This window comes from Pseudomonas sp. TKO26 (assembly GCF_003225665.1).
GTDB lineage: Bacteria > Pseudomonadota > Gammaproteobacteria > Pseudomonadales > Pseudomonadaceae > Aquipseudomonas > Aquipseudomonas saponiphila.
Window position 1 is genome coordinate 170158 of record NZ_QKLN01000008.1, and the last position, 56954, is coordinate 227111.

The window sequence follows — 56954 nt, forward strand, 5'->3', positions numbered from 1 at the left end:
GGCGCTTGCCCGCCAGGCCGCCGGGGGTATAGGCGTCGTCGGAGCGGACTTTCTTGTCGGCGGTGTAGCGGTTGATCATCGAGTCCATGTTGCCGGCGGCGACACCGAAGAACAGGTTCGGCTCGCCGAGCTTCATGAAGTCGTCTTTGGACTGCCAGTTGGGCTGGGCAATGATCCCCACGCGAAAGCCCTGGGACTCCAGCAGCCGGCCGATGATCGCCATGCCGAATGACGGGTGATCGACGTAGGCATCACCGGTGACGATGATGATGTCGCAGGAATCCCAGCCGAGCTGATCCATCTCCTCCCTGCTCATGGGCAGGAATGGCGCTGGCCCGAAACATTCGGCCCAGTACTTGGGATAGTCAAATAACGGCTTGGCTGCTTGCATGTCGATGACCGGTGTTGGCTTGAATAGGGACGCGATGGCTATCAGGAAAATTCGCGGGCGCGGAATATAGCACAAAAAATAACCAATTCCGACCAAAAGGGTCGGAATTCATTTTCTCACGCGACCGGCTTGCTCCCGCTCGCCTGCGCGGCAGGCGCAGCGGCGGTGCTGACGATGGATCTGGAGCAGGGTGACGACCGGACATGGGGCCGCTGCGCGACCCAGCGGGAGCAAGCTCCCTCGCCACAGGCGGCCACCACCATGGTGTGCGCCGTTATTCGTCGTCGTCGAAGTTGTAACTGCCCGGCGCAAGGTTCTCGAAGCGGGTGTACTTGCCGATGAACGCCAGGCGGATAAAGCCGATCGGGCCGTTCCGCTGCTTGCCGATGATGATTTCGGCAATGCCCTTGTGCTCGGTTTCCGGGTGATACACCTCGTCCCGGTACACGAACATGATCACGTCGGCGTCCTGCTCGATCGCTCCGGATTCCCGCAAGTCGGAGTTCACCGGGCGCTTGTTGGGGCGTTGTTCCAGGGAGCGGTTGAGCTGGGACAGGGCCACCACCGGGCAGTTGAATTCCTTGGCCAGGGCCTTGAGGGACCGGGAGATCTCGGAAATCTCGTTGGTCCGGTTGTCACCGCTGGACCCCGGGATCTGCATCAGCTGCAGGTAGTCGATCATGATCAGGGCGATATCGCCGTGCTCGCGCACCAGGCGCCTGGTCCGCGCACGCATTTCCGAGGGGCTGATGCCCGCGGTGTCATCGATGAACAGCTTGCGGTCGTTGAGCAGGTTGACCGCCGAGGTCAGGCGCGGCCAGTCATCGTCTTCCAGCTGGCCTGAACGGACCTTGGTCTGGTCGATGCGGCCCAGGGAAGACAGCATACGCATGATCAGCGATTCACCTGGCATCTCCAGGGAGTACACCAGCACCGCCTTGTCGCTTCGCAGTACCGCGTTTTCCACCAGGTTCATGGCGAAGGTGGTCTTACCCATGGACGGACGGCCGGCGACGATGATCAAGTCGGCCGGCTGCAGGCCGCTGGTCTTCTCGTCGAGGTCGGTGTAGCCGGTGGACAGGCCGGTAATGGCGTTGTCGGTGTTGAACAGGGTATCGATGCGGTCGATGGCCTTGGTCAGCAGTTCGTTGACCCCCACCGGGCCGCCGGTCTTGGGCCGCGCTTCGGCGATCTGGAAGATCTGCCGCTCGGCCTCGTCGAGGATCTCCTCGGCGGTGCGGCCTTCGGGGTTGAAGGCGCTGTCGGCGATCTCGGTGCTGATGCCGATCAGCTGGCGCAGGGTCGCCCGCTGGCGAACGATCTGCGCATAGGCCTTGATGTTGGCCACCGACGGGGTGTTCTTCGCCAGCTCGCCCAGATAGCCCAGGCCGCCGACCTGCGAAGTCTGGCCTTCCTTGTCCAGCTGCTCGGACAGAGTGACCACGTCGATCGGCATGTTCTGGTCGGCCAGCTTGGCGATGGCGCGGAAGATCAAACGGTGGTCATGCCGGTAGAAATCGCCGTCGGACACTTGATCCAACACGCGTTCCCAGGCGTTGTTGTCCAGCATCAGACCACCGAGCACGGCCTGTTCGGCCTCGATGGAATGCGGCGGCACCTTCAGGGCGGCGGTTTGCAGATCGTATTGCTCGGGAGCGGAGATATCGTTCATGGCCACTTGGAATTCGGGGGTGAAAATCAGGATCAGCAGAAAGACAAAGGGCACGACCTGTAAACAGGATCGTGCCCGATGTTAACCGTCAGCCACACAAGGTGCCAGACGATTTGGTACTGCTTAAGCAGCCACCACGACAACGCGTACGGTTGCTTCAACTTCAGCGTGCAGGTGCACGGCTACGTCGAATTCACCTACGTTGCGGATGGTGCCGTTCGGCAGACGAACTTCGCTTTTTGCCACTTCAACGCCCGAGGCGGTCAGTGCATCAGCGATGTCGTGGGTGCCGATCGAACCGAACAGCTTGCCTTCGTCACCAGCGGTGGCAGTGATGGTCACTTCCAGCTCAGCCAGTTGCGCAGCGCGAGTTTCGGCAGAAGCCTTCTTCTCTGCAGCCAGTTTTTCCAGCTCGGCACGACGCGCTTCGAACGCAGCCAGGTTGGCAGCGGTAGCAGCGGTGGCTTTGCCGAAAGGCAGCAGGTAGTTACGGCCGTAACCAGCCTTAACGTTTACCTTATCGCCCAGGTTGCCCAGGTTGGCGATTTTTTCCAGCAGGATCAGTTCCATTTGGTAATAACCTCTTAACTTTTAACCTTCACCGTTCGCAGAGCCGTTATCAGCGTCTTTCGGCGCCAAACGACCGCGAAAATCAACCAGACTGTCGACAGTGGCCATGACCACGAGCAACGGGACGAGCAGGTGCATCAAAGGCAACAGCGTGACGTAAACCCCGACCAGCCAGAAATTGGCCAGTCTTTTCTGTGCCACCAGCCCGTGCATCAGGGCTAGCCCGGCAAGGACCAGAACTACGCTGCAAAACGGCACCATAATCCACATTTGCGGGCTCAGAACCGGCCCCACAAACATCAGTGCCCACAGCAACATCAAGGGTCCCTTGGGGATTCTGATCTGGCGAAATTCGCGACCAAAACCACCGGGGTTGTACAACGACGCTTGCCAGTAGCGCCCAAGAATCAGGCACAGCACGCTGAAGATCTGAAACATCATCGCAATCGAACCGATCACCAAAGGTGCAATGAGTGAAGCGAGGTTGGCTCGCTGGTCTACCGAAAGCTGCTGGTAGGCCTCACCCAATATCAGTGGCAGGAACTTTACAAGTTCCTGCGTCACCGCATCGACAAAGGGACTGAACAACGCCCCCAATATCGCTACACACAACAGCGCAATCGCCACGCTCGCCAACAGCACACGGTTCCAGGAGTGGCCGACGCGCAACACCAGCGCCAGACCGCAAGACCCAAGCAGCACCAGCAGTACGCTGGGGTCTTTCTGGAAGTGCCAGCAAATCAATGCTGAAAGCACCCCGACTCCAAGGACGCCAAGGGCGTCCGAACCGCGCCGAAGGAGCACAAGGCAACCCGCAGCGGCACTTAACCAGAACAACAGCGGCAATGCCGCAGATCCGGCCACGACTAACGTGGCCTGCACACGACCGCGCATGATGAACTCAGCTAAGGCGCGCATGCATTCAATCCCTTACTACTTGTCGACTGCCCGATCTCAGCGGCCGTGGCTGTCGGTGTAGGCCAGCAGGGCCAGGAAGCGGGCGCGCTTGATAGCGGTGGCCAGCTGACGCTGATAACGAGCTTTGGTACCGGTGATGCGGCTTGGAACGATTTTGCCGGTCTCGGATACGTAGGCTTTCAGGGTGTTGAGATCTTTGTAATCGATCTCTTTCACGTCTTCAGCGGTGAAGCGGCAGAATTTACGACGACGGAAGAAACGTGCCATGTAATTGGCTCCTCAAAAGGTCCGTGGATTACTCGTCAGCGTTATCGCTGGCGTCGCTGTTGTCGCTGTCATCGCCATCGGCGCTGTCAGCATGCTCAGGACGGTCACGACGCTCACGGCGCTCACTGCGGTTTTCTTCAGCCTTGAGCATCTCGGATTGGCCAGTGATGGCTTCTTCGCGACGGATGACCAGGTTACGGATCACAGCATCGTTGTAACGGAAGTTGTCTTCCAGCTCAGCCAGGGCTTTACCGGTGCACTCAACGTTCAGCATCACGTAGTGAGCCTTGTGAACATTGTTGATTGCGTAGGCCAGTTGACGACGGCCCCAGTCTTCCAGACGGTGGATTTTGCCGCCGTCTTCTTCGATCAGCTTGGTGTAACGCTCAACCATGCCGCCGACTTGCTCGCTTTGATCCGGGTGGACCAAAAAGATGATTTCGTAATGACGCATGAATGCTCCTTACGGGTTGTAGCCTGCCGCCTATAAGCGGTCAGACAAGGAGTGAATGACACTGGTGTGTCTTGCCTGTTAGTAGGCACATATGCGCCTGCCGTCACGGCAAGGGGCGCAATTGTAGAGAAGGGGGAACAGCGGCGCAAGGCAATTGGTGATTATTTGAACAACAGCTGCAAGCCACGAGCTTCAAGCGACAAGTCAAAAGCGCTTGCCGCTCGTAACTTGCCGCTTGCAGCCTATTTGTTACTTGCGCGCAGCCGAAGCCTTGACGCTGCGTTGGCGCATGGCTTCGAACAGGCAGACGCCGGTGGCCACCGAGACGTTGAGGCTGCTGACGCTGCCGGCCATCGGCAGGCGCACCAGGTAGTCACAGTGCTCGCGGGTCAGGCGCCGCATGCCTTTGCCCTCGGCGCCCATGATGATGATGGTCGGGCCGGTCAGGTCCTGGTCATACAGTTCCTGTTCGGCCTCGCCGGCAGTGCCGACGATCCACAGGCCGCGCTGCTGGAGCTTCTCCAGAGTGCGGGCCAGATTGGTCACCGCCACCAGCGGAATCACTTCCGCAGCACCACACGCCACTTTGCGCACGGTTGGAGTCAGGGTTGCCGACTTGTCCTTGGGCACCAGCACCGCCAGGGCACCGGCCGCGTCGGCGGTGCGCAGGCAGGCGCCGAGGTTATGCGGGTCGGTCACACCGTCCAGCACCAGCAACAGCGGCGCGCCTTCGGTACGGTCCAGCAGCTCGTCGAGCATCGCCTCACCCCACACCTGGCTCGGGCTGACTTCAGCCACCACGCCCTGGTGCACGCCTTCAACCCAGGCATCCATTTCACGACGCTCGGCCTGGCCGACCGACACGCGGTTCTGCGCCGCCAGATCCACCAACACTTGAACCCGTGGATCACTGCGCCCTTCGGCCAGCCAAATCTGCTTGACCCGCTTGGGATGGTGGCGCAGCAACGCTTCTACAGCATGCACGCCGTAGATCTTTTCCAACTGACTCATGACTTGGCCTTAGGTTTGCGCGCTCCGCCGCTTTTCGCGCCGGAAGCAGAGCCCGCCTTGGGCGGCCCCTTACGATGTTTGCTCGGCTTGGCTGGACGGTCGCTGTCTCTGGCCGGAGCCGATTTACCGGACTTTCCCCCAGACGCCGCTTTACCACCGCTTTTGGCTTCAGCCAGTAGCGCCCGTTTCATTTCACGACTCTTGCGCACTTCGGCGTTTTTCGCCGCCGCGTCGCTCGGGCGATAGGCCTCGACCGCCTTCTCCTTGGTGGAGCTGCGACGCCCGGCCTTGGCTGGCGCCGGCTCTTCCACAGCCTTGCTTGCAGGCACGTCCGCGGCACCACGCTTCTTGCGACCGATCGGCGCATTGATGGTTTTTTCGGCCATCTCGAAGTCGATCTTGCGCTCGTCCAGATCGACGCGCATGACCCGCACTTCCACGGTGTCGCCCAGGCGGAAACTGCGCCCGGTGCGTTCGCCCGCCAGGCGGTGATGCACAGGATCGAAATGGTAGTAGTCGCCCGGCAAGGCGGTGACATGCACCAGGCCTTCGACGTAGATATCGGTAAGTTCGACGAACAGTCCGAAACCAGTCACCGCAGTGATCACACCCGGGAAGGATTCGCCGACGCGATCCTTCATGAACTCGCATTTGAGCCAGTTCACTACGTCGCGAGTGGCTTCGTCGGCACGGCGCTCGCTCATCGAGCACTGTTCGCCGAGCTGCTCCAGGGTGGCTTCGTCGTACGGATAGATACGCGCCTTGGGAATGGTCATCGCTCCAGCTCGACGCACGTGCGGCGTGTCTTGCTTGGAGTGAATCACACTGCGGATGGCCCTATGGGTCAGCAGGTCCGGGTAGCGACGGATCGGCGAAGTGAAGTGGGTATAGGCTTCATAATTCAGACCGAAGTGACCCTGGTTATCGGCGCTGTACACCGCCTGGCTCAGGGAGCGCAGCATCACGGTCTGGATCAGGTGGTAATCCGGACGATCCTTGATGGTTTCCAGCAGTGCCTGGTAGTCCTTGGGCGTCGGACCGTCCTTGCCTTTATGCAGGGACAGACCCAGTTCGCCCAGGAAGGCGCGGAGCTTTTCCAGACGCTCTGGCGGAGGACCGTCGTGCACCCGGTACAACGCCGGGATCTCATGCTTCTTGAGGAACTCGGCAGTGGCCACGTTGGCCGCCAGCATGCACTCCTCGATCAGCTTGTGGGCATCGTTGCGGGTAGTCGGCCGAATTTCGGCGATCTTGCGCTCGGAGCCGAAGATGATCCGGGTTTCCTGGGTTTCGAAGTCGATGGCGCCACGGGTATGGCGGGCACCGAGCAGCACCTTGTACAGCGCATACAGCTGCTTGAGGTGTGGCAGTACATCGCCATATTCGCCGCGCAGCTGCTTGGCTTCGCTGGTTTTCGGCTGCTCGAGCATGGTACTGACCTTGTTGTAGGTCAGACGCGCCTTGGAGTGGATCACCGCTTCATAGAACTGGTAGTCGGTCATCTCGCCGGACTTGGAGATAGTCATCTCGCAGACCATCGCCAGGCGATCGACTTTCGGGTTCAGCGAGCACAGGCCATTGGACAACTGCTCCGGCAACATCGGGATCACCCGCTCGGGGAAATACACCGAGTTGCCACGCACCTGGGCTTCGGCGTCCAGGGCCGAACCAATCTTCACGTAGCTGGAGACGTCGGCAATCGCCACGTACAGTTTCCAGCCACCACCGAACAGACGCAGCTTGCCGGGCTTGGCTTCGCAGAACACCGCGTCGTCGAAGTCGCGGGCGTCTTCGCCGTCGATGGTGACGAAAGGCAGGTCACGCAGGTCGATGCGCTTCTCTTTGTCCTTATCTTCCACTTCCGGCTTGAGCTTTGCGGCTTCCTTGAGCACGGCTTCGGGCCAGACATGGGGGATATCGTAGGTACGCAGGGCAACATCGATCTCCATGCCTGGAGCCATGTAGTTGCCCACTACTTCAATCACGTCGCCTTGCGGCTGAAAGCGCGGCGTTGGCCAGTGCGTGATTTTCACCTCAACGAACTGACCGATCTTGGCATTGGCATTGCGGCCGGGAGTGACCAGCACTTCCTGCTGGATCTTCGGGTTATCCGCCACCACGAAGCCGATACCGCCCTCTTCGAAGTAACGCCCCACGATGCTTTCATGGGCACGGGACACCACTTCGACGATCACACCTTCGCGACGACCACGACGATCCAGGCCGGAAACCCGGGCCAGGGCGCGGTCGCCGTCGAACACCAGACGCATTTGCGCCGGACTCATGAACAGGTCATCACTGCCGTCATCCGGCACCAGGAAGCCGAAGCCATCGCGGTGGCCGCTGATACGACCCAGGATCAGGTCAAGCTTGTCTACCGGCGCATAAGTGCCGCGGCGGGTATAGATCAGTTGAGCGTCGCGCTCCATGGCGCGCAGGCGGCGGCGCAGGGCTTCGAGCTGGTCCTCTGTGGTCAGACCGAACTCTTCTACCAATTGCTCGCGACTAGCAGGCGAACCCCGATCAGCAAGGTGCTGGAGGATCAGTTCGCGGCTAGGAATAGGGTTTTCGTATTTTTCCGCTTCACGAGCGGCCTCGGGATCGAGGGACTGCCAATCGGCCATTAGATAAATTTCACCTTGTCTATATGCGGGTTAGTTTGGCATACGCGTATTGAAACGGGAAATTTCAGGCTCAGACAATGCTGGAAAAATCCGCCTCTTCGCTTCAGAAACATCCTCATGCATGCCACCGGAGACTTTTTTCAAACTTTTTTGAAATCGGGGGTTTACAGCTCAAAGGAGCCTCCGTATAGTGCGCGCCATCGACGACGGAGACGTCAGCGATACTGCCCAGATGGTGAAATTGGTAGACACGCCAGCTTCAGGTGCTGGTGGCCGCAAGGCCGTGGAAGTTCGAGTCTTCTTCTGGGCACCAATTCAAGAGCTTGAGATTAGATCAGTTTCAAGGCTCAAACAAAAACCCGCGAAAGCGGGTTTTTGCATTCTAAGTGTTTGATTTAATAAATCCAAAACAGGGGTTTACAGATCAAAACACGATCCGTATAGTGCGCTCCATCGACACGGCGACGACGTCGATACTGCCCAGATGGTGAAATTGGTAGACACGCCAGCTTCAGGTGCTGGTGACCGCAAGGTCGTGGAAGTTCGAGTCTTCTTCTGGGCACCAATTCAAAACTTGAGAGCATCGCTTTCAAGTCTCACAAAAACCCGCGAAAGCGGGTTTTTGCGTTTCTGCCCCCTGCTATTTCCCCCGCCTCCTCACCTGCAGCACAACCCGCAAAGCGCACATGAGAAACAATATCGTTTATGATTGTTACAAGTTTTTGCGGCACAACAGTGAGGAAACCTGCGAATGATGTTCAGAAACACCCTCCTTTCAACATCCCTTCTGCGTGGCTTGACCATCACTTTGCTGGGACTGACCCTGGCATCTCCACTCACCCAGGCAGCCGATAAAATCTCCCTGACCCTGTACAACGGCCAGCACAAGGAAGTCGGCGACGCCGTCGCCAAGGCCTTCGAGGCCAAGACCGGAATTCACGTCAATGTGCGCAAAGGCAGCAGCAACCAGCTGGCCAGCCAAGTCGTCGAGGAAGGCGAGCGCTCTCCAGCCGACGTCATCTATACCGAAGAGTCCCCACCCCTGAACAAACTCGGCGAACAAGGCCTGCTGGCCCAGACCGACGCTGCAACCCTGGCCGTGCTGCCCAGGGAATACGTGGCCGGCAACGGCACCTGGATCGGTGTCACGGCACGGGTAAGGGTGGTGGCCTTCAACCCTAAACTGATCGACGAGAAAGACCTGCCCAAATCAGTGCTGGAATTCTCCCAACCGCAATGGCAAGGCAAGGTCGGCTTCGTACCGACCAGCGGCGCCTTCCAGGAACAGGCCGTAGCCATCATCAAGCTGCATGGCATGGACGCTGCCGAGGAGTGGCTGACCGGGCTGCGAGCCTTCGGCAAGGTCTACAGCAACAACATGGTGGCACTGAAAGCCGTGGAGAACGGCGAAGTCGCCACGGTTCTGGTGAACAACTATTACTGGTTCGCCCTACAGCGGGAAAAAGGCCAGCTGGACTCCAAACTGCACTACTTTACCGACGGCGACGTCGGCGGCCTGATCACCGTATCCAGCGCCGCGGTGCTCAAGTCCAGCAAGCACCCCAAAGAAGCCCAGCAACTACTCGCCTACATGGCCAGCGAAGAAGGTCAGCGAGTGATCACCCAGACCACCGCCGAATACCCACTGCATAAAGGCATGGAATCGGATCGCGGCCTCAAGCCCTTCAGCGAATTGCAGGCGCCCAAGGTGACCCCGGCCGACCTGGGCAACGCCGAGCAAGCCCTGGACCTGGAACGCGACGTCGGCCTGAATTGATGAACCCATCGCCGTCTTCCCTCGCCTCACCCGCGCCTTACGTACCGAGGCGCAAGCGGCCCTCGATCTGGTTGCTACTGCCCGTCCTGCTGCTGGTCTGCCTGAGCCTGCTACCGCTGCTCTATGTCGGGCTCAAGGCCTGGCAGGCCGGCTGGACGGAAGCCTTGCACCTGCTATGGCGCCCCTACGTATTGCGCCTGCTGAGCAACACCCTACTGCTGATGCTCGGAGTGACAGCCGCCTGCGCCGCGATCGGCCTATCCCTGGCGTGGTTGCTTGAGCGCAGCGACCTGCCGGGGCGACGAATCTGGGGCGTGGTGCTGTGCCTGCCCTTCGCCGTACCGGCTTTTGTCAGCAGCTTTACATGGGTGTCCCTGAGCTCCGGATTCGAAGGACTGGGCGGCGCGATCCTGGTGATGACACTGTCCAAGTACCCACTGGTGTTCCTCCCGGTGGCTGCCACCCTGCGCAATCTCGACCCGGCCCTTGAGGAATCGGCGCGAACCCTGGGACAAAATCGCTGGGGTGTATTCCGCAAGATCACCCTGCCCCTGCTCTGGCCCTCACTGCTGGCCGGATCGCTGCTGATCGCCCTGCACATGCTGGTGGAATTCGGCGCCCTGTCGATCATTGGCCTGCAAACCTTCACCACGGCGATCTATCAGCAATTCGAGCTGGAATTCAGCAACGCCAACGCCGCCATGCTTTCAGCCGTGCTGCTGGCGCTGTGCCTGATTCTGCTGGGCCTGGAACTGCGAGCCCGCGGCAAGGGTCGCCATGTGCGCACCGGCCAGGGCGCAGCACGACATGCCGAACAAGTGCGACTGGGGCGCTGGTCCGCCGGGGGACAAATCTACTGCCTGCTGCTGACCGTGATCGGCAGCGGCATCCCCCTGGGCATGCTCGCCTACTGGCTTGCGGTGGGTTCATCGGCCGCTTTTCCGGTTGCCGCCATCAGCGAGGCGCTGCTGTGCTCCCTGGCACTGTCGCTGGGTGGTGCCGGTCTGTGCCTGATGCTGGCAGTGCCAGTAGGCCTGCTGGTGGTGCGCTTCAAGGGACCGCTGGCGCTCTGGGCCGAACGCCTGCCCTACCTGCTGCACGCCCTGCCAGGACTGGTGATCGCCCTGACCCTGGTGTATTTCGCCTTGCACTATGTGCCGGCGCTGTATCAAACCTCGGCGCTGCTTCTGATCGCCTATGCCTTGCTGTTCCTGCCCCTGGCCCAGGCGCCGATCCGCACAGCACTGAACAAGGCAGCACCGCAGTTGGAAGAGGCCGCCAGAACCCTGGGCGCTTCGTCGTTCAGCGCCTTCTGCCGGGTGACCCTGCCGATCATCTTTCCTGCGTTGGGTGCGGCGTTCGCCCTGGTGTTTCTGGATGCAATGAAGGAGCTGACCGCAACCCTCCTGCTCAGCCCGACAGGCTTGAACACGCTGGCCACGGAAGTCTGGGCGCATACGGCGAATGTGGAATTTGCGGCGGCGGCACCCTATGCGGCGCTGTTGATTCTGGTGTCGGGGCTGCCGGTCTATCTGTTGACGACGCGGATGTATTTGAGTCGCTGAGAAGGGTTTCGCCAGCAAGCCGACTCCTACGAAACGCTGTAGGAGCCGGCCGGCCAGCAAAACATCAGGCGCGGAACTGCCCGAGACTGGCCTTGAGCTGCGCCGCCAGGCTGTCCAGCACCTTGCCACTGGCCGTGGTTTCCACCACCGCCTGGGCCGCCCGCTCGGCCTGGGCATGGATGGTTTCCACTCGCCCGCGTACCGCCTGCGCACCCTGAGCCTGATGAGCCGCGGCCTGGGTGGCCAAGCCAATGGCGGCATGCACCTGCTCGACCGAAGACTGCACCGTCTGCTGCAGGCGGACACTGTCACGCAGCACCAGCAAACCCTCGCTGGCCTGACGACCAGCCTGACCAATGGCCGCCACCGCCTCCCGCGCACCCTGTTGCAAGGCACCGATATGAGCCTGGATGTCGCCAGTGGAACTCTGGGTCTTGCTGGCCAGGGCTCGCACCTCATCCGCCACTACGGCAAACCCGCGCCCGGTTTCACCGGCGCGGGCCGCTTCGATCGCCGCATTCAGCGCCAGCAGGTTGGTCTGTTCGGCAATGCCATGAATCACCGTCAGCACCACCTCGATCTGCTCGCTCTGCTGAGCCAGGCGCTCGATCACCTTGGCCCCGGTATCCACCTGCCCGGCCAAGGCCTCGATGAGGTTACCGACCTGCTCCGAGGTACGGGTGTTCTCGTCAGTGGCCTGACGAATCTCCACCACCTGCTGCAGCGCCGCCTGCATCGCCTGGCTTTCCGCCTGGGCTTCATCAGCCATCTGCGACAGCGCCCGCAGGCTTTCCGCCACCTCGTCGCGCTGCGCTTCGGCCGCCGCATCCGCCCCGGCATTGCGCAGGCTCATGGCGCCGATCTCCACACCAGTACGCTGCGCCACATCCCCCGCCTCACGCACGATGGGCTGCAACTTATCCACAAAGCGATTCACCGCCGAGGCCATGTCGCCGATCTCATCATTGCTGTTGAGCGGCACACGCTTGGTCAGGTCCCCCTCACCTGCTGCCAGGTCATCGAGGGCGGAAATCAACAGATGCAACTTGTTCACCACACGCCGCCCCAGCACCACCGCCAGCAACAGCAGCAGGGCCAGCCCCACCAGCGCCAGGCCCACACCAATCTGCCAGCGCAGCGTCGCTGCCGCCTCTTGCACCGTGCTGGCGGTATTGGCCTGCATCTGCGCGGCAGTGGCCTGGGCCGACTGCAAGCGTGAACGCATGGCCGCCGAACTGTCGGCAGAGGCGCCTTTGAGACTGTCGCCAACCAACTGGTCGCTGTTGGCAATCAATGCCCCAAAACGCTGATCCAGGGCGGCAATATCCGCTTCCACAGAAGCCGTGGACACCCCCATCAGCACCTTACCGATCTCGACCCCATTGGGGTTGATCGACGCCTCCAGGTAGTAGACCGAAGGATCGTTCTTGGCCGCGTCCAGCACCTTGTCCAAGGCCCGATCACCCTTGCCCTTCTCCAGCAGGGCCTTGTTGATCGGATTCTCGCGATTCAGGTAACGAGTCAGGTGTTCACCCGCCGCATCGTCATAAACCACGAACAACACGTTGGGATTACGCTGAGCACGTCGTGCGAACTCGGACAAAGTCGGCACATCGCTGTCCCACATGGCACGCGGTGCCACGGAAGCCAGCAACTGAGCCATGTCATTGGCGGAGTCCTTCAGGTCCTTTTCCAGGGCCGCACGCAGTTGCACCTGCTCTTCCTTGAGCCGGGAAGACAGGCCCGCTGTCAGACGCTGACGGGTATTGCTGGACAGGCTTTCCAGGCTGGAAGTGACTTCCTTGCCTGCCTGCTCGAGCTCACCAGACAACTTCTGGCTATCGACACCCAAACGCGAAGCAAGATCGGCCTCCAGGGCAGTCACCGTGCTCCGAGTCAGGGCAACAGCGAGCACTACCTGCACCAAAAGGGCGATACCGAGAGTAACGAACACAGGCCGCAGTAAACGGCTTTGTAACAGTGAGAGAACGGCCGACACAGGAAATCCCTCTACTTTTGACGCCATTATTCTGATGGCACTCTAGAAGTGGATTTCACAGCAAGGGTCGTGCCGCGCGGCGTGCAGAAACGACAAAGGGCCCAATCAAGGGCCCTTTGGTTTTCACATCAACGACTTATCAAGCGAACGGATGGCGCAGAACGATGGTTTCGTTGCGGTCCGGACCTGTCGAAATAATGTCGATCGGCGCGCCGACCAACTCTTCGATGCGCTTGATGTAGGCCTGGGCGGCGGCAGGCAGCTCTTCCAGGGTCTTGGCACCCAGGGTCGATTCGCTCCAGCCCGGCATCTGCTCGTACACCGGCTCCAGGCCGATGTAGCTGTCGGCGTCGGTCGGCGCGTCGATGACCGCACCATCCTGGTTCTTATAGCCGACACAGATGTTGATGGTTTCCAGGCCGTCCAGCACGTCCAGCTTGGTCAGGCACAGGCCCGAGATGCTGTTGACGTCGATGGCGCGACGCAGGATCACGGCGTCGAACCAGCCGCAACGACGAGCACGACCGGTAGTAGCGCCGAACTCGTGACCACGCTTGGCCAGGAAAGCGCCAACGTCATCGAACAGTTCAGTCGGGAAAGGACCGGAACCCACGCGAGTGGTGTAGGCCTTGGTGATGCCCAGGATGTAGTCCAGGTACATCGGGCCCACGCCCGAACCGGTGGCGATGCCGCCGGCGGTGGTGTTGGAGCTGGTGACGTACGGGTAGGTACCGTGGTCGATGTCCAGCAGCGAGCCCTGGGCACCTTCGAACATGATGTCCTTGCCAGCGCGGCGCAGCTGGTGCAACTCGGCGGTGACGTCGAGCATCATCGGCTTGAGCAGCTCGGCGTACTCCATGCATTCATCCAGTGTCTTCTGGAAGTCGATGGCCGGCTCTTTGTAGTAATTCACCAGGACGAAGTTGTGATAGTCCAGCAACTCGCCCAGCTTGGCGGCGAAACGCTCGCGGTGGAACAGATCACCGATGCGCAGCCCGCGACGGGCAACCTTGTCTTCGTAAGCCGGGCCGATGCCGCGACCGGTGGTGCCGATCTTCTGCTCGCCACGAGCCTTCTCGCGAGCCTGGTCCAGGGCCACGTGGTAGGACAGGATCAGCGGGCAGGAAGGACTGATGCGCAGGCGCTCGCGCACCGGCACGCCTTTCTCTTCCAGCTTGACGATTTCACGCATCAAGGCGTCCGGTGCTACCACCACGCCGTTGCCGATCAGGCACTGCACGCCTTCGCGCAGCACGCCGGACGGAATCAGGTGCAGCACGGTCTTCTCACCGTCGATCACCAGGGTGTGGCCAGCGTTGTGGCCACCTTGGTAGCGCACTACGGCGGCGGCATGTTCGGTCAGCAGATCAACGATCTTGCCTTTGCCCTCATCACCCCACTGGGTGCCCAGGACTACGACATTCTTACCCATAACACTTGTCCTCATTCGCGCAAACTTGGTGCCGGCAGCCGCCGGCAGGAAAACTCAAGAAGCCAGCGGCAATACTTGCCAAAGCCCATTCTGCTGAATCAATTGCCGGTCGCAGTCCGCTTCACGGGCGGCGGCCAAAGGTTGTCCAGGCAAGGCCTGAACCACACGCTGACCCTCACTGCGCAACTGGCAGACGGTCTGCCAGAGTGCCGCGTCAGTGCTGTCAGGCATCCAGATACCGCCAGACGGTAGCTCGACTTCAGCACGCCCCAGGGTCACCAGGGTCTTCAAATCGGTGGAGAAACCGGTCGCCGGACGGGCACGTCCGAAGTCCGCGCCGATGTCATCGTAACGACCGCCCTGGGCAATGGATTGCCCCACGCCCGGCACGAACACCGCGAACACCACGCCGGTGTGGTAGTGGTAGCCGCGCAACTCGCCCAGGTCGAAATACAGCGGCAAGTCCGGGAATCGCACGGACAGGCGCTCGGCGATGGTCAGCAATTCATCCAGCGCCAACAGCACCGAAGTCGGTGCACCAGCCAGGCGACGGCGTGCATCACCCAGCACTTCGCGACTGCCGCACAGGTCCACCAGGGAACGCAGCATATCGGCCAGATCGGCCGGCAGGCCCTGGGTCAGGCTGATGACTTCATCAATCGCCTTGCGCTGCAGGGCATCGAACAATTGCTGCTCTACGGCACCGGACAGACCGGCAGCCTGAGCCAGGCCACGGTAGATACCCACATGCCCCAGATCCATGTGCACATCAGGCACATCGGCCAGTTGCAGCATGGCCAGCATCAGGCTGATGACCTCGACGTCGCTACTTGGGCTGGCATCGCCGTACAACTCGGCGCCCAGTTGGATCGGGCTGCGCGAGGACGACAAGGCTCGGGGCTGCGCATGCAGCACGCTGCCGGCGTAACACAGGCGGCTCGGCCCTTCGCGGCGCAGAGTGTGAGCATCGATACGCGCCACCTGTGGCGTGATGTCGGCACGGAACCCCATCTGCCGACCCGATTGCGGGTCGATGACCTTGAAGGTACGCAGATCCAGGTCCTGGCCAGCGCCCGTCAACAGGGATTCCAGGTATTCGATATGGGGAGTAACGACGAACTCGTAACCCCAGCTCTGAAACAGATCCAACACCTGACGACGCGCTACTTCAATGCGCGCCGCTTCCGGCGGCAATACTTCTTCGATGCCATCTGGCAGCAGCCAGCGGTCTACCGTTGCCATTACGCCATTCCCCTATGGTCCGGGCGGCAAGCCTGGGGCCAGCCTTAGAGTGAAGCAGAAAACAGTCGCATCCGACGCGAGCTCAGCCGGACAGGCAGCCAGAAATCAGCTGTAAGGACCATTTTCCTCGAAAAATCTTACCGGGCTCTTGAACGAACCACGGCCAATCAAAGATGCAGACGCAAAAAAGCCGGGAATTTCCCGGCTGCCGCATCATACACCCGTTTTCCCAAAGGATCACCCCGCGAGGCATTTTAGCCGCCCGGCGGGGTGTTCCCGGATCAGGGCCTGATCAAGGCTTGGATTTTTCCAGATAGTGGAAAAAGTCGCTGCTTGGGTCCAGGACCATGACGTCGGATTTGTTCGCGAAGCTTTCGCGGTAGGCACGCAGGCTACGATAGAACGCGTAGAACTCCTGATCCTGACCGTAGGCCTTGGCATAGATCGCCGCCGCCTGGGCATCGCCATCACCGCGCACCTCTTCAGACTCGCGATAGGCTTCAGCCAGCAACACACGCCGCTGACGATCAGCGTCGGCACGAATGCCTTCCGCCAGCTCGTTACCCTTGGCCCGGTGCTCGCGAGCCTCACGCTCACGCTCGGTGCTCATGCGCTCGAACACGCTGCGGTTCACTTCCTTCGGCAGATCGATCGCCTTGACCCGGACATCGACTACCTCGATACCCAGTTCCTTCTCGGCCATCTTGTTCAGCGAAGCGGTGATATCCGCCATCAGCGCGTCACGCTCGCCGGAAACCACTTCATGCAGGGTGCGCTTACCAAACTGGTCACGCAGGCCCGATTCCAGACGACGAGAAAGACGCTCGTCGGCGATCTGCTTGAGGCCGGATGTGGCGGTGTAGAAGCGCTCGGCATCCTTGACCCGCCACTTGGCGTAGGCATCCACCATCACGGCTTTCTTTTCCAGAGTCAGGAAGCGCTGCGTCGGTGCATCCAGGGTCATCAGGCGCGCGTCGAACTTACGCACCTGGTTCACATAGGGCACTTTCACATGCAGGCCAGGCTGGACATCGGCCTGGACCACACGACCGAACTGCAGCAACACCGCACGCTCGGTCTGAGCAACGATGTAGAAGCTGTTCCAGGCAACCACCGCCACGACAACACCCACGATCAGGGCGATCAGCGATTTATTGCTCATCAGCGACTCTCCCTAGAACGCGTCTGCTGCTGTTGCTGCATATGATCAGCCGCAGCGCGCGCGTTCGCTTCATTGCTGGCCGCGGAAGCCGAGCCCGTTACCGGAGCAGCGCCGCTACGACCACTGTCGATCATCTTGTCCAGCGGCAGGTAGAGCAGGTTGTTCTGCCCACCCTTGCTGCCGGTCACCAACACCTTGCTGGTGTTGCTGAAGACTTCCTGCATGGTGTCCAGGTACAGGCGCTGACGTGTGACTTCAGGAGCCTTGCGGTACTCGGCAACCAGCTTGGTGAAGCGATCGGCCTCACCCTTGGCCCGAGAAACCACTTCATCGCGATAACCGTTGGCATCCTCGAGGATGCGCTGAGCCTGACCACGAGCCTCCGGCACTACGCCGTTGGCATAGGTTTCAGCCTGGTTGCGCGAGCGCTGTTCATCTTCACGGGCACGGATCACGTCGTCGAAGGCTTCCTGCACTTCACGCGGTGCAGCTGCGCTCTGTACGTTCACCTGAGTCACGGTGATACCGGTGCGGTAGTTGTCGAGGAAACGTTGCAGACGCTCCTTGATCTCGCTGGCCATCAATTCACGGCCTTCCGTCAGCACCTGGTCCATGGCGGTCGAACCCACCACGTGGCGCAGGGCGCTGTCGGTCGCATGCTGCAGGCTGATTTCCGGCTGATCCACATTCAGCACGAAGTCCTGCAGATTGCTGATCTTGTACTGCACGGTCAGCGGCACTTCGACGATGTTCTCGTCCTCGGTGAGCATCTGCCCTTGCTTGGTATAGGCACGCTCGCGCGTGACGTTTTCCATGTACTTGCGATCGATCGGCGGGAAGTAGATGTTCAGACCCGGGCCAACGGTTTCGTAGTATTTGCCGAAGCGCAGTACCACGGCCTGCTCCTGCTCATCGACTACATAAACCGCGCTGTACAGCCACACGGCCGCCAGCACGACAAGACCAATACCCAGCAAGCCGAAACCACCGCCCTTGCCGGAGCTACCGCCGTCATCACCACGTTTCTTACCACCACCGAACAACCCATTCAGGCTTTCCTGCAGCTTACGGAAGGCCTCGTCGAGATCTGGTGGCCCCTTGCGATCGCCATTATTGCGGCGCTTACCACCCCAAGGGTCCTGATTATTCGAGTTGCCACCCGGCTCATTCCAAGCCATAGCGCTCTCCATCTGATAAAGCAAAGACGCACCCACGGCGCGCCGACCAATGCTACAGAATGCCTGCTACAGCGGCACAACCGCTTGCCCAGGCTTTTATTGCAAAGTGTGTTGCTCGATGAATTCCGACGGCTGCAAACCTTCGCGACTGACCAGCCGGTTCAACTCGGCCCGCGGCAGGCGAACGGCCAGCAAACTGACACCCTCGTCGTCGTGATCTTCTTTCTGCACAGCGTTCAACTGGAAAAACTGTGCTCGCAGTCGAGCAAAACGTTGAGGCAAGCGCAAGGTGCCCACGAACAAATCTTCACCCAGCAGTTCCGCGATGGCCTGCTTGAGCAGATCCAGCCCCTGGCCGTCACGGGCCGACAACCAGACTCGCTGCGGCTTGCCGTCCGGATCGCGCTGGATCTGCGGCTCCACACCCTCGAGCAAATCGAGTTTGTTATAGACCTCCAGGATCGGCAAGTCTTGAGCCCCGATCTCGCCCAGCACCACCATCACCTGCTCGATCTGGGCAGTACGCTCGGGCTCATGCGCATCGATCACATGCAGCAGCAGGTCGGAGTTGCTGGACTCTTCGAGGGTAGCTCGAAATGCCTCCACCAGCTTATGCGGCAGGTGACGAATGAATCCCACGGTATCGGCCAATACAATCGGCCCCAGATCATCCAGCTCCAGGCGGCGCAACGTCGGATCGAGGGTAGCGAACAGCTGGTCGGCGGCGAACACATCGGAGGCGGTGACAGCATTGAACAACGTGGACTTGCCAGCGTTGGTATAGCCCACCAGCGACACCGAAGGAATGTCGGCACGCTTGCGGCCACGGCGGGCCTGTTCACGTTGACTGCGAACCTTTTCCAGGCGTGCCTTGATCTGCCGCAGACGCACTCGCAGCAGGCGCCGGTCGGTTTCCAACTGGGTTTCACCCGGACCGCGCAGACCGATACCGCCCTTCTGCCGTTCAAGGTGAGTCCAGCCACGGACCAGCCGCGTGCTCATGTGCTCAAGCTGGGCCAGTTCAACCTGAAGCTTGCCTTCATGGGTGCGCGCACGCTGAGCGAAGATATCGAGAATCAGACCCGTGCGGTCAATCACGCGACACTCGAATACACGTTCGAGGTTACGTTCCTGACTGGGCGTGAGGATGTGATTGAAAATAACCAGGTCTACCTGTTCGGCTTTGACCAGGTCGCGCAATTCCTCGACCTTGCCGCTGCCAACCAGGTATTTGGCGGTTGGCCGATGACGCGGCACGCTAACAAACGCGACGGTCTCGGCGCCGGCCGATAATGCCAGCTCCTGAAACTCCTGCGGATCTTCGCGCGCCTCAGGGTCCTGACCATCCAAGTGAACGAGAATGGCCCGTTCACCACCACCGTGGCGCTCAAAGAACAAAGGAGACTCCTATCAGGCGTTACCTGGCTCAGCGTCACCCTGTTCGGATTCGGATGCGCTAGGCAGACGAATTGGGCGAACCGGAACCACTGTAGAGATAGCGTGCTTGTAAACCATTTGGCTGACGGTGTTTTTCAGCAGGATGACGAACTGGTCAAAGGACTCGATCGTGCCTTGCAGTTTGATTCCGTTAACCAGATAGATGGATACCCCAACTTTCTCTTTACGCAATGTATTCAAGTAAGGGTCTTGTAGCGAATGCCCTTTTGACATGTGCCGCACTCCTTTAAGGATCAATAATAAAAATCGGAAAACAGATAGCTAAAACCGTCACACCCCCAAGGATAGACGGCAATTGCAAGGACTCAGCTCAATATGGAGATCGTCCCTAAGTATTTCAAGGCGCGTGGCAGATTGTCGCAATCCAGGCTGTCCAACCATTGCAGGTCAGCCCAACTGCGTAACCAGGTGAACTGCCGCTTCGCCAATTGGCGCGTGGCAATGATGCCCCGCTCCTGCATTTCGGCTGACGTCAGTTTGCCATCCAGGTAATCCCAGACTTGGCGGTAGCCCACAGCACGTATAGACGGTAACCCGGCGTGCAGGTCACTTCTGGAGCGCAGAGCTACGACCTCATCAATGAATCCCTGTTCCAACATTTGTGTGAATCTTTGTGCAATACGCTGGTGCAGTACCTGACGATTCGCCGGAGCGATGGCCAGATTGGCGACAGTATAGGGCAATTGACCGCCTCCCGATGCGCCTGCTTCAGTACTTTGCGCCAATTGACGCTGACGATGAGCGGTCATCGTCAGCCCACTGACCCGATAGACTTCCAGTGCCCGAGTCAGACGCTGGGGATCATTTGGATGGATCCTCGCGGCCGACTCCGGATCCACCGCAGCCAACTGATCATGCAGTGCCTGCCACCCCAGGCGCTGAGCCTCTTCTTCAAGCTCGGCACGTACCTGCAAGTCCGCCGGCGGCATGTCCGCCAGGCCTTCCAGCAGCGCCTTGTAGTACAGCATGGTGCCGCCCACCAGCAGCGGAATCTTGCCCCGCGCGGTGATATCGGCCATCGCCGCCAGAGCATCGGTACGAAAGTCCGCCGCTGAATAGCTTTCTGCGGGATCGAGAATGTCGATCAGACGATGGGGATATTGCGCCAGCAATTCCCTGGAAGGCTTGGCGGTGCCGATGTCCATGCCGCGATAGACCAGCGCCGAGTCGACACTGATCAACTCGCAAGGCAGCACCTTGCTCAGCTCGATGGCCAAGTCGGTCTTGCCCGCAGCGGTCGGGCCCATGAGGAAAATCGCTGGAGGAAGCTGAGTCATCAACGGCCGCGCAGAAAGAGTTTGTCCAAATCGTCCAGACCCAATTGAGTCCAGGTCGGTCGACCATGATTGCACTGACCACTGCGCTCGGTATTTTCCATATCCCGCAGCAAGCCGTTCATCTCCGCCACGGCCAGACGCCGATTGGCACGGATCGCGCCATGGCAGGCCATGGTGCCGAGCAGCTCATTGAGATGGGCCTGGATCCGGTCGCTGGTGCCGTATTCCATCAGGTCCGCCAGCACGTCGTGCACCAGGCGATTGGCTTCCGCCTGTTTCAACAATGCCGGGATCTGCCGAATGGCCAGGGACTCAGGCCCCAGACGCTGCAGCTCGAAGCCCAGTCGCTGGAACCAGGCGGCATGTTCTTCCGCGCAATCGGCTTCACGCTGGCTGACGGCAATCGACTCCGGCACCAACAGCGGCTGGCCACTCAGGCCTTCGCTGGCCATGGCCACCTTCAAGCGCTCGTACATGATCCGTTCATGGGCCGCGTGCATATCCACCAACACCAGGCCCAGTGCATTCTCCGCAAGAATATAGATGCCCTTGAGCTGGGCCAGGGCGTAGCCCAGAGGCGGAATGTCCTCCTGCCCTTCCGGCAGGGTGGTGGCCGACGCACCGGGCAGCGGGGCAAAAAATTCGCGATAGACGCCCTGGGCTTCCGCCGCCGGTAATACCGGCTGGGGACGCGGGGTGTACTGATACTGATAGCCGCTGCCGGCCCCCGTGCCCGGCGCGCTGAGGCCGGGCGGGGATTGCTGCGGCTCCAGAGCGAGATTCGCGGCCAGGCGCATTTCGCCCTGAGGCCCGAACTCACCAGCCTCAAGGCCTGTAGGCCGGACGATACCGGCGACCGCTGCCGGCGCCGCCAACTGATCTTCAGGGCGTACATCGCCAAGGGCCCGGTGCAAAGTGCCATAGAGGAAGTCATGCACCATGCGCCCATCACGAAAGCGCACTTCGTGCTTGGTCGGGTGCACGTTGACATCGACCACCGACGGATCGACCTCGAAAAACAGCACAAACGTCGGATGCCGGCCGTTGAACAGCACATCACGATAGGCTTGGCGCACCGCGTGGGCCACCAGTTTGTCGCGCACCGCACGACCGTTGACGTAGAAATACTGCAAGTCCGCCTGACTGCGGGAGAACGTCGGCAACCCTACCCAGCCCCATAGATGCAGGCCATTGCGTTCAACCTCGATGGGCAGCGCCTGCTCCAGGAAGCCCGAACCGCAAACCGCCGCCACACGCCGGGCGCGAGCCGCGTCGTCCTTGGCTTCGTGCAGGCTGAGGATGCTCTTACCGTTGTGGCGCAAGTGGAAAGCCACATCGAAGCGCGCCAGGGCCAGACGCTTGATCACTTCCTGCAGGTGATCGAACTCGGTTTTTTCAGCCTTGAGGAACTTGCGCCGGGCCGGTGTATTGAAGAACAGGTCGCGCACTTCCACCGAAGTACCCACCGGATGGGCCGCCGGCTGAACTCGCGGCGCCATGTCCCGGCCTTCGGTTTCCACTTGCCACGCCTGCTCGGCGTCCCGGGTCCGCGACGTCAGGGTCAGGCGCGCCACGGAACTGATGGAGGCCAGGGCCTCACCCCGGAACCCCAGGCTCATCACCCGCTCCAGGTCTTCCAGGTCGCGGATCTTGCTGGTGGCGTGCCGCGCCAGAGCCAACGGCAAATCGTCGGAAGAGATGCCGCTACCGTCGTCGCGGACCCGCAACAGCTTGACCCCAGCCTGCTCGACATCCACATCGATACGCTTGGCACCAGAGTCCAGACTGTTTTCCAAGAGTTCCTTGATCACCGAGGCAGGACGCTCGACAACCTCGCCTGCAGCAATCTGGTTGGCCAGCCGCGGGCTGAGCAGCTCGATTCGCGCGCCGCTGATTACCGAATCATTCATTCCTTGGCCGCCAATTCTGTACCGGGGATGGTCAAGACCTGCCCCACTTTCAACTCATCGCTTTTCAGATTGTTGGCACTGCGCAGGCTGGCCGCCGACACCTGATAGCGCACGGCGATCATGGCCAGGGTTTCTCCCGGGCTGACCCGGTGATCACGAGGCCCCTGGGCGATCTTGCCGGAGTCCCGCAGCCAGGCAATGTAAGTGCCCGGTGGCGGGTTCTGCTGGAAGAACTGCCGCACGCCGCTGCTGATGGAGCGTGCCAAGGCCTGCTGATGGCTGGCGGTGGCCAGCTTCGAAGCTTCGTTGGAGTTGGAGATAAAGCCGGTTTCCACCAGGATCGATGGAATATCCGGTGACTTGAGCACCATGAACCCCGCCTGCTCCACCCGCTGCTTGTGCAACGGCGTAACCCGGCCAATGTTGTTCAGGACTTTCTGCCCGACATTCAGACTCGAAGTCAGCGACGCGGTCATCGACAGGTCGAGCAGCACCCCGGCCAGCATGCGGTCCTTGTCATCGAGGCTGACGTTGCCAGCCCCGCCGATCAGGTCGGAACGGTTTTCACTGTCCGCCAGCCAGCGGGCGGTTTCCGAAGTGGCGCCGCGTTCGGACAAAGCGAACACAGAAGCACCAAAGGCTGCAGCCGAAGGCGCGGCGTCAGCATGAATCGAGACGAACAGGTCAGCGCCCTTCTTCCGCGCGATCTCAGTACGACCACGCAACGGGATGAAATAGTCGCCAGTCCGGGTCAGCTCGGCGCGGAAGCCCTTGAGGCCATTGATCTGACGCTGCAACTCGCGGGCGATGGCCAGCACCACATCCTTCTCGTGCTGGCCACGAGAGCCGGACGCACCCGGGTCTTCACCGCCGTGACCGGCATCGATCACCACGATGATGTCGCGCTTGCCAGCTGGCGCCGGAGGCAGCTTGATCGCCGGCTCAGCAGGCGTGACAGGCACGGCGGGCACAGTGGTCACTGTCGGTGGCGGAGCCGCAGGTGCCGCCACGTCGGATGGGTTGTCGAACAGGTCGACCACCAGGCGATTGCCGTACTGCGCGTTGGGCGCCAGGGTGAAGCTTTTCGGCGTGACGGCCTTTTTCAGGTCGATGACCACCCGCAAATCGCTGGGGGTGCGCTGCGCCGAACGCATGGCAGTAATAGGAGTGTTGGCCGTGGCGACGTTCAGCGGGCCGCCGAGGGTCGCACCATTGATATCAATTACCAGACGATCCGGGGCCGTCAGGGTAAAGACGCTGTGCTGAACCGGACCGGACAGGTCGAAGACCAGTCGCGTGTTGTCCGGGGCCCGCCACAAGCGGACGCTGCGAACCTGTGTAGCGGCCACAGCATCGACGGCCAATGCCGTAAGCAACAGTCCTACGACAGCAACCAACGCGCGAATGCGCATACCTAACCCCATCAATTATTTGAATTCCAACGCCAAAGCGGCACACCAGGACTCGCCTCGCGAGCCTTGAGACAACAGATGCACAGAACGCCCATTGTTATGCGGGGTAATGGTAATGGTCAGGTCAGGCTTTGGCAAAAAGCCTGCACCCTTCTGGGGCCACTCCAAGAGGCACAGCGCATCGCCTTCGAAGTAGTCGCGGATACCCAGAAACTCCAGCTCCTCCGGGTCCACCAAACGATACAGATCGAAGTGAAAGGCCCTCACCGCGCCTATCTCGTAGGGCTCCACCAGGGTGAAGGTCGGGCTCTTCACCGCCCCTGCATGCCCCAGCCCGCGGATGATCCCTCGGGACAAGGTGGTTTTACCCGCCCCCAGGTCGCCCTCGAGAAAAATCACCCCCACTCCCTGGGTGACGTGAGCAATGCGTGCACCAAATTCCACCATGGCCTGCTCGTCGGCCAGATAAAGGGTTAACTCAGACACGGTGATTGCTCCTCCAACAACTGACGAATGGCTGGAATAAGATCACTGGCCGCCAGCCCGCGGCCCAATTTGCCTTGTCGCTCACCGGCGCAGGCATGCAGCCAGACACCCAGGCAAGCCGCATCGAACGCCGGCAACCCCTGCGCCAGCAACGCACCAATCAGCCCCGCGAGCACATCCCCCAGCCCCGCAGTCGCCATTGCCGGGTGCCCGGCATCACAGCGCGCCAGTTGCCCATCGGGACTGGCGATCAGGCTGCCGGCGCCCTTGAGCACCGCAACCGCCGCATATTTTGCACTCAAGGCCCGGGCCGCCGCCGGCCGATCGGCCTGAACCGCCGCGCAGGTCAGGCCCAGCAGACGGGCCGCCTCCCCAGGATGGGGCGTGATCACACTGCCAGTGGGCAGGTGCAGCTTGCCCTGCGCCAACAGGTTCAGCGCATCGGCATCCCAGACTTGCGGCAAGGGTGCATTGGCCGCTGCGGATAACAGACTGCGTCCCCACGCCCCCTGCCCCAAGCCCGGGCCAATCACCAACACCGACGCCTTGGCCAGCAGCCCCATCAGTTGGTTGGCCGAGTCAGTGCCTTGGGTCATGACTTCCGGCAGCCGCGCCAGTGCAGCCGCCACGTGTTCGCTGCGAGTCGCCAGGGAAACCATTCCCGCGCCACTGCGCAAAGCACTTTCCGCGCTCAACAACGCGGCGCCGGCCAAGCCGCGATCACCGCCGATCAGCAACAGATGACCGAACTGCCCCTTATGGGCATCCACAGGCCGGCCCTTCAAGCACGGCAAATGACCGCCAGTCAGCAACTGAACCTCAGGAAATGGGTGTTTTGTCTGCGGCATGCGTCTCAGGGCTCCGATGTCTGGCAGAATTATACGCACCTCAGCCCCGGTTTCTCTCGCCTCATGCCCGCTATTACCCAGGATCTTCCCGCTCTCGCCCAATCGATCAAGGACTGGGGCCGCGAACTGGGCTTTCAGCAAGTCGGCATCAGCGGCCTGGACCTGGCTGAGCATGAGCAGCACCTGGAGCGCTGGCTCGCCGCCGGCTACCACGGCGAGATGGACTACATGGGCGCCCATGGCAGCAAGCGCTCCCACCCCGAACAACTGGTGCCCGGCACCCTGCGCGTGGTTTCGCTGCGCATGGACTACCTGCCCGGCGACACCCAGATGGCCCAGCGCCTGGCCCAGCCTTCCAAGGCCTACGTCTCGCGCTACGCCCTGGGCCGCGACTACCACAAGCTGATTCGCAAGCGCGTGCAGCAGTTGGCCGAGCGCATCCAGCAAGCCATAGGTCCATTCGGCTATCGCGCCTTCGTCGACAGCGCGCCGGTCCTGGAAAAAGCCATCGCCGAACAGGCCGGGCTCGGCTGGATCGGCAAGAACACCCTGGTGCTCAATCGCAAGGCCGGCAGCTACTTCTTCCTCAGCGAACTGTTCGTCGACCTGCCGCTACCGGTGGACGAGCCCCACGCCAGCGAACACTGCGGGCGTTGCACCGCCTGCCTGGACATCTGCCCGACCAACGCCTTCGTCGGCCCCTACGTGCTGGACGCGCGCCGCTGCATTTCCTACCTGACCATCGAACTGAAAAACGCCATTCCCGAAGAGCTGCGCCCACTGATCGGCAACCGGGTCTTCGGCTGTGACGATTGCCAGATCGTCTGTCCCTGGAACCGCTTCGCCCGGACCTCGGCAGAGGGCGACTTCAAGCCCCGGCATAACCTGGACAACGCCGAACTGGCGGAGCTGTTCATGTGGGACGAGGACAAGTTCCTCAGCAGCACCGAGGGCTCGCCCCTGCGCCGCGCCGGTTACGAGCGCTGGCTACGCAACCTGGCCGTGGGCCTGGGCAACGCGCCGTCGAGCATTCCCGTGCTGGAAGCCCTCAAGGCCCGCCAGGACTACCCCTCGGAGCTGGTGCGTGAACACGTGCAATGGGCCCTGGCGCAGCACGCCAACCGTCAGTGTTCGTCGTTGTAGACGAACTTGGGCATCTCCCAGTGAAAGCGGATCGCCAGCAGACGCAATAGAAAGCCGCCGAACAGGGTGATCAGGATCGACTGCTCGCTGGGCAACTGCAGATAGATGCACAGCATGTAGCACCAGGCCGCGGCGAAAGACACGCTGGCATACAACTCACGGCGGAAAATCAGCGGAATGTCATTGCAGAAGATATCCCGGAGGATGCCGCCAAAGACCCCGGTGATCACCCCACTGACCGCGGCTACCAGCATGCCGTGGCCCATTTCCAGGGCGGTCATGCAGCCGATCAGGGTAAAGGCCACCAGGCCCACGGCGTCGAGCACCAGGAACAGCGAACGCAGGTGACGCATCAAGGGCGCGATAAAGATCGTCACCAAGGCCGCCACCGAGGTCAGCACCAGGTACTCCGGGTGCTTGACCCAGGTCAGCGGGTAATGGCCGAGCAAGACGTCGCGCACCGAACCACCACCCAGCGCGGTGACACAAGCGATCAGCACTACGCCGAACCAGTCCATGCCACGGCGGCCGGCAGACAGGGCACCGGTCATGGCTTCGGCGGTAATGGCGATCAGATAAAGCATCAACAGCATGATGGCGGTCCTTACAAGAAGGCGCGCAGTCTACTCAGTTGAAGCGAGCACCAAAAGAGGGCGTGGGCGGGCGTCGCATGGCATCGCGCGCCCGTTTGCCGGCAAGCCGACTCCTGCCGCTCAGAACTTGATGAAGTGCTTGCGGTAGTGCTGAAGCTCGGCGATGGACTCGCGGATGTCGTCCAGGGCCAGGTGGGTGCTGCCTTTCTTGAAGCTGTCGCGCACGTCCGGAGCCCAGCGCGCGGCCAGCTCTTTCAGGGTCGAGACATCCAGGTTGCGGTAGTGGAAATAGCTTTCCAGGGTTTTCATGTGGCGATACAGAAAGCGTCGATCCTGGCAGATGCTGTTGCCACAGATCGGCGACTTGCCCTTGGGCACCCACTGTTCGAGAAAGGCGATGGTCTGGGCCTCGGCTTCGGCCATGCTGATGCGGCTTTCGCGCACGCGTTGGGTCAGGCCGGAACCACCGTGCTGGCGAGTGTTCCATTCATCCATGCCGGCGAGAATCTCGTCGCTCTGGTGAATGGCAATGACTGGCCCTTCAGCCAAGGTGTTGAGGTTGCTGTCGGTGACAATGGTCGCCATTTCGATGATGACGTCGGTGTCGGGGTTCAGACCGGTCATTTCCAGATCGATCCAAATCAGGTTCTGCGGGTTTTGCATGGGAGGGCTCCTCGGCGTAGTTGCGCAGTTTAGCCTAGAGGACCCGCCCGGCGTGCTAAACTCGCCGCCGCTTTACCCAACCGCCGTAATTATCGACACGGAACACCAATGGCCAAACGCCAGCTCAATCGTCGCCAAAACTGGCGCATCGAAAAGATTCAGGGTGAGCGCGCTGCCCGCGCCGCCAAACGCGAGTCCTCTGCCGTTGAGGCGCTCGAAGGTGGCGACCTGGGCCCGGAACAGACCGGCCTGGTCATCGCCCACTTCGGCGTGCAGGTCGAGGTCGAGGCGCGCGAAGGCGAGCTGGCCGGCCAGGTGTTCCGCTGCTATCTGCGGGCCAACCTGCCGGCACTGGTAACCGGTGACCAGGTGGTCTGGCGCGCCGGCAATCAAGGGATCGGCGTGATCGTCGCGCAACTGCCGCGCAGCACCGAGCTGTGCCGCCCGGACAGCCGCGGCCAGCTCAAACCGGTAGCCGCCAACGTCGACATGATCGTGATCGTGTTCGCGCCCATGCCCGAACCCCACGCCAACCTCATCGATCGCTACCTGGTGGCCGCCGAGCACGCCGGCATCCGCCCGTTGCTGCTCCTGAACAAGGCCGACCTGATCGACGAGCAGAACGCCCCGGCACTCAATGCCTTGCTGGCGGTCTATCGCCAGTTGGGCTACCCGCTGCTGGAAGTTTCGGCGCACCACGGCGACGGCATGGAGCAACTGCAGGCCTTGCTGGACGGCCGCATCAGTGTGTTCGTGGGCCAGTCGGGGGTGGGCAAGTCCTCCCTGGTCAACAGCCTGCTGCCGGAAGTCGAAACCCGGGTCGGGCCGCTGTCGGAGTTTTCCGGACAGGGCACCCATACCACCACCACCGCGCGCCTGTTCCACTTCCCCGGCGGCGGCGAACTGATCGACTCCCCCGGTATCCGCGAATTTGGCCTGGGGCATGTCAGCCGCGCCGACGTCGAGGCCGGCTTCATCGAGTTCAATGACCTGCTGGGCACCTGCCGCTTCCGCGATTGCAAGCATGATCGCGAACCGGGCTGCGCCTTGCTCAAAGCCCTGGAAGACGGGCGCATCCAGCAACAACGGATGAACAGCTACCGCTCGATTCTCGCCAGCCTGCCCGACAGCAGCTACTGAACCCTCTGCTCCAGACACGAAAAGGCCGCGAAGATCGCGGCCTTTTCGTTACTTACCTGGCGCTTCCCGATGAAGCCGGGGGTGCCGCTGGCTGAGGCGCTGGCGCCGCCGGCTTGCCAGTGGGGGCCTGACCCGCAGCCCCCTGCTCATCCATCTTCAGCACTCCGTCCTCAAAGATATTCAGACGCTGGCGCACCTCGTGAGCCGGCAGCGGTTCGCTGCCCGGCGGCAAGGCGTGGGGGTCGGCCGGTACTTCTCCGGGAGCCCCGCTGCCTTGAGTCGGCGCCGGCGCCTGGGGATCGACCTGTTCACCCTCGATGGCACGCTGGGCCTTCTTGGTCAGTACCACAATGTCGATCCGCCGGTTGACCGGATTGAGCGGGTTCTTGCGATCGAACAGCGCCGAAGAGGCAAAACCCACCACCCGAGCCACTTGCGGATCAGGATAACCACCGGCCACCAATGCCCGACGCGCAGCGTTGGCACGGTTGGCGGACAGTTCCCAGTTGCCGAACTCGCCACTGCCGGCATAAGGCGTGGCATCGGTGTGACCGCTGATGCTGATCTTGTTCGGCACCGCCTTGATGGTGTCGGCCATGGCCAGCAGGATGTCCTCGAAATACGGCTTCAGGCGCGCGCTGCCGGAGTCGAACATCGGCCGGTTCTCGGCGTCCATGATCTGGATCCGCAAGCCGTCCGGAGTGATCTCGAAAAGAATCTGGTCCTTGAACTTCTGCAACTGGGGATTCTCTTCGACCTTGTTCTGCAGCTCTTGCAGCAACAGTTCGAGACGCTCGCGCTCCACCTGCTCGGCCATGCCTTCCACTTGCTCGGCATCCACCGTGACCTTGTCCGGCTGCGGCTGGGACTTGACCTCGGGGTTGAGGGTGTTTTCCGGCGCCAGCTGCGGAGAGCCGCCCAGGTCGATGATGTAAGGCGTGCCGCTTTCCGAGAAGCCGATCGGGTCCTTGAAGTAACCGGCGATGGCGATCTTCTGTTCCGGGGTCGCGGTGGACAGCAGCCACAACACCAGGAAGAACGCCATCATCGCCGTGGCGAAGTCGGCGAAGGCGATTTTCCAAGCGCCCCCGTGATGCCCGCCAGCAAAGCGCTTGACGCGCTTGATGATAATCGGCTGATTATTTTCCATGACTTAGCGACCGCGAACCGCTTGTTCCAGCTCGGCGAAGCTAGGACGATGGGCCGGATACAGGACCTTGCGCCCGAATTCCACCGCCAGCGAAGGCGGAACGCCGGAAGCGGAAGCTACCAGGGACGCCTTGATGGCTTCGTAGACATTGAGTTCTTCCTTGGCGTCGTGGGACAGCGAAGTCGCCAGAGGGCCGAAGAAACCATAGGCCGCCAGAATACCGAAGAAGGTACCCACCAGCGCCGCACCTACGTGCAGGCCGATGGACTTCTGGTCGCCATCGCCCAGGGACGCCATGGTCACCACGATACCCAGTACCGCCGCGACGATACCGAAGCCCGGCATGGCATCGGCGATCCCGGTCACCGCGTGGGATGGATGCTCGAGGTCTTCCTTGAGACTGAACAGCTCCATGTCGAACAAGCCTTCAAGCTCGTGGGGTGCCATGTTGCCGGAGGACATGATACGCAGGTAGTCACAGATGAACGCCGTCATGCGTTCATCCTTCAGCACTGCCGGATACTTGGCGAAGATCGGACTGGCCGCGGCATCTTCGATATCACCCTCGATCGCCATCATGCCTTCGCGACGACTCTTGTTGAGGATCTCGTAGATCAGTCCCAGCACTTCCAGATAGAAAGTGTGAGTAAAACGCGAGCTGAACATGCCCAGGGATTTTTTCACGACGTGCATCGTCATGTAGCCCGGGTTGGCCTGCAGGAATGCACCGAAGGCGGCGCCACCGATGATCATGACCTCGAAGGGCTGGATCAGAGCAGCGATTTTGCCGTGAGAGAGCACGTATCCGCCGAGCACGCTCGCGAATACGACGATGATGCCGATAATTTTAGCCATAGGTAGGAGAGTACTTATTGAGTCGGGTTCAAGGTCATATTCGGAAGTTCTTAAAACTCTTCTTCTACTTATCGGCAAAACTGCGCCAGACTATAGCCAGTTAAGGCGAAAAGCCAGTTTGGCCCGCTCTGGGCGTGTTCAAAGCAGACGATGATTGCGCCCAACCATGTCTAATGAAACCAGCGTCCCACATTCCCCGCCCACCTCTCTCGACGCCTGGGTAAAGCTGCTCAATGGCGTGCGCCTGCCGGTGCCGCAAGCCAGCCATGATCGCGTGTGCAAAGCCATCGCCAACAACCGCAGTTCACTGCGGGATATCGCCGACCTGATGCAGAACAGCCCGGCGCTGGCCTTGAGCGTGATCCGCGAAGCCAACCGGCATTCCCATGGCAGCATGAGCGAAGCGGCGGAAAACCTGGAGGTCGCGGTCAACCGCCTGGGACTCAAGCGCACCGAAGAACTGCTGGAACAACTGCCGACCCTGCCCGAGGAAAAGATCCCCAAGGAGCTGCGGCAACTGCAACTGATCAGCCAGCACGCCACTCAGCAAGCCAACGGCTTTTTTGCTGGGCGCCTGGCGCGGCTGTGGCAGGACATTCACTGGGGTAGCCTGCTGTTCCTGTCGCCGCTGTGGGCCATGGCGCTGGTCTATCCCAAGCTCATGGAAGAGTGGGAGCTGCGGGTCATCTATAAGCATGAATCGGCACGCAAGGTGGAAGTGCAGCTGTTCGGCGTGCGCCTGATGGAACTGTGCCAGGCGCTGGTGCAGGTCTGGCACTTGCCGATCTGGGTGCAGCAGGGTTACCGCCTGCTGACCCGGGAGCGACGTCAACTGGCCAAGGCCATGCTGATCGCCCGAGACAACGAGCATCCCCTGCGCCAGCAGCAACGCCTGGACGCCGATCCGGACCTGCAGCGCTGGCTGAACCAGCCGGCCAACTGCGTATTGCTGGCCAACGGCCTGGCCCTGGCGGCACAACACTCCTGGAACAACCCCCACGGCCGACGCTGGCAGAACCTCACCGGGCTCTACCTGCAGATGCCGATCGCCCAGGTCCAGCAACAGCTGCACCAGCAGGCCGCGACCAGCGCCCGCCATGACAGCCAGCCCGACCTTTGGCATCCAGCCCAGGCACTGCTCTGGCCATGGGACGCGCGCCGCCTGCATAGCGGTGAACAGCCGGCGCCGGCACCCACCGCCGAAGAACTGGCCAAGTGGCGCAAGGCCTGCAGCGAACTGCTGCTCGAACAAAGTCCCTTTACCAATGCCGTGCATCTCACCAGCTTTGCCAGAGACGCGCTGGTGGCATGCGGCATGCGTCGGGTACTGCTGCTGATGGTCGACCGCAGCCTGAGTCATCTGCGAGTACAACAGTTATACGGCCTGCCCAAGGAGGCTGTGGGGCTGACTCTGCAAACCAAACAGAGTTCGCTGCTGCAGCGCTTGCTGGAAAAATCCGCCCAGGTGCGCCTGACACCGGCCAACAATGCACAGTACTCCTCCCACCTGCCGGGACAATTGCGCCAGCTGTTCCGTGGCGACCACCTGCTGCTGCGTTCGCTGTCCTGCAATGGTCGGGTACTGATGTTGGTGATCGCCGACCAGGGTGGCGTGCCGTTCTCGGAAATCAGTGTCCAGGCATTCGGCAAGACCGCGCAGTGCATCGAAAAAGCCTTGCACAGCTTTACCAACCGCAGCCAATGACGCTTGCGCTACAATCCCATCCTTTGTGCCCTGGGGACCTCAAATGTCTGACTTCTCTGGCTTGCCGCTGGTCATCGAGCCGAGCGACTTGCTCGCCCGCCTCGACGCCCGCCAACTGATCCTGGTCGACCTGACCAGCGCCGCCCGCTATGCCACCGGGCATATCCCCGGGGCGCGCTTCGTCGACCCCAAGCGCACTCAGCTCGGCCAGCCCCCCGCCCCCGGACTGCTACCGCCGCAGCACGCCCTTGAAGCGCTGTTCGGCGAGCTCGGGCACAACCCGGACGCGGTCTACGTGGTCTATGACGACGAAGGCGGCGGCTGGGCCGGGCGCTTCATCTGGCTTCTGGACGTGATCGGCCACGGCCGCTACCACTACCTGGATGGCGGCCTGCCGGCCTGGCTGGCGGAAAGCCTGCCCGTGAGCACCGAAGTGCCACCTGCGGCAGGCGCTCTGGTGCCGCTGACCCTGCATGACGAACCCACCGCCACCCGCGAATACCTGCAAAGCCGCCTTGGCGCCGCCGACCTGGCAATCTGGGACGCTCGTGGCCCGCTGGAGTACTCCGGCGAGAAGGTCCTGGCTGCCAAGGGCGGACACATCCCCGGCGCGGTGAACTTCGAGTGGACCGCCGGCATGGATCAGGCACGCCACCTGCGCATCCGCCGCGACATGCCGCAGATCCTCATGGACCTGGGCATCAGCAAAGACAAAGAAATCATCACCCACTGCCAGACCCACCACCGCTCCGGCTTCACCTACCTGGTGGCCAAGGCGCTGGGCTACCCACGGGTCAAGGGCTACGCCGGCTCCTGGGGCGAATGGGGCAATCATCCCGATACGCCCGTAGAGATTTAAGGTTTTTAAGGACACCCAATGAAAAAGCGCTTGTTCATCCTCAGCCAGTACCTGCTGCCTCACCACCTGCTGTCGCGCCTGGCCGGCTGCATTGCCGAGTGCCGCGTGCGCTGGTTCAAGAATGCCTTCACCCGCTGGTTCGCCAAGCAGTATCAAGTGAACATGTCCGAGGCCCAGGTCGAGGACGTGACCGCCTACGAACACTTCAACGCCTTCTTCACCCGCGCCCTGAAAGACGGCGCACGACCGCTGGACCCGACGCCGGGCGCAGTGCTCAGCCCTGCCGACGGCGCTGTCAGCCAATTGGGCCCGATCGAACATGGCCGGGTATTCCAGGCCAAGGGCCACAGCTACAGCGTGCTGGAACTGCTGGGGGGCGATCCGGCCCTGGCCCAGCCGTTCATGGGCGGCGACTTTGCCACTATCTACCTGTCGCCCAAGGACTATCACCGGGTGCACATGCCGCTGGCCGGCACCCTGCGAGAAATGGTCTATGTTCCGGGCCGGATCTTCTCGGTGAACCAGACCACTGCCGAGAACGTGCCTGAACTGTTCGCCCGCAACGAGCGCGTAGTGTGCATTTTCGACACCGAACGCGGGCCGATGGCGCTGGTACTGGTGGGTGCCATGATCGTGGCTTCGATCGAAACCGTCTGGGCCGGCCTGGTAACGCCACCCAAGCGCGAACTCAAGACCGTGCGCTATGACGAAGCTGCCCGGGCGCCGATCCACCTGGAAAAAGGCGCCGAAATGGGGCGCTTCAAGCTGGGCTCCACGGCCATCGTGCTGTTTGGCCCGGACCAGGTGCAGTGGGCAGAAGAACTGGCCGCCGGTTCGCCAGTGCGGATGGGCCAGGGCCTGGGCCTGCCCAAGGCCTGAGGCGAAGATACCGGAAAGAAAAACGCCGCTGATCAGCGGCGTTTTTTATGCACGGGGCTTTTCCACACCGCTCAGAGCTGACCGTCGCGATCGCGGAAGCCCAGCAGATACAGCACCCCATCCAGGCCCAAGGTGGAGATCGCCTGCTTGGCCGACTGCTTGACCAGCGGCTTGGCACGGAATGCCACGCCAAGGCCGGCAATGCCCAGCATCGGCAGGTCGTTGGCGCCATCACCGACAGCGATGGTCTGCTCCAGGCGCAGGCCTTCCTTGTGCGCCAGCTCGCGCAGCAGATCAGCCTTGCGCTGAGCGTCGACAATCGGCTCCACCGCCACGCCGGTCACCTTGCCGTCCACCACTTCCAGCTCGTTGGCGAACACGTAGTCGATGCCCAGCTTGGCCTGCAACTGCTTGGCGAAGTAGGTGAAGCCGCCGGAAAGAATGGCGGTCTTGTAGCCCAGACGCTTGAGTTCGGCAAACAGGGTTTCGGCGCCTTCGGTCAGGCGCAATGAGGCACCGATGGAATCCAGCACGCTGACATCCAGCCCCTTGAGCAAGGCCAGGCGTTCCTTGAAGCTGGCACGAAAATCCAGCTCGCCGGCCATGGCCCGCTCAGTGATTTCCGCCACCCGATCACCTACGCCTGCCGCCTTGGCCAACTCGTCGATCACCTCGGCCTCGATCAACGTCGAGTCCATGTCGAACACCGCCAAACGGCGGTTGCGGCGAAACAGCGAGTCTTCCTGGAAGGCGATGTCGACGTTCAGCTCCTGAGCCACGCTGAGGAACTCGGCCCGCAGCGCTTGCGGGTCGGCGGCTTCGCCACGCACCGAGAACTCGATGCAGCCCTTGCCCTGATCGGCCGGCATATCCAGGGGCATGCGCCCGGACAGGCGATCGATGTGGTCGATGTTCAGGCCGTACTTGGCAGTGATCGAACTCACCCGCTGCAACTGCTCGGCGGTGACCTTGCGGGTCAGCAGGGTGACGATATGGCGTTGCTTGCCCTGGCCGTCGACCCACTGCTGGTAATCGTCTTCGGACACCGGCGTGAAACGCACCTGCTGGTCGAGCTTGTAGGCGGTGAACAGAATGTCCTTGAGCACCGACGAACTCTGTTCGTTGCTCGGAATTTCAACCAGGATGCCGAACGACAAGGTGTCGTGGATCACCGCCTGACCGATGTCGAGAATGTTCACACCGCCCTGGGCCAGAACGCCGGTAATGGCCGCAGTCAGACCGGGACGATCTTCGCCGGTGATGTTGATCAGGACAATTTCGCGCAAGGCGCACCCCCGAGGTGGAAAAAAAGCGCATTCTACCCACTTTCGGTGACCATCGGGCACAGCCAGCGCTTTGCCGGTCTAGGGCCTGTCGCTATACTGCGCGTCAAATTCACGGACAAAAGAGCCGAGCTCAGTGAACCGGCCCACGCCAGTCAAAACCGACAACTTCTTCCTGCTGATCTTCCGTGCACTGCGCCATCGTCGCGTGCCGATTGCATTGCGCATCGCCAGCCATAACGTGATCCTGGTCGCCCTGGCCCTGGTGATCTATGCCGGCGTGATGGGCCTGCAGTTCAAGCAAGCCATGCACGAACAGGCCGATGCCCTGGGTCAGAGCCTGACCACCCAGACCGCCACCTCGGCCACCGAGCTGCTGGTGTCCAACGACATCCTCAGCCTCAACGTCCTGCTCAACAACCTGACCAAGAACCCGCTGGTGGCCCACGCGGCGATCTACAGCGTCGACAACCGCATCCTCGCCGAGGCCGGACAGCGCCCCAAGAGCAGCCTGCTGGGCGAAACCGAGGGCGTGTACCAGACCAAGATCACCTTTCAGGACGTGACCGCCGGCAACCTGCGGATCAGCCTGGACATGGCGCAGTTCCAGCAGCCAATGACCATCAGCCTGCAGAGCATGGGCATCCTTAGCGCCATCCTGCTGGCCCTGGCGCTGGCCCTGAGCCTGCGCCTGGGTCGCCATATCTCCACCCCGTTGCTGCAACTGCGTGTCTGGCTGCGGGACTTGGATGAACACACACCGGCCACTCAGCGCCAGGACGAGATCGGCGATCTGGCGCGCCAACTGCACGCCCGCCTGGTGCCGGAAAAGCCCGAGCCAGAGCCTCAACCTGAGCTGGAAGACGAGGCCGACGAGGCCCCCGAGCCCGGGTTCGAAGTGCGCAACCTGCGCGATCCGAGCTTTGATCAAAGCGCGCCCGTAGCCGGCCTGAAGCCTGCTCCACGGCACTTGGTCAGCGCCGAGGAGGACGAACTGGACGAGGAAGATCCGTTCGCCGAGCTGCGCGATCACTCGTCGACACCCGCGCCCAAACCGGCGCTGCAACCACAAACGCCCGCCCAGCCTCAGCACAGCGCGGTACTCGCGGTGCAACTGGGAGCCCAGGAACAACTGCGACGCCTGCCACGGGCACGCCTGATGGAATTGCTGGAGCGCTATCGTGACTGCCTGGATCAGGCCGCCTCGCTCTACCAGAGCGAACTGCACACCCTGAATGACGGCAGCACGCTGATGCTGTTCCACAGCGAAGACAGCGGCGACGACTACCTGACCAACGCCATCTGCTGCGGCGAACTGCTGCGCGCCCTGGGCCATGCCCTGCAGATCGAGGTGGCGGACAGCGGCATCACCCTGCAATTGCAACTAGGCCTGACGCTGGGTGAAGACCTGTTTGGCCTGAGCCAGATCGACCTGCTGCTGACCGAAAGCGCCCAGGATGCCTTGGCACTGTCCCAGCACAGCCGCAACCTGCTGCTGGTGGAACGCCAGGTCAATGACGACGCCTTGATCCGTCAGCGCGCACGCATCCGTCCTATCGCCAGCCCGGAAGGCGCCTGCTGCGTTGAACGCCTGATGGAGCCCTACCCCTCGATGCTGGAGCGGCAACTGGCGCGCATGCATGAGACGCGGGCCAGGCTGTAAGGCAGCCCCCGCACAAAAAAGCCCGCCAAGTGCGGGCTTTTTTGTGTCTGGCGGGTGGGCAATGTGGAGCCCTTCGCTGGCAAGCCTGCTCCTACAAAAGCCCCGCAAACCCGGTAGGAGCTGGCTTGCCAGCGAAAAATACCACCAGGCCTCGCCCCCCACTGCAGAAACGACAAGGCCCGCCAATGGGCGGGCCTTGTCTTGCAGCCACTTACGTCAGAACCGGAACACTTCCATATCCGTGCGGATCGGCGTGGCCATCGGAATCTTCGGCTGTTTCCCCTGCTCCACCGGCTTGGCCACCGGTGCCGGCGGCGCCTTGCGCGGCACTTCCGCCACGGCCGGCTGGTTGGCCAGGGGCTTGAGGGCGACCGACAGTTGCTCGGCCAGACGCTGCAACAACACGCCCTGAGCCTGGACCTGGGAAGCGGTGGTGCCCGCATGCTGCTCCTGCAAGTGCACGATGCGGTTATCCCGCACCTGACCGCGCCGATCGATCAGACGCCACTGCGCATCCAGCACCGCCGGCTGCGACTTGCCCGAATCCAGGCGAGTGATCGACAGCAGAACCTGTACATCCGGGGTGAAGCCGCTGGTCGCCGGCGCCAGCACTACGCGCTGGCTGTCCAGATGACCGGCCACCTGGCGCAACAGCAACTGGTCGATGTCCGAAGACAGGCTGCCCGCCCAACGACCATCGGTGGAGGCTTGCAGGCTGCCATCGTCCTGGCGTTGCAGGAGGGTTTCGCGTTGCAGGTAATCGGCGATCAGCACCGGCCCCAACAATACCGACATGCCGGCACTGGCCGGCTGGGCTGGACTTCCGCTGTCCAGCTGATACAGCGACACCGGCTGGTGCACGCTGCAACCCGCCAGGCCAAGAACGCCCGCGAGCAGAAAAACAAGAGGAAGGCGCAGAGCAGTCATCATCCCATCCAGGTGGCTGCCACGAGGCTGGCCACAGTGTAAATACTCAAAAAAATTGAATAACGCCGGCAAGGCCGGCGTTTGAAAGCGCATATCATCCGTGAATATGCGCCTTGACTCCAGTGTTCCAGCATCGATCCACTGCTTAAATCCAGGATCAAACGCTCTGGCCAGCACTCAACTGAGAGGCTCTACCAACAACGCATCGACCCGCTGGAATCCGCGCGGCAGTTTGTTGCCCCGGCGCCCGCGCTCGCCCTTGTAGTGCTCAAGGTCGTCGGCCTTCAGCGACAAGGTGCGCTTGCCCGCCTGCAACACCAGGGTCGCGCCATCCGGCAACACCGCGATGTCGGTGACGTACTCTTCACGACTGGCCACCCGCTCACCGGGAATACCGATGATCTTGTTACCCTTGCCTTTGCCCAACTGCGGCAGGTCACTGATCTTGAACACCAGCAGACGCCCCTCGGTGGTTACCGAGGCCAGCCAGTTCTGCTCGCGATCGGCCACTGGCCGCGGCGCCAGAACCTTGGCGTTGTTCGGCAGACTCAGCAGCGCCTTGCCCGCCTTGTTCTTGGCCTGCAGATCCTCGCCCTTGACCACGAAACCGTAGCCCGCGTCGGATGCGATCACATACAGAGCCTCGTCATCCGGCAGCAGCACGCATTCGAAGGTCGCACCTGGCGGCGGCGTCAGGCGACCGGTCAGCGGCTCGCCCTGGCCACGGGCCGATGGCAGCGTGTGGGCCGCCACCGAGTAACTGCGGCCGGTGGAATCGATAAACACCGCAAACTGGTTGGACCGCCCGGCAGCGGCGGTCTTGTAGCCGTCACCGGCCTTGTAGGACAGACCCGTGGCGTCAATATCATGCCCCTTGGCGCAACGGACCCAGCCTTTTTCCGACAGAACGATGGTCACCGGCTCGGTGGGCATCAGCTCGTTTTCCGAGAGGGCCTTGGCTTCCGCGCGAGCGACGATCGGCGAACGACGATCGTCGCCGTAGGTTTCCGCGTCTTGCAGCAATTCGGTGCGCACCAGCTTCTTCAGCTTGGTTTCGCTGTTGAGCAGGGCTTGCAGCTTGGCCTGCTCCTTGAGCAACTCGTCCTGCTCGGCCCGCAGCTTCATCTCTTCCAGACGCGCCAGTTGCCGCAGACGGGTGTCGAGGATGTAGTCGGCCTGGATTTCGCTGAGGGCAAAACGCTCGATAAGCTTGGCCCGCGGATGCTCCTCGGTGCGGATGATGTGGATCACTTCATCCAGGTTGAGGTAGGCGATCAGCAAGCCGTCCAACAGGTGCAGGCGACGCTCGACCTTGTCCAGGCGGAACTGCAGGCGACGACGCACGGTGGCCACCCGGAACTCCAGCCACTCCACCAGCAGCGCCCGCAGGTTCTTCAACTGTGGCTTGCCGTCCAGACCGATGATGTTGATGTTGACCCGGTAGGTCGATTCCAGCTCGGTGGTGGCGAACAGGTGCTGCATCAGCTCATCGGGATCGACCCGGTTGGAGCGCGGGATGATCACGATGCGGCAGGGGTTCTCATGATCCGACTCGTCTCGCAGGTCCGCCACCATGGGCAGTTTCTTGGCCTGCATCTGCGCGGCGATCTGCTCCAGCACCTTGGCCCCGGACACCTGATGCGGCAGCGCGGTGACAATGATGTCGCCATCCTCGATCCGATACACGGCGCGCATGCGCACCGAGCCGCGGCCGCTTTCGTAGATCTTCAGCAGATCGGCGCGCGGCGTGATGATCTCCGCTTCGGTGGGGTAGTCCGGACCCTGGATATGCTCGCAGAGCTGTTCCACCGTGGCTTTGGGCTCATCCAGCAGGCGCACGCAGGCCGAAGCCACTTCCCGCAGGTTGTGCGGCGGCACATCGGTGGCCATGCCCACGGCGATACCGGTGGTGCCGTTGAGCAGGATATTCGGCAAACGCGCCGGCAATACCAGCGGCTCCTGCAGGGTGCCGTCGAAGTTCGGTCCCCAATCCGCAGTGCCCTGGCCCAGCTCGCTGAGCAGCACTTCGGAATAGCGCGACAGGCGCGCCTCGGTGTAACGCATGGCCGCGAAGGACTTGGGATCGTCCGGCGCGCCCCAGTTGCCCTGACCGTCCACCAGCGTGTAGCGGTAGCTGAACGGCTGGGCCATCAGCACCATGGCTTCGTAGCAGGCGGAGTCGCCGTGCGGGTGGAACTTGCCGAGCACGTCGCCCACGGTACGCGCGGATTTCTTGTGCTTGGAATCGGCATCCAGCCCCAGCTCACTCATGGCGTAGACGATACGCCGCTGTACCGGTTTCAGGCCGTCGCCGATGTGCGGCAGAGCACGGTCCATGATCACGTACATGGAGTAGTTGAGGTAGGCACTTTCGGTGAAGTCAGCCAGTGACCGGCGTTCTACGCCATCCAGGCTGAGATCAAGGGAGTCGCTCATGCGGGCCTCATTGGTTCGTGGTCTGGCGCAGCAGCATGGTGCCGCCGCGCTGAGTAAATTCAAGTTTCTTCAAAGCGCTCATGCCCAGTAAAACCTGGTCGCCGTCGAGCCCCGGGGCCACCAGGGCCCTGACGTGCTGAAGGACGATATCCCCCAGTTGCAGACGCTCGATGCGGGTCCGATAGCCTGAGCTGCGCCCGTTGGCGGTACTCAGGGTCACCGGCACCCCGTGTTCCAGGCCCAGGCGCTCGGCCAGCCCGGAAGGAATCGAGACTTCGGTAGCCCCGGTATCGAGCATGAATTGCACCGGCTGCCCATTGATATGGCCGCTGGCGACGAAATGCCCCTGGCCGTTACCGACCAGCGTCACTTCGATGTAACCCTCATGTTGTTGCGAGCTGACGACAGTGTTGGGGTTCTCCTGACGCGCTTCCCAGTCGGCGAAGAACCGCGTGGCCAGGAACAGCGCCGCGGCCCAGGCCATGATCAGCATCACCCGCCCGGCGCTCTTGCCCGGTTGCTGACTCATGGCTTGGCACTCCAGCCGCCTTCAGGGGCGGCAAAGCGCCAGACGATGGGGCGGGACTCGCCATCGGCGCGAGCGCCGTTGTTGTTGTCCAGCCCGATCCAGGCGCCCTTGGCGTCCACCACCAGAGCCTCCGCCAAACCGTAAGGCTGTGGATAACGCCGGTGTTCCAGCAGCGCCTCGGCAGCAAAGGACCAGCACAGCTCGACCTTGGCGCTCTGCGCATCCCGACGGCAGATCTGGTAGGCATTGCGCTCCAGCGTGAACAGCTTGCCGTCGAACAGCGACAGGTCGGCAAAGTCCCGGGACACCGCCTTGGCGTTGGGCACCTGCGGTGGCTGCATTTCCGAGCCGGCTTCGCTGAGCAGCACGCAACCGCCATCACAGTCCCAGGTGGTCTGCCCGCGCTTGATCAACAACAGCCCGCGCCGCTCACGCTCTGCCGCCAGCCAGATCCGGTCCCCGGCGGGGTTCACCGCCAGGCCTTCGAACAAGGCGTTGAAATGCAGGAGCATGCCGCTGGCCCGAGCTTCCCGGACCATGATCGGCGAAATTTTCAACCAGGCCGGAGCACCCTGCGCCGGTACTTTGAGCACCGTGGCATGGGCTTCGCTGACCACATATTTGTTGCCCGCGGCGTCGCAGGAGATGCCTTCGAAACCCAGGTCGCCGCCCCGCACGAAAGACGCGGCCCAGGTCCGCGACTTCAAGCCCCAGGGCAAGTCAGTGTCCGGCACCGCCGGCACTTCCAGCTTGAGGGCCTCGGCCTGCCAGACGCTGTCGCGGGTATCGAGCTTGTAGATCTGATCGTCGTCGCGGTCGGAAACCGTCCACAACTCCTGGCCGCACAGCGCCAGCCCGGACAGGTTGCCACCGCGCATGCCTTCCACAGGATGCTCGGACAGCAAGGTCAGTTCGGGCGCAGGCGCGGCCGCCACCGAGGTTGCCAATAGCGCTAGGGCCAGGGCAAAGCCTCTGTGCATCAGACCTGCACCTCGGCCAGGTTGCCCTTGGACTCCAGCCAGGACTTGCGATCACCGGCGCGTTTCTTCGCCAGCAGCATGTCCATGACTTCTGCGGTGGCTTCAACGTCGTCCAGGGTCAACTGCACCAGGCGCCGGGTGTTCGGGTCCATGGTGGTTTCACGCAGTTGCGGCGGGTTCATTTCACCCAGCCCCTTGAATCGGGTGACCTGAGGCTTGCCACGCTTCTTCTCGGCCACCAGGCGATCCAGGATGCCGTCGCGCTCGGCATCGTCGAGGGCGTAGAAGATGTCCTTGCCCAGGTCGATGCGGTACAGCGGCGGCATGGCCACATAGACGTGGCCGGCATTCACCAGCGGGCGGAAATGCTGGACGAACAGGGCACACAGCAAGGTGGCGATGTGCAGACCGTCGGAGTCGGCATCGGCAAGGATGCAGATCTTGCCGTAGCGCAGTTGGCTCATGTCCTCGGCGCCCGGATCGACACCAATGGCCACGGCGATGTTGTGCACTTCCTGGCTGGCCAGCACTTCGCTGCCGTCCACTTCCCAGGTGTTGAGGATCTTGCCGCGCAGCGGCAGGATCGCCTGGAATTCCTTGTCCCGCGCCTGCTTGGCCGAACCGCCGGCGGAATCACCTTCCACCAGGAACAGTTCGGAACGCATCGGGTCCTGGCCGGCGCAGTCAGCCAGCTTGCCGGGCAGTGCCGGGCCCTGGGTAATGCGCTTGCGCTCGACCTTCTTGCTGGCCTTCAGACGGCGGCCAGCGTTGCTGATGGCCAGTTCCGCCAGTTGCATGCCCAGCTCGGGGTTGGCGTTGAGCCACAGGCTGAAGGCGTCCTTGACCACACCGGACACGAATGCCGCCGCCTCGCGGGACGACAGCCGCTCCTTGGTCTGGCCGGAAAACTGCGCGTCCTGCATCTTCATCGACAGGACGAAGGCAATGCGTTCCCAGACGTCTTCAGGAGCGAGCTTCAGGCCGCGGGGCAGCAGGTTGCGGAATTCGCAGAACTCGCGCATGGCATCCAGCAGGCCTTGGCGCAGGCCGTTGACGTGGGTACCGCCCTGGGCCGTGGGGATCAGGTTGACGTAGCTTTCCTGAACGCTGTCGCCGCCTTCGGGCAGCCACAGCAGGGCCCAGTCCACCGCTTCCTTGTTGCCTGCCAGGCTGCCGCAGAACGGCTCGGTGGGCAGGCGTTCGAATTCACTGACCGCGTCCACCAGGTAGGAACGCAGGCCATCTTCGTAATGCCACTCGACCTTCTCGCCGCTGGACTTGTCCTCGAAGCTCACCAGCAGCCCCGGGCACAGCACGGCCTTGGCCTTGAGCACGTGCTTGAGGCGGCTGACGGAGAATTTCGGCGAATCGAAGTACTTCGGGTCCGGGGCAAAGTACACGCTGGTGCCGGTGTTGCGCTTGCCGACGGTGCCGACCACTTCCAGCTCGCTGGCCTTGTAGCCGTCGGCGAAGGTCATCTGGTATTCGTTGCCGTCGCGCTTGACCCGCACCCGCACCTGGTTCGACAGGGCGTTGACCACGGAAATACCCACACCGTGCAGGCCGCCGGAGAACTGGTAGTTCTTGTTGGAGAACTTGCCACCGGCGTGGAGCTTGGTGAGGATCAGCTCGATCCCGGAGACGCCCTCTTCCGGGTGAATGTCCACGGGCATGCCGCGGCCGTCGTCGGAGACTTCCAGGGAGTGATCGGCGTGCAGGATGACCTGTATCGACTTCGCATGGCCGGCCAGGGCTTCGTCGACGCTGTTGTCGATGACTTCCTGGGCCAGGTGGTTGGGCCGCGTGGTGTCGGTGTACATGCCCGGGCGTTTGCGCACCGGGTCGAGTCCCGAGAGGACTTCGATGGCGTCTGCGTTATAAGAGCTAGCGCTGGGAGTGGCCATGGGTTCTCGTCGTTAGTCGTTCAATGAATATGGGGCGAGGCTTCACAGTGCGGTGAAGTCAATCGCCTGGTACTGATCGGCAGTGATGCCGGCAAAATTCAATATCGCCGGCAATTGTCCGGTAAAACCTTGGAAACTATGATCGCCACCGGCCTGGATGCGCAAGGCGCAGGCGCGGTAGTAACGCTCGGCGCTGCGATAGTCCAGCGTCTCGTCCCCGGTCTGCAACCACACCTGATAACGCTGCGGGTCCTGGGGTGGCGCGACTTCCAGCGCCGCCAGCGCCGCCACGTGGTCGTGGGTCAGTTCCCAGGTTTCGTCGGTGTATAGGTTCTTCTGCGTGCCCAGATAACCGTCGAACATCCGGTGCGGGCTGACAGCAGGGTTGATCAGCAGGGCTTTCAGGCCATAGCGCTCGGCAAGGTGAGTCGCATAGTAGCCGCCGAGCGAGCTGCCGACCAGCAATGGACGACCGAGTTCGGCAATCGCCTGTTCCAGCTGGCCAATGGCCTGGCGTGGATGGTGATGCAGGGCCGGTACGCGCAAGTGATCGCCCAGCCCCAACTGCTCCATGACACGCCGCAACTGGGAGGCCTTGGTCGACGCGGGAGCACTGTTGAAGCCGTGGATATAAAGGATCGAACCGGACATGCGAACTCCCTGTGCACCTGGGCAAAAGCCGCAGTTTACAGGGATGACGGCAGCTAACGAAGCCGCTTCAGTAGCCGTTGCTGCCGTAATCGATGCGAAATGCGTAGCCGTGGACCCGTTGTACACCGGTTTCCAGCCGTCCATCGGGCAGCAGGCGCAGCCAGCGATAGCCGGGCACCTGTTCTTCGACCTTGAAATCGTCGCTACCGGGTTCGAACTGGATGCAGGTGGAGGGTGAGGCCAACAGCCGCACGTCGCCACGCAGGCGGTCGATCTCCTGATGCACATGCCCCCAGAGCAAGGCGCGAACCTGGGGGAAGCGATCGAGCACGGCGAACAGCGCCTCTGCGTTGCGCAGGCCGATGGGCTCCATCCAGGCGCAATCGATGGACACCGGATGGTGGTGCAGGCAAATCAGGTGATGACGTTCAGGCGCCTCGCCCAGGGCGCGGGCCAGCAATTGCAACTGGTCGCCCTGCAAATAGCCCGGCACCGAACCGGGCACCGACGAATCCAGCAGGGTGATGCGCCAGTTGCCGATATCGATGACCGGCTCCAGTAGATCGCTGTCCCGCGTCGCCAGTTGCATGACCTGCGGCTCGTCATGATTACCGGGCAACCAGCGGCCTGGTGCCGGAATCTGCCGGGTCAACTGACGAAAGCGCTGGTAGGACTCCAGCGTGCCGTCCTGGGACAGATCGCCGGTGGCCAGCATCAGGTCGATCCGCGGCTGCTGCGCCAGCACCAGGTCGATGACCCGTTGCAGGCTGTCGGCGGTATTCATGCCCAGCAACGCACCGTTGGTGTCGGCAAACAGATGGCTATCGGACAGTTGCACCAGCAGCACCGAGTCGTCGGCAGTCAGTGCGGATACGCTTGGCACGGCGCTCTCCCGGTGCAAGGGCACACAGCATGATGAAGACGGCAATTATGCTGGGGGAAGTGAAAAAGAGGAAACCCGGGAAGCGGACCCAGTTCACATCTAGCGCACCGCTTCGAACTCATGCCCACAGGCCAGGCAATGGCTCAGCCACTCACCCAGAAATACATTCAACTGGGCCTTCTCGTCCGGCTGGTGCATGAAGGCATTCGGATAGGGATAGATGCTGCGAAAGCGCCGGGCATGCTCGGCACTGATGACTTCCGCCATGCGCGCGTCGTGATACACCTGCACCTCCAGTTGCGGCACCGGCAGCCAGGGCAGACTGTGCTCCTGGCGCACCTGCAAGGTGGTGGTGTAAGGGCAGGCCAGCACCACTTCCAGGGCCAGTACGCCGAGCATCTGCTCGCCCTGGGTCACGGCGATGCGCCGCGCCACAGGCTGGTTGCGCATGTCAGGCAGCAGGCGCATCAGTCGGGCGTAGTTGGCCTCGCAGGAAGCTTGCAGCCCCGCGAGATCCACCCGATAGCGGTCGCGTACCTTGTTTACGACCATAACCCCCTCACTTCAGCGCGATTGAGCGCCAGCCACTGCAAGGCAATGATGCTGGCGGCATTGCATATGCGCCCATCGCGCATGGCCTGCTGTGCATCTTCATAGGCCATCACCGAAACCCGGATGTCTTCCGCTTCTTCCTCCAGCCCGTGCAAGCCGCCGGCGGCACTGCTGTCGCATCGCCCCAGGAACAGATGAACGAATTCGGTGCTGCCTCCTGGCGATGGAAAATACTCGATCATCGGCCACAGCGCCGAGATATCCAGGCCAGCTTCCTCCTGGGCCTCACGACGCGCCACTTCTTCCGGCTGTTCGTCCTTGTCGATCAACCCGGCCACCAGTTCCACCAGCCAGGGCGTGGCGGCCTTGCCCATGGCGCCGATGCGGAACTGTTCGATCAGCACCACCTCATCGCGCTGCGGATCGTACGGCAGTACGCACACCGCATCGTGACGCAGCAGAACCTCACGATTGATTTCCCGCCCCATGCCACCGGCGAACAACTCATGACGCAGTTGCAGGCGGTCGAGCCGGTAGAAACCCTGGAAGCAGTTCTCGCGCCGGATGATCTCGACGGCACTCGGCGTGGAGTTGGCAAAGTCAGTCATAGCAATCCTCGTGTACAGCCTGTTCGTCCCGAGGATCCCCCTCGACTTCGCGCCATCCTAACGCGCCCGCCGCTGCCGATGCAGCCCCTTTAGCCTCAGCGGGATAGACGGCGAGGGGCTAAACCTAATCTAATTGCCTGTATTGAGCTTAGTGGCGAACCGACTGCCTCGCAGACAGTCGAAGCCGGTAACTTTTGCCTCCCCCCTGGTTTATGAAGGACGCCCATGTCGCTTGTCAAAATCGCCTCCGTGGCCTGTATCGCCCTGACCCTGGGCGCCTGCCAAAGCCTGTTTCAGCCAAGCTACAACACCCCGCTGGAAACCAAGCGCGAGAAGTCCGAGCAACTCAAGCCCGGCTGCAGCGGTGCCGACTGCCCGCTGGTCAACCTCGATACCGTGCACTTTCCCGCCGAGCCGCAACTGGATGCCATCGTCGAAAAACGCCTGCTGCAAATGACCCGCACCAGCCCCGACGCAGCACTGCCGCCCAGCCTGGAAGCCTACCGCGAGCAGTTCCTGCGCAGCGCGCCGGACCGCCACGGCATGTACCTGCAATCCAAGGTACGCGAGCAGCATGACGGCCTGGTGATCATCGAGCTGGCCAGCTATCTGGACACCGGCGCCGCCAACGGCACTGCAGGCCGTGGCTTCGTCAACTATTCGCGCCAGCAGCACCGGGCGCTGAACCTGGCGGACATGCTGCTGCCTGGCCAGGAAGAGATGTTCTGGAAGGCCGCGCGGGTCGCCCACAACAACTGGCTGATCAGCACCCACCTGGATCGCGAAGCCGAATTCGTGAAAACCTGGCCCTTCCAGAAAACCCCGAATGTGGCGCTGACCCGCAACGCCGTGACGCTCAAGTACAACCTCACCACGATCGCGCCTTCGGCCCTGGGCCAAGTCGAGCTGCAGATTCCTTATGACCGCCTCAAGGGCGTGCTCAAGCCCGAGCTGTTTCCCGGGCACTGAACGCCCGGCCCAGTAGCCACTGCAACAGCCCTGCCAGCAGCAGCGACGGCAGGGTAGCCCCGACATCCGGATACAGGTTGGCCAGCAGGTGATAGGTGCTCACCCCGCCCAGCCAGGCCAGCAGCGCGGTCCAGCGCCAGGCTGGCAGCGAATCATGCCCGCGGCGTCGACGCAGGATGAAGTGATCCACCAGCACCACGCCAAACAGGGGCGCGAACACCGAGCCGATCAGCAACAGAAAGTTCTGGTACTGGGCCAGCGGCGCCAGACAGGCGATCAGGGTGCAGAGCGCGCCGATGGCCAGGGCCAGGTGCTCGACCTTGAGGCGCAGCAGAATGCCACTGGAAACCGCCGCCGAATGAATGTCGGCAAAGGCGTTCTCCGACTCGTCCAGCAGGATCAGCAGCAGCGGAATCCCCAGCCCGGCCCCGGCCAGCGCCAGCAGCAAGGCATTGACTTCACCACTGGGAGCGAACGCCAGGGTGTAGGCGACGCCCAGGCTCATCAGCCAGAAATTGCCAATGAAAAAGCCCAGTGCCGTGCCGCCGAACACGCTCTTGGCGCGCTTGCCGAAACGCGAGTAGTCGGCAATCAGTGGCAGCCAGGACAGGGGCATGGCAATGGCGATGTCGAAGCCTGCGGCAAACGGCATCGAACCATCCCCGGCCTGAGCCCGGAGCGCCGCCAGGTCGGCCCGGGCAAACAGGTTCCAGGTCAGCCACAGGCACGCCGCAAGCAACAGCCAGATGCCCCACTTGCGCAGGATCCGGCGGACAAAGGTCAAGGGGCCGCTGACCGCCAGCAAGGTCGCCAGGGCACCGAAAAACAGGGTCCAGAGCAACGGGTTGGCCAGCAGGCTGCCTCCACTGAAGGCCCGGGTGCCCAGGAGGCTGGCGGCATCGCGCATGACGATGATCTCGAACGAGCCCCAGCCCACCAACTGCAGCAGGTTGAGCAACGCCGGCAGGCTGGCGCCACGGTGGCCCAGGCTGAGCTTGAGCGCAGCCATCGAAGACAGGCCGGTGTCGCTGCCGATCACCCCCACCGCCGCCAGCAACAGAACGCCCACCGCGGTGCCAAGAAAGATCGCCAGCAACGCATGAGCCAGCCCCAGGCCCGGCGCCAACAGCGCACCGGTCTGCAGCACCATCAAACCGATGCCAAGGGAGAACCACAGGGAAAACAGGTCCCGGGCGCCAAACACACGCCGGTCGGCGGGGACCGCCAGATTGGGGGAATAGGTACTTGGACTGCTCAAGGGACATATCTCAATAAGAACAGGAGCAAGCTGCAAGCCTCAAGCGTCAAGAAAAAGCACTTCGGCCTTTGCTTTCCGCTTGCAGCTTGCAGCTTGCAGCTCATGGCTTAGACCTTCTTGTACAACTGGCTGCCTTCCTGCTTGAAGCGCTCGGCCTGCTCCGCCAGGCCCTTGGCGACGTCCACGTCCACCGCGTCGATGCGCTGGTTGGCCGCGTACTCGCGAACTTCCTGGGTGATTTTCATCGAGCAGAATTTCGGCCCGCACATGGAGCAGAAATGCGCCACCTTGGCCGAGTCCTTGGGCAGGGTTTCATCGTGGTACGAACGGGCGGTGTCCGGGTCCAGGCCGAGGTTGAACTGGTCTTCCCAGCGGAACTCGAAACGCGCCTTGGACAGGGCGTTGTCGCGGATCTGCGCGCCGGGGTGACCTTTGGCCAGGTCGGCGGCGTGAGCGGCGATCTTGTAGGTGATGATCCCGGTCTTCACATCATCCTTGTTCGGCAGGCCCAGGTGCTCCTTGGGCGTGACGTAGCAGAGCATGGCGCAACCGAACCAGCCGATCATCGCCGCGCCGATGCCGCTGGTGATGTGGTCGTAGCCGGGAGCGATGTCGGTGGTCAGCGGGCCCAGGGTGTAGAACGGCGCCTCGTTGCAGCACTCCAGCTGCTTGTCCATGTTCTCCTTGATCAACTGCATCGGCACGTGGCCCGGGCCTTCGATCATGCACTGCACGTCGTGCTTCCAGGCAATCTTGGTCAGCTCGCCAAGAGTTTCCAGTTCACCGAACTGGGCTTCGTCGTTGGCGTCGGCAATCGACCCCGGACGCAGGCCATCTCCCAGGGAGAAGCTGACGTCGTAGGCCTTCATGATTTCGCAGATTTCGTCGAAGTGGGTGTAGAGGAAGTTCTCCTTGTGGTGCGCCAGGCACCACTTGGCCATGATCGAACCGCCCCGTGACACGATGCCGGTCACCCGCTTGGCGGTCAGCGGCACATAGCGCAGCAGCACCCCGGCGTGGATGGTGAAGTAGTCCACGCCCTGCTCGGCCTGCTCGATCAGGGTGTCGCGGAACAGCTCCCAGGTCAGGTCCTCGGCCACGCCGTTGACCTTTTCCAGGGCCTGGTAGATCGGTACGGTGCCAATCGGCACCGGCGAGTTGCGGATGATCCACTCGCGGGTTTCATGGATGTGCTTGCCGGTGGACAGGTCCATCACCGTGTCCGAGCCCCAGCGGATGCCCCAGGTCAGTTTCGCCACTTCTTCTTCGATGGAGGAACCCAGGGCGCTGTTGCCGATGTTGCCGTTGATCTTCACCAGGAAGTTGCGGCCGATGATCATCGGCTCCAGTTCGACGTGGTTGATGTTGGCCGGAATGATCGCCCGACCGCGGGCGATTTCCTCGCGGACGAACTCGGGGGTGATTTCCTTGGGGATGCTGGCGCCGAAGCTGTGGCCAGTGTGTTGCTGCTGCAGCAGGCCGGCGGCGCGGGCTTCCTGCAGCTTCATGTTTTCGCGGATGGCGACGTATTCCATCTCGGCGGTGATGATGCCTTTACGGGCGTAGTGCATCTGGCTGACGTTGGCCCCGGCCTTGGCCCGGCGCGGGTTGTTGACGTGGGCAAAACGCAGCTTGGTCAGTTCCGGGTCCGCCAGGCGCTGCTGGCCGAAATTGGAACTCAGGCCGGGCAGGCGCTCGGTGTCGCCACGGTCTTCGATCCACGCCGAACGCACATCGCCCAGGCCCTTGCGCACATCGATCACCACGTTCGGGTCGGTGTAGGGGCCGGAGGTGTCATACACGGTCACCGGGGCGTTGATCTCGCCACCGAAATCGGTGGGGGTCACGTCCAGGGTGATTTCACGCATGGGCACGCGGATGTCCGGGCGCGAACCCTGGACATAGATTTTTTGCGAGCGGGTAAAGGGCTGAACCGACTGTTGGTCGACTTGGGCCGACTCACTGAGGTTGCTAGCGTTTTTTAATGTTGTAGTCATCACGGGCTCTCCAGACAGCATCCAGGCAGTGGATTGTTGTCGGAGCGAACCTGTAACGGACGGACGCACCCTGTCTAGGCAACTAGTGAGTGCAGTGCTTGGTACTCGAGGGGGTGTTCGATTGTCGAACAACATCCCGGACGAAGCACAAGAGGACTCGCCGGGTGACGAGAAATCTTGTTCCCTACGCAGGCGCTAACCTGATCAGGTTCAACGGGATCCGGATTATCCGATCTCAGCCTCATAGCAAGGCACCCCGACAAGAACCGCGCCAGTCTAGACAAAGCCGGGACAGAACGCCAACACCGGTGCAATAAGCAGGATGAATGGCGTAATTGCAGGATTGTTGCGGTAGGTCAGCAGCTCTACACTCCCTGCTCTATGTCGAACCTTGACGCTCCATGGACCGCGCCTTAGCCTTGGCGCCTGGATTATCTCCGTAATATCAACTCTAGGGATCGCCGAATGCTGCGCAAACTCTCACTGGCTGTTGCCGTGTCTTGTGCGTCCAATGGAATGGCCTGGGCAGCAGAAGCGCCTCTGACCACCAAGACCGACTTGGTCAGCGTCTACCAGGAAGCGGTGGAAAACAACGCCGATCTGGCGGCTGCCCGCGCCCAGTATGGCGCCCAGAAAGAAGTGGTGCCCCAGGCCCGCGCCGGCCTGCTGCCCAACCTCTCGGCGGGGGCGGACATCAATAATACCCGCACCAAGTTCGATGAGCCCTCCATGGCCTCGACCCGCAGCGGCAACGTCTACCAGGCGACCCTGGCCCAGCCGCTGTTCCGCGCCGACCGCTGGTTCCAGTTGCAGGCCGCCAAGGACATCAACGAGCAGGCCTCGCTGCAGCTCTCGGCCACCGAACAGAACCTGATCCTGCAAAGCGCGGAAAACTACTTCGCGGTGTTGCGCGCCCAGGACAACCTGGCCTCGACCAAGGCCGAGGAAGCCGCCTTCAAGCGACAACTGGACCAGTCCAACGAGCGCTTCGACGTGGGCCTGTCGGACAAGACCGACGTGCTGCAATCCCAGGCCAGCTACGACACCGCCCGGGCCAACCGGATCCTTGCCCAGCGCCAGGTGGAAGACGCCTTTGAAGCCCTGATCACCCTGACCAACCGCGAGTACAACTCGATCCAGGGCATCGTCCACACCCTGCCGGTACTGGCCCCGACACCCAACGACGCCAAGGCCTGGGTCGAAACCGCCGCCAAGCAGAACCTCAACCTGCTGGCCAGCAACTACGCGGTCAGCGCCGCCGAGGAAACCCTCAAGCAGCGCAAGGCCGGGCACGCGCCGACCCTGGACGCCGTGGCGCAATACAAGAAAGGCGACAACGACGCCCTGGGTTTCAGCAACCCCAACCCGTTAACGCGCTACGGCAGCGATGTCGAGCAGCGTTCCATCGGCCTGCAACTGAACATCCCGATCTACAGCGGCGGCCTGACCAGCTCCCAGGTCCGCGAGTCCTACTCGCGTCTGAGCCAGAGCGAGCAGCAGCGCGAATCCCTGCGTCGCCAGGTGGTGGAGAACACCCGCAACCTGCATCGCGCGGTGAACACCGATGTCGAACAGGTCCAGGCCCGACGCCAGTCGATCATCTCCAACCAGAGCGCGGTGGATGCCACGGAAATCGGCTACCAGGTGGGCACCCGCAATATCGTCGACGTGCTCGACGCCCAACGCCAGCTCTACACCTCGGTGCGCAACTACAACAACAGCCGCTACGACTACATCCTCGACAACCTGCGCCTGAAACAGGCCGCCGGCACCCTCAACCCGGGAGACCTGCAGGACCTGTCGCGCTACCTCAAGGCCGACTACAACCCGGACCGCGACTTCCTCCCGCCGGACCTGGCCAAGGCCGCACAGGAGCAGCTCAAGGCTCGCCCCTGAAGCCTGAAGCCATGAAAAAGGCCACCTTTGCGGGTGGCCTTTTTCATGCTGAGACGGCTGTGGCAAGGGCCCTTTGCCGCCGCTGCGCAGCCTGCGGCAGGCGCTGCACGAAGACCGTCAAGGCCTGTTCAAGAGGCGATCAAGACCATCCAGCAGCCGCTGCAAGGCGCCCTGATTGGCCTTGAGCACCTTGAGCCCGGCTTCGGCCATCTTCTGAGCATCCCGGGGCAACTCGAACAGGCGCTGCACCGCCACCGCCAGCCCCTCGGCGTCATCCACCTCCTGCAGGGCCCCGGCCTCGCGCAGCATCGCGGCGATTTCCAGGAAGTTGAACAGGTGCGGCCCGCTGATGACCGGCTTGGCCAGCGCCGCCGGTTCCAGCAGGTTATGTCCGCCATTGGCCACCAGGCTGCCACCGACAAAGGCGCTGTCGGCCAGGGCATAGAGGAACAGCAACTCGCCCATGGTGTCCCCCAGCAACACCGAGGTGGTGGCGTCCACCGGCTCCCCGGCGGAGCGGCGAATGGTCGTGAAACCCTGTTGCCGACACAGCTCGTACACCGAGTTGAAGCGTTCCGGGTGCCGTGGCACCAGAATCAGCAAGGCATTCGGGTAACTGGCCAGCAGTTGCCGATGGGCGTCGAGCACCACGGCGTCTTCACCCTCGTGGGTACTGGCGGCGATCCATACCGGGCGGTCCATGGCCTGCCACTGCTGGCGCAGCTCAGCGGCACGCACCAGCAATTGCGGATCAATGCTCAGGTCGAACTTGATCGAGCCTGTCACTTCCACAGTCTCGGGACGCGCGCCCAGCTCCCGGAAACGCTGGGCCTCGGCCTCGGTCTGCACCGCGAACAGGCTCATCTGCGCCAGCATCGGCGCCGTCAGCCCGGCAAAGCGCCCATAGCCCTTGGCCGAACGCGCGGACAATCGGGCATTGGCCAGGGCCACCGGAATCCCGCGCCGAGCGCACTGGTCGATGTGGTTGGGCCACAGTTCGGTTTCCATGATCACCGCCAGCTTGGGCTGCACCCGATCGAGAAAGCGCGCAGCAGCGCATGGCAGATCGTAAGGCAGGTAGCAATGCTGGATGCGCGGCTCATGGGCGAACAGTGCTTGAATGCGCTCAGAGCCGGTGGGGGTCATGCAGGTCACGGTAATCGGCAGTTGCGGATGACGGGCCAACAGGGCCCGGATCATTGGCGCGGCGGCAATACTCTCGCCCACGGACACCGCATGCACCCAGATACCGCCGGTCTGCATGACCGGCAAGCCCAGAGAGAAGCGCTCGCCAATGCGCTTGGCATAAGCCGGGGCCTTGCGCGAACGCAGCCACAGGCGAATCGCTACCAAAGGCAGCCCCAGGTAAAACAGTGCGGTATAGAGAGTTCTATTCATGGCGGCGGAGTTTATCGGTTTTTTAGCCGATCGCCTTCAGGTGCACGGCAAAACGTTCCGCCAGCCAGCGCGCTGCCGGCCCCAGGGGCTCGTCGCGGCGCCAGGCCAGCTCCACCACCAGCGCCGGCGGTGTCCATTCGCTGACCAGTTCCACCATCTGATGCTGATAGGTCGGGTACTGCACCACATGCCGCGGCAACCAGGCCCAGCCAAGGCCACGCATCAGCCATTCGGCCATCACATAGAAACTGTCCGCCCGCCAGACCTGGGGGCTGACTTGTTCACCACCGGGATAACCACTGAGTTGCGGGGCGATCAGCAACTGCCGGTGCCGGGCCAGGAGCTGGCGATTGACCCGCTTTTCATGGGCCAGGGGATGCCCCACGGCACACACAGTGACCATTTCAACGCTGCCCAGGGCCTGACGCTCCAGGGTTTCGGGCATCTGCTCATGGTGGAACAGCAAGCCCAGGTCGGCCCGGCGCTCCACCAGCTTGCGCGCCACATCGCCCTGGGCGCCGCTGGCCAGCTGCACCTCCAGGCTGGGAAAGCGCTCGGCCAGGGCTTCCAGGCTGTCGAGCACCGGCTGGTAGGGCATCGCCTCGTCCTGGGCCAGGCGCAACCGCGCCTCCTGGCCCCGCATCAGGGCCAGCGCCCGACCGTTGAGGCGATCGCATTGACGCAGAATCTCCCGCGCCTCCTGCAACAAGGCGCTGCCGGCTTCGCTGAGCTTGGGCTGGCGCCCGCTGCTGCGCTCGAACAGGCTGACCCCCAGGTCCTCCTCCAGCAGAGCGATGGCGCTGCTGATGGCCGATTGCGCCTTGCGTTGCTGGCGGGCCACCGCGGAAAACGAACGCTGCTCGGCGACACTGACGAACAGCCGCAATTGCTCCAGGTTCCATTGCATGTTCATAGCGCAACCTATCTTCATAACAGATAGGTAATGACTTTACCCCATCTGAGCAGCCTCTAGAATGCCGACCTCAGAAAGCAGCCCCAGACACGAGGAACCCTCCCATGAACGCTTACTACTACCTGGCCATCGCCATCTGCGCGGAAGTGATTGCCACTGTTTCAATGAAAGCGGTCAAGGGCCTGAGCACACCGCTGCCCCTGGCGCTGATCATCGTCGGCTACGGCGTGGCCTTCTGGATGCTGACCCTGGTGGTACGCACCGTCCCGGTGGGCGTGGCCTATGCGGTATGGGCCGGCATGGGCATCGTCATGGTCAGCATTGCCGCGCTGTTCCTGTACGGCCAGAAACTGGATATCCCGGCGATGCTGGGCATGGCGTTGATCGTCCTCGGCGTGGTGGTGATCCAGTTGTTCTCGAAAACCGCCGGGCATTAAAAAGCAGCCTCAAGCGACAAGCTTCAAGCGGCAAGAGTGAGTGCCATGCTTGCAGCTTGAGGCTTGAGGCTTGAAACTTGCGCCTTCGTTTTGTTTACCGAGGTCGCTGCATGCCATCCGCTATTTCCACCGATGTGCTGATTGTCGGCGCAGGCGTCGCCGGCCTCTGGCTCAATGCCCGCCTGCGGCGCCAGGGCTTTTCCACTGTGCTGGTGGAAAGCGCCAGCCTCGGTGGCGGACAGAGCGTGAAGTCCCAGGGGATCATTCACGGCGGCGCCAAGTACGCCCTGCACGGCGCCCTCACCGGCGCCTCGGAAGCCATCGCCGACATGCCCCGGCGCTGGCGCGAAGCCCTGGCCGGCAGCGGCGAGCTGGACCTGTCCGGCGTGCGCCTGCTGTCCGAATCCCACTATCTCTGGTCCCCCGGCACCCTGGCCGGTAACCTCACCAGCTTCTTTGCCAGCAAGGCCGTGCGCGGCCGGGTCGATCAGGTCAAGGGCGAGCAATTGCCTCCAGCCCTGCAGGACAAGCGCTTCAAGGGCAAGGTCTATCGGCTGGCCGAACTGGTGGTGGACGTGCCCAGCGTCATCCAGCGCCTGGCGGAGCTGGGCGGCGACAGCCTGCTGGCCGGGCAGAAGATCGAGCCACTGCTGGAGAGTGGTCAGCTGGTGGGCCTGCGGATCGACGAACGGGAGATTCGCGCGCAGCGCATTGTCCTCAGTGCTGGTGCCGGCAATGCCGAGCTGCTCCAGACTCTCGGCCTGAGCCAGCCGGCCATGCAGCGACGCCCGCTGCACATGGTGCTGGTCAAGGGGCCAAGCCTGAAACCGCTGTACGCCCATTGCCTGGGCGGCGGCCCCAAGCCGCGGATCACCGTCACCACTCATCCGGCCGCCGATGGCCAGTGGGTCTGGTACCTGGGGGGCGATCTCGCCGAAGCCGAAGGTGTGGCCCGGGAACCGGCAGCGCAGATCGCCGCGGCGCAAAAGGAACTGGCACAGTTGCTGCCTTGGGTCGACCTGAGCCAGGC

Annotated in this window: 50 protein-coding genes, 2 tRNA genes and 1 riboswitch (2 of these 53 only partly in view); of the genes, 14 read left to right on the forward strand and 38 right to left on the reverse strand. The window is 62.3% G+C overall.

Annotated features, from left to right (window positions below):
• From DNK59_RS14425 to rnr, 8 genes are all read right to left on the reverse strand, one after another.
• Window positions 1-391: the 5' portion of a YgiQ family radical SAM protein gene (locus DNK59_RS14425; RefSeq protein WP_060837271.1), read on the reverse strand. It extends 1907 nt beyond the left edge of the window; 391 of the gene's 2298 nt are visible here — the first part of the coding sequence; the start codon lies at window positions 389-391; its stop codon lies off the left edge, out of view.
• A 274-nt stretch (window positions 392-665) separates the two neighbouring features.
• On the reverse strand, window positions 666-2063 hold the full coding sequence (gene dnaB, locus DNK59_RS14430; protein WP_007921486.1) for a replicative DNA helicase: 1398 nt from the start codon (window positions 2061-2063) through the stop codon (window positions 666-668).
• Window positions 2064-2186: 123 nt separating this feature from the next.
• Window positions 2187-2633 carry a 50S ribosomal protein L9 gene (gene rplI, locus DNK59_RS14435; RefSeq protein WP_007921484.1) on the reverse strand — a complete coding sequence of 149 codons (447 nt, stop codon included), beginning with the start codon at window positions 2631-2633 and terminating at the stop codon, window positions 2187-2189.
• A gap of 21 nt (window positions 2634-2654) precedes the next feature.
• On the reverse strand, window positions 2655-3551 hold the full coding sequence (locus tag DNK59_RS14440; RefSeq protein ID WP_110723616.1) for a hypothetical protein: 897 nt from the start codon (window positions 3549-3551) through the stop codon (window positions 2655-2657).
• A 36-nt stretch (window positions 3552-3587) separates the two neighbouring features.
• On the reverse strand, window positions 3588-3818 hold the full coding sequence (gene rpsR, locus DNK59_RS14445) for a 30S ribosomal protein S18 (protein ID WP_002551829.1): 231 nt from the start codon (window positions 3816-3818) through the stop codon (window positions 3588-3590).
• Between the two features lie 28 nt (window positions 3819-3846).
• On the reverse strand, window positions 3847-4272 hold the full coding sequence (rpsF, locus tag DNK59_RS14450; protein WP_011058949.1) for a 30S ribosomal protein S6: 426 nt from the start codon (window positions 4270-4272) through the stop codon (window positions 3847-3849).
• A 249-nt stretch (window positions 4273-4521) separates the two neighbouring features.
• Entirely contained in the window at window positions 4522-5283 is a 762-nt protein-coding gene (gene rlmB, locus DNK59_RS14455; RefSeq protein ID WP_092319094.1) for a 23S rRNA (guanosine(2251)-2'-O)-methyltransferase RlmB, read from the reverse strand.
• On the reverse strand, window positions 5280-7907 hold the full coding sequence (rnr, locus tag DNK59_RS14460) for a ribonuclease R (protein ID WP_110723617.1): 2628 nt from the start codon (window positions 7905-7907) through the stop codon (window positions 5280-5282). Before rnr ends, rlmB begins: the two co-directional genes overlap by 4 nt.
• 226 nt (window positions 7908-8133) lie before the next feature.
• On the opposite strand from rnr, the gene DNK59_RS14465 reads away from it, so the two are divergent.
• The 4 genes from DNK59_RS14465 to DNK59_RS14480 all read left to right on the forward strand — a co-directional run bounded on the left by DNK59_RS14465 (window position 8134) and on the right by DNK59_RS14480 (window position 11249).
• A tRNA-Leu gene (locus DNK59_RS14465) sits at window positions 8134-8220 on the forward strand.
• 165 nt (window positions 8221-8385) lie between these two features.
• A tRNA-Leu gene (locus DNK59_RS14470) sits at window positions 8386-8472 on the forward strand.
• A 186-nt stretch (window positions 8473-8658) separates the two neighbouring features.
• Complete coding sequence (locus DNK59_RS14475; protein WP_110723618.1) at window positions 8659-9684, forward strand: extracellular solute-binding protein; 1026 nt, start codon at window positions 8659-8661, stop codon at window positions 9682-9684.
• On the forward strand, window positions 9684-11249 hold the full coding sequence (locus tag DNK59_RS14480) for an iron ABC transporter permease (protein WP_110723619.1): 1566 nt from the start codon (window positions 9684-9686) through the stop codon (window positions 11247-11249). The genes DNK59_RS14475 and DNK59_RS14480 overlap by 1 nt, the downstream gene beginning before the upstream one ends.
• Window positions 11250-11313: 64 nt before the next feature.
• Here the strand turns inward: DNK59_RS14480 and DNK59_RS14485 are convergent, their stop codons facing one another.
• The 12 genes from DNK59_RS14485 to DNK59_RS14540 all read right to left on the reverse strand — a co-directional run bounded on the left by DNK59_RS14485 (window position 11314) and on the right by DNK59_RS14540 (window position 25653).
• Window positions 11314-13248: a methyl-accepting chemotaxis protein gene (locus DNK59_RS14485; RefSeq protein ID WP_092319088.1), complete on the reverse strand. Its 1935-nt coding sequence runs from the start codon at window positions 13246-13248 to the stop codon at window positions 11314-11316.
• A gap of 139 nt (window positions 13249-13387) precedes the next feature.
• On the reverse strand, window positions 13388-14680 hold the full coding sequence (locus tag DNK59_RS14490) for an adenylosuccinate synthase (RefSeq protein WP_047283686.1): 1293 nt from the start codon (window positions 14678-14680) through the stop codon (window positions 13388-13390).
• 54 nt (window positions 14681-14734) lie between these two features.
• Window positions 14735-15922, reverse strand: a complete 1188-nt coding sequence (locus DNK59_RS14495) for an ATP phosphoribosyltransferase regulatory subunit (RefSeq protein WP_092319086.1) — start codon at window positions 15920-15922, stop codon at window positions 14735-14737.
• Window positions 15923-16214: 292 nt separating this feature from the next.
• Window positions 16215-17084 (reverse strand): protease modulator HflC, encoded by an 870-nt coding sequence (gene hflC, locus DNK59_RS14500; protein WP_016965257.1) that lies wholly within the window; start codon window positions 17082-17084, stop codon window positions 16215-16217.
• Window positions 17084-18262: an FtsH protease activity modulator HflK gene (gene hflK / locus DNK59_RS14505; RefSeq protein ID WP_047283685.1), complete on the reverse strand. Its 1179-nt coding sequence runs from the start codon at window positions 18260-18262 to the stop codon at window positions 17084-17086. The genes hflC and hflK overlap by 1 nt, the downstream gene beginning before the upstream one ends.
• 96 nt (window positions 18263-18358) lie before the next feature.
• Window positions 18359-19660: a ribosome rescue GTPase HflX gene (hflX, locus tag DNK59_RS14510; protein WP_060842327.1), complete on the reverse strand. Its 1302-nt coding sequence runs from the start codon at window positions 19658-19660 to the stop codon at window positions 18359-18361.
• 12 nt (window positions 19661-19672) lie between these two features.
• Complete coding sequence (gene hfq, locus DNK59_RS14515) at window positions 19673-19933, reverse strand: RNA chaperone Hfq (RefSeq protein ID WP_007921378.1); 261 nt, start codon at window positions 19931-19933, stop codon at window positions 19673-19675.
• Between the two features lie 92 nt (window positions 19934-20025).
• Window positions 20026-20997, reverse strand: coding sequence for a tRNA (adenosine(37)-N6)-dimethylallyltransferase MiaA (gene miaA, locus DNK59_RS14520; protein ID WP_092319083.1), 972 nt, complete (start codon window positions 20995-20997; stop codon window positions 20026-20028).
• Entirely contained in the window at window positions 20997-22907 is a 1911-nt protein-coding gene (gene mutL, locus DNK59_RS14525; protein ID WP_110723620.1) for a DNA mismatch repair endonuclease MutL, read from the reverse strand. The genes miaA and mutL overlap by 1 nt, the downstream gene beginning before the upstream one ends.
• Window positions 22904-24331, reverse strand: coding sequence for an N-acetylmuramoyl-L-alanine amidase (locus DNK59_RS14530; RefSeq protein WP_218281275.1), 1428 nt, complete (start codon window positions 24329-24331; stop codon window positions 22904-22906). The genes mutL and DNK59_RS14530 overlap by 4 nt, the downstream gene beginning before the upstream one ends.
• 3 nt (window positions 24332-24334) lie before the next feature.
• A complete protein-coding gene (tsaE, locus tag DNK59_RS14535) occupies window positions 24335-24805 on the reverse strand; it encodes a tRNA (adenosine(37)-N6)-threonylcarbamoyltransferase complex ATPase subunit type 1 TsaE (protein WP_092320570.1) in 471 nt (156 codons plus the stop codon).
• Complete coding sequence (locus tag DNK59_RS14540) at window positions 24793-25653, reverse strand: NAD(P)H-hydrate dehydratase (protein WP_110723622.1); 861 nt, start codon at window positions 25651-25653, stop codon at window positions 24793-24795. The genes tsaE and DNK59_RS14540 overlap by 13 nt, the downstream gene beginning before the upstream one ends.
• A gap of 63 nt (window positions 25654-25716) precedes the next feature.
• Between DNK59_RS14540 and queG the strand changes: the two genes are divergently transcribed.
• A complete protein-coding gene (queG, locus tag DNK59_RS14545) occupies window positions 25717-26796 on the forward strand; it encodes a tRNA epoxyqueuosine(34) reductase QueG (RefSeq protein WP_110723623.1) in 1080 nt (359 codons plus the stop codon).
• Here queG and DNK59_RS14550 read toward each other — a convergent pair.
• Window positions 26778-27392: a trimeric intracellular cation channel family protein gene (locus DNK59_RS14550; RefSeq protein ID WP_177431252.1), complete on the reverse strand. Its 615-nt coding sequence runs from the start codon at window positions 27390-27392 to the stop codon at window positions 26778-26780. The two genes, queG and DNK59_RS14550, sit on opposite strands and share 19 nt — an antisense overlap.
• 117 nt (window positions 27393-27509) lie before the next feature.
• Window positions 27510-28052 carry an oligoribonuclease gene (gene orn, locus DNK59_RS14555; protein WP_092319071.1) on the reverse strand — a complete coding sequence of 181 codons (543 nt, stop codon included), beginning with the start codon at window positions 28050-28052 and terminating at the stop codon, window positions 27510-27512.
• 108 nt (window positions 28053-28160) lie between these two features.
• Here orn and rsgA point away from each other — a divergent pair, with 108 nt between their 5' ends.
• The gene (gene rsgA / locus DNK59_RS14560) at window positions 28161-29192 is read left to right on the forward strand and encodes a small ribosomal subunit biogenesis GTPase RsgA (protein WP_016965247.1); all 1032 of its coding nucleotides are present in this window, start codon (window positions 28161-28163) and stop codon (window positions 29190-29192) included.
• 52 nt (window positions 29193-29244) lie between these two features.
• On the opposite strand, the gene motB is transcribed toward rsgA, so the two are convergent.
• Window positions 29245-30342, reverse strand: a complete 1098-nt coding sequence (gene motB / locus DNK59_RS14565) for a flagellar motor protein MotB (protein ID WP_110723624.1) — start codon at window positions 30340-30342, stop codon at window positions 29245-29247.
• Window positions 30343-30345: 3 nt separating this feature from the next.
• Window positions 30346-31197: a flagellar motor stator protein MotA gene (motA, locus tag DNK59_RS14570; protein ID WP_092319067.1), complete on the reverse strand. Its 852-nt coding sequence runs from the start codon at window positions 31195-31197 to the stop codon at window positions 30346-30348.
• Window positions 31198-31363: 166 nt separating this feature from the next.
• Here motA and DNK59_RS14575 point away from each other — a divergent pair, with 166 nt between their 5' ends.
• The 3 genes from DNK59_RS14575 to asd are packed head-to-tail and all read left to right on the forward strand — an operon-like array spanning window position 31364 to window position 34640.
• Window positions 31364-32902, forward strand: a complete 1539-nt coding sequence (locus DNK59_RS14575; RefSeq protein ID WP_110723625.1) for an HDOD domain-containing protein — start codon at window positions 31364-31366, stop codon at window positions 32900-32902.
• Between the two features lie 43 nt (window positions 32903-32945).
• Window positions 32946-33761: a rhodanese-like domain-containing protein gene (locus DNK59_RS14580; RefSeq protein ID WP_110723626.1), complete on the forward strand. Its 816-nt coding sequence runs from the start codon at window positions 32946-32948 to the stop codon at window positions 33759-33761.
• Between the two features lie 18 nt (window positions 33762-33779).
• A complete protein-coding gene (gene asd, locus DNK59_RS14585) occupies window positions 33780-34640 on the forward strand; it encodes an archaetidylserine decarboxylase (RefSeq protein WP_092319061.1) in 861 nt (286 codons plus the stop codon).
• Window positions 34641-34711: 71 nt separating this feature from the next.
• Here asd and serB read toward each other — a convergent pair whose 3' ends face one another.
• Window positions 34712-35926 carry a phosphoserine phosphatase SerB gene (serB, locus tag DNK59_RS14590; protein ID WP_016964907.1) on the reverse strand — a complete coding sequence of 405 codons (1215 nt, stop codon included), beginning with the start codon at window positions 35924-35926 and terminating at the stop codon, window positions 34712-34714.
• Window positions 35927-36059: 133 nt separating this feature from the next.
• Between serB and DNK59_RS14595 the strand changes: the two genes are divergently transcribed.
• Window positions 36060-37586, forward strand: a complete 1527-nt coding sequence (locus DNK59_RS14595) for an AhpA/YtjB family protein (protein ID WP_092319057.1) — start codon at window positions 36060-36062, stop codon at window positions 37584-37586.
• A 216-nt stretch (window positions 37587-37802) separates the two neighbouring features.
• On the opposite strand, the gene DNK59_RS14600 is transcribed toward DNK59_RS14595, so the two are convergent.
• From DNK59_RS14600 to DNK59_RS14640, 9 genes are all read right to left on the reverse strand, one after another.
• Window positions 37803-38513, reverse strand: coding sequence for a membrane integrity-associated transporter subunit PqiC (locus DNK59_RS14600; protein WP_092319055.1), 711 nt, complete (start codon window positions 38511-38513; stop codon window positions 37803-37805).
• A 177-nt stretch (window positions 38514-38690) separates the two neighbouring features.
• On the reverse strand, window positions 38691-40949 hold the full coding sequence (parC, locus tag DNK59_RS14605; protein ID WP_092319053.1) for a DNA topoisomerase IV subunit A: 2259 nt from the start codon (window positions 40947-40949) through the stop codon (window positions 38691-38693).
• A gap of 7 nt (window positions 40950-40956) precedes the next feature.
• Complete coding sequence (locus tag DNK59_RS14610; RefSeq protein ID WP_110723627.1) at window positions 40957-41478, reverse strand: TIGR02281 family clan AA aspartic protease; 522 nt, start codon at window positions 41476-41478, stop codon at window positions 40957-40959.
• On the reverse strand, window positions 41475-42458 hold the full coding sequence (locus tag DNK59_RS14615; RefSeq protein WP_110723628.1) for an esterase-like activity of phytase family protein: 984 nt from the start codon (window positions 42456-42458) through the stop codon (window positions 41475-41477). The genes DNK59_RS14610 and DNK59_RS14615 overlap by 4 nt, the downstream gene beginning before the upstream one ends.
• Window positions 42458-44362, reverse strand: a complete 1905-nt coding sequence (gene parE / locus DNK59_RS14620) for a DNA topoisomerase IV subunit B (RefSeq protein ID WP_110723629.1) — start codon at window positions 44360-44362, stop codon at window positions 42458-42460. The genes DNK59_RS14615 and parE overlap by 1 nt, the downstream gene beginning before the upstream one ends.
• Window positions 44363-44404: 42 nt before the next feature.
• Window positions 44405-45013, reverse strand: a complete 609-nt coding sequence (locus DNK59_RS14625) for a YqiA/YcfP family alpha/beta fold hydrolase (RefSeq protein ID WP_092319045.1) — start codon at window positions 45011-45013, stop codon at window positions 44405-44407.
• A gap of 67 nt (window positions 45014-45080) precedes the next feature.
• Window positions 45081-45896: a 3',5'-cyclic-AMP phosphodiesterase gene (cpdA, locus tag DNK59_RS14630; protein ID WP_110723630.1), complete on the reverse strand. Its 816-nt coding sequence runs from the start codon at window positions 45894-45896 to the stop codon at window positions 45081-45083.
• A 99-nt stretch (window positions 45897-45995) separates the two neighbouring features.
• Window positions 45996-46448 (reverse strand): DUF1249 domain-containing protein, encoded by a 453-nt coding sequence (locus DNK59_RS14635; RefSeq protein WP_016964915.1) that lies wholly within the window; start codon window positions 46446-46448, stop codon window positions 45996-45998.
• The gene (locus tag DNK59_RS14640; RefSeq protein ID WP_108545947.1) at window positions 46439-47056 is read right to left on the reverse strand and encodes an NUDIX domain-containing protein; all 618 of its coding nucleotides are present in this window, start codon (window positions 47054-47056) and stop codon (window positions 46439-46441) included. Before DNK59_RS14640 ends, DNK59_RS14635 begins: the two co-directional genes overlap by 10 nt.
• Window positions 47057-47281: 225 nt before the next feature.
• Between DNK59_RS14640 and DNK59_RS14645 the strand changes: the two genes are divergently transcribed.
• A complete protein-coding gene (locus DNK59_RS14645; protein ID WP_110723631.1) occupies window positions 47282-48025 on the forward strand; it encodes an RsiV family protein in 744 nt (247 codons plus the stop codon).
• Here the strand turns inward: DNK59_RS14645 and cytX are convergent.
• Both cytX and thiC read right to left on the reverse strand, forming a co-directional pair.
• On the reverse strand, window positions 47997-49283 hold the full coding sequence (gene cytX / locus DNK59_RS14650; protein WP_110723632.1) for a putative hydroxymethylpyrimidine transporter CytX: 1287 nt from the start codon (window positions 49281-49283) through the stop codon (window positions 47997-47999). The two genes, DNK59_RS14645 and cytX, sit on opposite strands and share 29 nt — an antisense overlap.
• A gap of 107 nt (window positions 49284-49390) precedes the next feature.
• Window positions 49391-51280, reverse strand: a complete 1890-nt coding sequence (thiC, locus tag DNK59_RS14655) for a phosphomethylpyrimidine synthase ThiC (protein ID WP_110723633.1) — start codon at window positions 51278-51280, stop codon at window positions 49391-49393.
• Window positions 51281-51444: 164 nt separating this feature from the next.
• Window positions 51445-51549: riboswitch (TPP riboswitch) on the reverse strand.
• A 196-nt stretch (window positions 51550-51745) separates the two neighbouring features.
• Here thiC and DNK59_RS14660 point away from each other — a divergent pair.
• Window positions 51746-53176: a TolC family outer membrane protein gene (locus DNK59_RS14660; protein WP_110723634.1), complete on the forward strand. Its 1431-nt coding sequence runs from the start codon at window positions 51746-51748 to the stop codon at window positions 53174-53176.
• Window positions 53177-53293: 117 nt separating this feature from the next.
• Here DNK59_RS14660 and waaA read toward each other — a convergent pair whose 3' ends face one another.
• Together waaA and DNK59_RS14670 are read right to left on the reverse strand one after the other, a co-directional pair.
• Entirely contained in the window at window positions 53294-54574 is a 1281-nt protein-coding gene (waaA, locus tag DNK59_RS14665) for a lipid IV(A) 3-deoxy-D-manno-octulosonic acid transferase (RefSeq protein WP_092319031.1), read from the reverse strand.
• Window positions 54575-54596: 22 nt separating this feature from the next.
• On the reverse strand, window positions 54597-55481 hold the full coding sequence (locus DNK59_RS14670; RefSeq protein WP_177431253.1) for a LysR family transcriptional regulator: 885 nt from the start codon (window positions 55479-55481) through the stop codon (window positions 54597-54599).
• Between the two features lie 110 nt (window positions 55482-55591).
• On the opposite strand from DNK59_RS14670, the gene DNK59_RS14675 reads away from it, so the two are divergent.
• Together DNK59_RS14675 and DNK59_RS14680 are read left to right on the forward strand one after the other, a co-directional pair.
• Window positions 55592-55924 (forward strand): multidrug efflux SMR transporter, encoded by a 333-nt coding sequence (locus DNK59_RS14675; RefSeq protein ID WP_011058907.1) that lies wholly within the window; start codon window positions 55592-55594, stop codon window positions 55922-55924.
• Window positions 55925-56034: 110 nt separating this feature from the next.
• A protein-coding gene (locus DNK59_RS14680; RefSeq protein ID WP_110723636.1) for an FAD-binding oxidoreductase crosses the window boundary here: on the forward strand, window positions 56035-56954 show its 5' portion. Its footprint extends 256 nt past the window's final position; the window shows 920 of its 1176 coding nt (coding positions 1-920); it begins with the start codon at window positions 56035-56037; its stop codon lies beyond the right edge, outside the window.

What these genes read in the sequence shown, in the direction of transcription:
- waaA (WP_092319031.1), bottom strand. Translation starts at nt 54,574, where the DNA reads ATGAATAGAACTCTCTATACCGCACTGTTTTACCTGGGGCTGCCTTTG.
- parC (WP_092319053.1), bottom strand. Translation starts at nt 40,949, where the DNA reads ATGAGCGACTCCCTTGATCTCAGCCTGGATGGCGTAGAACGCCGGTCA.
- parE (WP_110723629.1), bottom strand. Translation starts at nt 44,362, where the DNA reads ATGGCCACTCCCAGCGCTAGCTCTTATAACGCAGACGCCATCGAAGTC.
- DNK59_RS14440 (WP_110723616.1), bottom strand. Translation starts at nt 3,551, where the DNA reads ATGCGCGCCTTAGCTGAGTTCATCATGCGCGGTCGTGTGCAGGCCACG.
- DNK59_RS14495 (WP_092319086.1), bottom strand. Translation starts at nt 15,922, where the DNA reads ATGGCAACGGTAGACCGCTGGCTGCTGCCAGATGGCATCGAAGAAGTA.
- hflC (WP_016965257.1), bottom strand. Translation starts at nt 17,084, where the DNA reads ATGAGCAATAAATCGCTGATCGCCCTGATCGTGGGTGTTGTCGTGGCG.
- DNK59_RS14530 (WP_218281275.1), bottom strand. Translation starts at nt 24,331, where the DNA reads ATGGGGTTAGGTATGCGCATTCGCGCGTTGGTTGCTGTCGTAGGACTG.
- DNK59_RS14645 (WP_110723631.1), top strand. Translation starts at nt 47,282, where the DNA reads ATGTCGCTTGTCAAAATCGCCTCCGTGGCCTGTATCGCCCTGACCCTG.
- mutL (WP_110723620.1), bottom strand. Translation starts at nt 22,907, where the DNA reads ATGAATGATTCGGTAATCAGCGGCGCGCGAATCGAGCTGCTCAGCCCG.
- rlmB (WP_092319094.1), bottom strand. Translation starts at nt 5,283, where the DNA reads ATGAGTCAGTTGGAAAAGATCTACGGCGTGCATGCTGTAGAAGCGTTG.
- queG (WP_110723623.1), top strand. Translation starts at nt 25,717, where the DNA reads ATGCCCGCTATTACCCAGGATCTTCCCGCTCTCGCCCAATCGATCAAG.
- DNK59_RS14490 (WP_047283686.1), bottom strand. Translation starts at nt 14,680, where the DNA reads ATGGGTAAGAATGTCGTAGTCCTGGGCACCCAGTGGGGTGATGAGGGC.
- miaA (WP_092319083.1), bottom strand. Translation starts at nt 20,997, where the DNA reads ATGACTCAGCTTCCTCCAGCGATTTTCCTCATGGGCCCGACCGCTGCG.
- rnr (WP_110723617.1), bottom strand. Translation starts at nt 7,907, where the DNA reads ATGGCCGATTGGCAGTCCCTCGATCCCGAGGCCGCTCGTGAAGCGGAA.
- rsgA (WP_016965247.1), top strand. Translation starts at nt 28,161, where the DNA reads ATGGCCAAACGCCAGCTCAATCGTCGCCAAAACTGGCGCATCGAAAAG.
- DNK59_RS14610 (WP_110723627.1), bottom strand. Translation starts at nt 41,478, where the DNA reads ATGAGTCAGCAACCGGGCAAGAGCGCCGGGCGGGTGATGCTGATCATG.
- thiC (WP_110723633.1), bottom strand. Translation starts at nt 51,280, where the DNA reads ATGACTACAACATTAAAAAACGCTAGCAACCTCAGTGAGTCGGCCCAA.
- DNK59_RS14540 (WP_110723622.1), bottom strand. Translation starts at nt 25,653, where the DNA reads ATGCCGCAGACAAAACACCCATTTCCTGAGGTTCAGTTGCTGACTGGC.
- DNK59_RS14640 (WP_108545947.1), bottom strand. Translation starts at nt 47,056, where the DNA reads ATGACTGACTTTGCCAACTCCACGCCGAGTGCCGTCGAGATCATCCGG.
- DNK59_RS14675 (WP_011058907.1), top strand. Translation starts at nt 55,592, where the DNA reads ATGAACGCTTACTACTACCTGGCCATCGCCATCTGCGCGGAAGTGATT.
- motB (WP_110723624.1), bottom strand. Translation starts at nt 30,342, where the DNA reads ATGGAAAATAATCAGCCGATTATCATCAAGCGCGTCAAGCGCTTTGCT.
- DNK59_RS14615 (WP_110723628.1), bottom strand. Translation starts at nt 42,458, where the DNA reads ATGCACAGAGGCTTTGCCCTGGCCCTAGCGCTATTGGCAACCTCGGTG.
- rpsR (WP_002551829.1), bottom strand. Translation starts at nt 3,818, where the DNA reads ATGGCACGTTTCTTCCGTCGTCGTAAATTCTGCCGCTTCACCGCTGAA.
- DNK59_RS14670 (WP_177431253.1), bottom strand. Translation starts at nt 55,481, where the DNA reads ATGCAATGGAACCTGGAGCAATTGCGGCTGTTCGTCAGTGTCGCCGAG.
- DNK59_RS14600 (WP_092319055.1), bottom strand. Translation starts at nt 38,513, where the DNA reads ATGACTGCTCTGCGCCTTCCTCTTGTTTTTCTGCTCGCGGGCGTTCTT.
- rplI (WP_007921484.1), bottom strand. Translation starts at nt 2,633, where the DNA reads ATGGAACTGATCCTGCTGGAAAAAATCGCCAACCTGGGCAACCTGGGC.
- DNK59_RS14580 (WP_110723626.1), top strand. Translation starts at nt 32,946, where the DNA reads ATGTCTGACTTCTCTGGCTTGCCGCTGGTCATCGAGCCGAGCGACTTG.
- hfq (WP_007921378.1), bottom strand. Translation starts at nt 19,933, where the DNA reads ATGTCAAAAGGGCATTCGCTACAAGACCCTTACTTGAATACATTGCGT.
- motA (WP_092319067.1), bottom strand. Translation starts at nt 31,197, where the DNA reads ATGGCTAAAATTATCGGCATCATCGTCGTATTCGCGAGCGTGCTCGGC.
- DNK59_RS14480 (WP_110723619.1), top strand. Translation starts at nt 9,684, where the DNA reads ATGAACCCATCGCCGTCTTCCCTCGCCTCACCCGCGCCTTACGTACCG.
- DNK59_RS14475 (WP_110723618.1), top strand. Translation starts at nt 8,659, where the DNA reads ATGATGTTCAGAAACACCCTCCTTTCAACATCCCTTCTGCGTGGCTTG.
- DNK59_RS14660 (WP_110723634.1), top strand. Translation starts at nt 51,746, where the DNA reads ATGCTGCGCAAACTCTCACTGGCTGTTGCCGTGTCTTGTGCGTCCAAT.
- orn (WP_092319071.1), bottom strand. Translation starts at nt 28,052, where the DNA reads ATGCAAAACCCGCAGAACCTGATTTGGATCGATCTGGAAATGACCGGT.
- DNK59_RS14635 (WP_016964915.1), bottom strand. Translation starts at nt 46,448, where the DNA reads ATGGTCGTAAACAAGGTACGCGACCGCTATCGGGTGGATCTCGCGGGG.
- dnaB (WP_007921486.1), bottom strand. Translation starts at nt 2,063, where the DNA reads ATGAACGATATCTCCGCTCCCGAGCAATACGATCTGCAAACCGCCGCC.
- DNK59_RS14575 (WP_110723625.1), top strand. Translation starts at nt 31,364, where the DNA reads ATGTCTAATGAAACCAGCGTCCCACATTCCCCGCCCACCTCTCTCGAC.
- rpsF (WP_011058949.1), bottom strand. Translation starts at nt 4,272, where the DNA reads ATGCGTCATTACGAAATCATCTTTTTGGTCCACCCGGATCAAAGCGAG.
- asd (WP_092319061.1), top strand. Translation starts at nt 33,780, where the DNA reads ATGAAAAAGCGCTTGTTCATCCTCAGCCAGTACCTGCTGCCTCACCAC.
- DNK59_RS14625 (WP_092319045.1), bottom strand. Translation starts at nt 45,013, where the DNA reads ATGTCCGGTTCGATCCTTTATATCCACGGCTTCAACAGTGCTCCCGCG.
- hflK (WP_047283685.1), bottom strand. Translation starts at nt 18,262, where the DNA reads ATGGCTTGGAATGAGCCGGGTGGCAACTCGAATAATCAGGACCCTTGG.